The organism is Streptomyces sp. NPDC047974, from assembly GCF_040653375.1.
Taxonomy (GTDB): Bacteria; Actinomycetota; Actinomycetes; order Streptomycetales; family Streptomycetaceae; genus Streptomyces.
In genome coordinates, this window is the sequence record NZ_JBEZNU010000010.1 from 142,442 (window position 1) to 200,112 (window position 57,671).

The window sequence follows — 57,671 nt, forward strand, 5'->3', positions numbered from 1 at the left end:
GGTGATCCCGGACAGGCCCTCACGGACGGCCTGCGGCCACTCGCCCTTCGCGAAGCGGTTCTGCACCTCGTCCTGGACCTGCTGGGCGATCCGCTGGGACTCCTTCGTCTGCCGGGCCTGCTCCTTCCACTCCCGCTTGGCCCTGCGCAGCTCCTCCTTGACGTCGGCGAAGGAGCTCTCCTCCGCCGTCCGGGCCCGGCTCGCCGCCGCGCGCATCTCGCTGCGCACCCGGCCGGCCGCGCCGCGCACGTCCTCCCTGATCTCGGAGGCCAGCGCCGCGACGGAGTCCCGGATCTCCCGCTCCAGGGCGTCGAGCTCGCCCTCCCGGCCGGCCAGCTCGGCGCGGCCCGCGTCGGTCAGCGCGTAGACCTTCCGGCCGCCCTCGCTGGTGTGGGTGACGAGCCCCTCGGCCTCCAGCTTGGCCAGTCGCGGGTAGACCGTGCCGGCCGAGGGGGCGTACAGACCCTGGAAGCGCTCCTCCAGGAGCCGGATGACCTCGTAGCCGTGCCGGGGGGCCTCGTCGAGCAGCTTGAGGAGGTAGAGGCGGAGTCGGCCGTGTGCGAAGACGGGGGCCATGTCAGAGCACCTTTCCGGACGCGGGGGCGGAGGACGTGGAGGACGTGGAGGACGTGGAGGGAGTGGAGGGAGTGTCGGGCGAGGCGGGTCCGGGGTCGGGGGTCTCGGCGGACTCCGGGCGGCGGAGCAGGGCGATCGAGCCGGAGACCGTGGTCGCCTTGAGCGTGCCGCTGCCCGCGCCGAGCGTCCCGGTGACGGACTTGGCGCCCCACTCGCCGCCCACCCGCAGGTCCTCGAAGGCGTTCGACACCGCGCCGCTCGTGGTGCTCGCCTCGACCCGGGCGTCCGCGGGGTGCGGCAGCCGGACGGCGACCTCGCCGGAGACGCTGGTGAGCCGGATGTCGGCCGGCGGGGCTCCGGCCGGAGCCGGGTCCAGGTCGAGGACCAGGTCCCCGCTGACGGTCTCCGCCCGCACCGCCGAGCCCGAGCCCTCGATCACCGTCACGTCACCGGTCACCGAGGTGACCCGCAGCGCGCCGGTGACCGACTGGGCCTCCAGGGCGCCCGAGACCGTCTCGGCGCGGACCGGGCCGGAGAGCCCCACCAGCGTCGTCCCCCCGGTCACCCCGCGGACCTCGGTGCGGCCCCGCAGGCCCGAGACCACCGTGTCCGCGGACACCGCGCCCACCTCGACCTCGGCGCCGGCCGGCACGGCGACCGAGACCACCGCGCGCCGCCGGCGGGCCCTGGTGTCGAGCCACTTGAGGATGCCCTTCCAGTGCAGGTCCTCGTAGGTGACGGTCAGCGTGGAGCCCTCCTGGGTGACGATCAGGGGCGGGCCCTCGATCTCCGAGATCTCCAGCCGTGCCGTGCTCTCCTCCGTGCCCACCACGTTCACCACGCCGCCCACGACACGGACGCGCAGCCGTGTCACGGGGTCGGCGGGCGCGAGTTTCACCGGCTCGGTGACGGACCACTCGGTCATGGTGCTGCCCTCCCGCTTCCTCGATGCGTCGCGACTCGGCATCGCGACTCGACGATCACGCGACTCGACATATCGCGACTTCCGAGATTCACGATATATCGCGGTGCGATCGAGTCAACCCTGAAACATCCCTGACAGGGTTGCGGCAAACACCTCCGTACACGGACAAACTGACCTAGGTTGGGGGTCATGAACGCGACTTCCGGACCGAGCCCCGCCGGGGCGCTGCTGCTGTGCCGAGCCGATCCCCCGACGGTCCGGCCGCCCGCCCAGCTCCTGCGCGAGCCGCTGCTCCTCGCCCCCGCCGGAGCCGGCTGGAGCGCCCTCGTACCGGAGGGGAAGCCCTGGCAGGGCGAGGGAGAGCCGGTCGAACGGGTCGTCACCGGCTGGGCCACCGCCCTCGCCGTCTCCGCCGCCGGCTGGCCCGTCCTCGCCCTCTGGTGGGACGCGGACCGCGCCGGGATCACCCTCGCCGCCGGCTTCCGCCGCACCGTCGGCTACACCTGGCTGGCCGACGGCACCCCGGTCGGCGAGGACGAGGCCATGCGGACCCTCGCCGACCGCCTCGCCCTCGACCCCGTCCTCGACGTCCAGGCGCTGGAGCCGCTCACCCTCCCCGACCCCGAGGCCGACTTCCGTACCCGCCTCCTCGGCCTCGTCGCCGTCCTCACCCGCATCGGCCTCGCCCTGCCCGCCGGCGTCGACCCCGGCGAGACCACCGACCGGCTCCGCGCGGCCGCCCTCGCCGCCGGCGCCGAGCAGCTCGCCTGGCCGGGCTGGCGCGAGGCCGTCCTCGACGAGCTCGACGTCGTGGAGGAGGGCCCCCTCGGCCCGTACGTACGCGGCCCCAGGGCGCGCCTCCTCGGCGGCGTCCAGCTCGCCGCGGGCGTCCCGCTGCTCCTCTGGGGGCTCGGCCGGCGCAGCGGCGGCTGGACCGCGGCAGGGGCCCTCCTCGTCGCCCACGGCGCCCTCGGCCTCGCCTACGACCGCCTGCGCGAGCACTGACGGCCCCGGACGCGACGGCCCCGGACGCGACGGTGCCCCCTTCCGTATCCGTACGGAAGGGGGCACCTCGGGTCGTGCTACTCCTCGTCGTCGTCCTCGTCGTCCAGACGGGCCAGCCAGGTCGCGAGGCGCTCGACCGGCACCTCGAAGTCGGGGTTGAGATCGACGAAGGTCCGCAGCTGCTCGGCGAGCCACTCGAAGGTGACCTCCTCCTCGCCGCGCCGCTTCTCCAGTTCCTCGATGCCACGGTCGGTGAAGTACATGCGATCCAGGATAGGCCCGCCCGGACACGCCGGAGGCCCGGCACCCCCCGGGATCGAGGGGTGCCGGGCCTCCGCGCGAGGCGCCGACGTCAGGCGTCGAAGACCTCGTTGACCAGCTGCTGCTGCTCCGCCTGGTGACGCTTGGCCGAGCCGACCGCCGGGGACGAGGAGTGCGGGCGGGAGATCCGGCGCAGGCGCTCGCCCGCCGGGATGTCCGCGCCGACCGCCAGGTCGAGGTGGTCGATCAGGTTGAGCGCGATGAACGGCCACGCACCCTGGTTCGCCGGCTCCTCCTGCGCCCAGATGTACTTCGCCGCGTTCGGGTACTTGGCGATCTCGGCCTGGAGCTCGGCACCCGGCAGCGGGTACAGGCGCTCCAGACGGATGATCGCGGTCTCCGTGTCGCCGCGCTTCTGACGTTCGGCCTCCAGGTCGTAGTAGACCTTGCCGGCGCAGAAGACGACCTTGCGGACGTCGGCCGGGTTGACCGAGTCGTCGCCGATGACCGGGCGGAAGCCGCCGGAGGTGAACTCCTCCACCTTGGACGCCGCGGCCTTCAGGCGCAGCATCGACTTCGGGGTGAAGACGATGAGCGGCTTGTGGTGCGGGTTGTGCACCTGCCAGCGCAGGAGGTGGAAGTAGTTCGACGGCAGCGTCGGCATGGCGACCGTCATGTTGTCCTGGGCGCACATCTGGAGGAAGCGCTCCGGGCGGGCGGACGAGTGGTCCGGGCCCTGGCCCTCGTAGCCGTGCGGCAGGAGCAGGGTGACGCCGGAGGTCTGGCCCCACTTCTGCTCGGCCGAGGAGATGAACTCGTCGACGACGGTCTGCGCGCCGTTCACGAAGTCACCGAACTGCGCCTCCCAGACCACCAGGGAGCTGGGGCGGGCCAGCGAGTAGCCGTACTCGAAGCCCATCGCCGCGTACTCGCTGAGCAGCGAGTCGTAGACGTTGTAGTGCGCCTGGTCCTCGGCCAGGTAGAGCAGCGGGGTGTAGTCCTCGCCGGTCTCCTGGTCGACCAGGACCGCGTGGCGCTGGCCGAAGGTGCCGCGGCGGGAGTCCTGGCCCGACAGGCGGACCGGGGTGCCCTCCATCAGCAGGGAGCCGATGGCGAGGGTCTCGCCGAAGCCCCAGTCGATGGTGCCGTCGTCGATCGAGGCCGCGCGACGCTGCATCTGCGGCAGCAGGCGCGAGTGGACCGTGATCCGCTCCGGGATGTTGACCTGCGACTCGGCGATCCGCTTCACGACCTCCTGGGAGACCGCGGTGGTGACGGCGACCGGGAACTCGGCCTGCGCGTCCGGCACGTGGGTCGGCACCGGGGCGGCGGTGGCCTCGCGGACCTCCGCGAAGACCTTCTCCAGCTGGCCCTGGAAGTCCTGGAGCGACTGCTCCGCCTCTTCCAGGGTGATGTCGCCGCGACCGATGAGCGACTCGGTGTACAGCTTGCGCACCGAGCGCTTCTTGTCGATCAGGTTGTACATCTGCGGGTTGGTGAACGACGGGTTGTCGCCCTCGTTGTGACCGCGGCGGCGGTAGCAGATGAGGTCGATCACGACGTCCTTGTTGAACGTCTGGCGGAACTCGAAGGCGAGCCGCGCGACGCGGACCACGGCCTCCGGGTCGTCGCCGTTCACGTGGAAGATCGGCGCCTCGATCATGCGGGCCACGTCGGTGGCGTACATGGAGGAGCGGGACGACTCGGGAGCCGCCGTGAAGCCGACCTGGTTGTTGATGACGATGTGGACCGTGCCGCCGGTGCGGTAGCCCCGCAGCTGCGACATGTTGAGGGTCTCGGCCACCACGCCCTGGCCCGCGAAGGCCGCGTCGCCGTGCAGGGCGACGGGCAGGACGGTGAAGTCCGTGCCGCCCTTGTTGATGACGTCCTGCTTGGCGCGGACGACACCCTCCAGGACCGGGTCGACCGCCTCCAGGTGGGAGGGGTTGGCGACCAGGGAGACCCTGATCTCCTCGCCGTCGAGACCGGTGAAGGTGCCCTCGGCGCCCAGGTGGTACTTGACGTCGCCGGAGCCGTGCATCGACTTCGGGTCGAGGTTGCCCTCGAACTCGCGGAAGATCTGCGCGTACGACTTGCCCACGATGTTCGCGAGGACGTTCAGGCGGCCGCGGTGGGCCATGCCGATGACGACCTCGTCCAGGCGGGACTCGGCGGCGGAGTCGATGACCGCGTCGAGCAGCGGGATGACGGACTCGCCGCCCTCCAGGGAGAAGCGCTTCTGGCCGACGTACTTCGTCTGCAGGAAGGTCTCGAAGGCCTCGGCCGCGTTCAGGCGGCGGAGGATGCGGAGCTGCTCCTCGCGCTCCACGCGCGCGTGGGGACGCTCGACGCGGTCCTGGATCCACTTGCGCTGCTTCGGGTCCTGGATGTGCATGAACTCGATGCCGGTGGTGCGGCAGTACGAGTCGCGCAGCACGCCGAGGATGTCGCGGAGCTTCATCATCGACTTGCCGGCGAAGCCGCCGACCGCGAACTCCCGCTCCAGGTCCCACAGGGTGAGGCCGTGCTCGGTGATGTCCAGGTCGGGGTGCTTGCGCTGCTTGTACTCCAGCGGGTCGGTGTCGGCCATGACGTGGCCGCGGACCCGGTAGGAGTGGATCAGCTCGAAGACGCGGGCGGCCTTGGTGACGTCGTCGTCGTGCGAGGCGTCGATGTCCTTGAGCCAGCGGACCGGCTCGTAGGGGATCCGCAGCGACTTGAAGATGTCGTCGTAGAAGCCCTGCTCGCCGAGGAGGGAGTTGGCGACGATGCGCAGGAACTCGCCGGAGGCGGCGCCCTGGATGACCCGGTGGTCGTAGGTCGACGTCAGGGTCATGACCTTGGAGATGCCGAGCTTGTTCAGGGTGTCCTGGGAGGTGCCCTGGAACTCCGCCGGGTAGTCCATCGAGCCGACGCCCATGATGACCGACTGTCCGGGCATCAGACGCGGGACGGAGTGGACGGTGCCGAGGCCGCCGGGGTTGGTCAGGGAGACCGTGACGCCGGTGAAGTCCTCCATCGTCAGCTTGCCCACGCGGGCGCGCTTGACGATGTCCTCGTACGCCTGCCAGAACTCGAAGAAGTTGAGCGTCTCGGCCTTCTTGATGCCCGCGACGACGAGCTGGCGGTCGCCGTTCGGCTTCACCAGGTCGATGGCGAGACCGAAGTTCACGTGCTCCGGCTTGACCAGGGTCGGCTTGCCGTCCTTCTCCGCGAAGGAGTAGTTCATCGACGGCATGGCCTTGATGGCCTGCACCATGGCGTAGCCGATGAGGTGGGTGAAGGAGATCTTCCCGCCCCGGGCGCGCTTCAGGTGGTTGTTGATGACGATCCGGTTGTCGAAGAGCAGCTTCACCGGGACGGCGCGGACGGACGTGGCCGTCGGCATCTCCAGCGAGGCGTTCATGTTCTTCGCGACGGCGGCGGCCGGGCCGCGGAGCGTGATCAGCTCGGGGCCGGCGGGCGCCTCGGCGGCCGGAGCGGCCTTGGCGGGCGCCGGGGTGGCGGCCGGGGCCGGCTTCACGGCGGCCGGAGCGGCCGCGGCGGGCTTCGCCGGAGCCGGGGCGGCCGCGGGAGCCGGGGCGGCGGCCGGGGCCGGAGCGGCCGGTGCGGCCGGTGCGGGCACGGCGGCGGCCGGAGCGGCAGGCGCGGCCTGTGCGGGGCCCGCCTGCGGCGCCGAGGGCGCGGCCGTGGTGGTGGCGGCCGGGGCGGACGGGGTCTCCGCCGCACCCGGCTTGTAGTCGGCGAAGAAGTCCCACCAGGCACGATCGACCGAATTCGGGTCCTGGAGGTACTGCTGGTAGATCTCGTCGACGAGCCACTCATTGGCGCCGAAGGCGGCTGCGGGGCTCACGCCACGCCCGTCTTGGTCGGCCGGGGAGCTCGGGGTACTGGGGGACTGAGACGACACGGCGGCAACCGCCCTCTTCCGCTTCGCAAGGTGATGGACAGCGGAAATAAAGGCTACGCCTGTCCGGCCGGGACGTGCAGGCCAGGCACTCCAACGTCGTGCAAGTCACACTTGACGGCGTGTTTCGATGCCGTGAATGGCGGGAAACAAGCGTGGTTCCGCTTCTGTGAGGGTACGGAAAAGCCCGGGCCGCGGCCTCCTTCGGCCGCTCCCTGACCACGTCTGCACATGAACACGCAGAACGTTCGCTTCCGGTTCGAACCCTACGTCAATCGAGGAGGGGAAGGCTGCCTGGAAGAGTGACCCGGATCCGGCATCCACGTGAAGATTCGGCCACGCCGATCCCGCCACCGTGAAGATCCACCGCCCAGCGCGCGATCGCCAGGCCGAGCCCCGTGCCGCCGTCGCTCCCCGGCCCCTGCCGGTCCGGAGCCGTACCCCGGTTGAACCGCTCGAAGACCTTGTACCGCTCCGACTCCGGGATGCCGGGACCCTCGTCCTCGACCACCAGCTCCAGCGACTCCGGGTACGGCCCTCGCCGGGCCCGCACCGTCACGCGCCCGTGCGGCGGCGAGTGCTTCACCGCGTTGTCGATCAGGTTCGCCATCACCTGGTGCAACCGCTCCACGTCCGCGTACGCCGTCAGGTCGGACGGCGACACGTCCAGGTGCAGGTGCACGTCCGTACGCCGGTGCAGGCCCGACGTCGACGGCAGCCCGCGCTGCGCGGCGGCCAGATTCGCCTCCCGCAGCACCCCGGACAGATAGGGCCACACCTCGAAACGGCGCGCCCGCAGCTGTACGACACCGTTGTCGAGCCGTGACAGGTCGAGCAGCGTCTCCACCAGCCGGCCCAGCCGCTCCGTCTGCTTCAGCGCCGAGCGCATCGTCTCCGGATCGGCCTCCGAGACCCCGTCGACGACGTTCTCCAGGACGGCCCGCAGCGCCGCGATCGGCGTGCGCAGCTCGTGCGAGACGTTGGCGACCAGTTCCTTGCGGTGCCGGTCCACCGCCTCCAGGTCGTCCGCCATGCGATTGATCGTCGAGGCCAGGTCGCCCAGTTCGTCACGTCGGTCCGCGCCGCGCACCCGCCGTGAGAAGTCGCCCCGCGAGATCGACCCCGCCACCGTGTTCATCTCGTCCAGCGGCGCGGTCAGCGACTGCGCCACGAACTGGGTGATGAGCAGCGTCGCGATCATCGCGAAGATCGTGATGTACCGGAACTCCGTGGACGTGCGGATCGCCACCAGAGCCAGTCCCGAGGTCAGCAGCACCGCGCCGACGACCAGCGCCCCCAGTTTCGTCTTGATCGAGATCGCGATCCGGCGCCTGGACCCCCCCGGGCGCCGCGCCGGCCGGTTCACGACGCCGGGGTCTCCAGCGCGTACCCGACGCCGTGCACCGTACGGATCCGCTCGGCGCCGATCTTCCGGCGCAGCGCCTTGATGTGGCTGTCCACGGTCCGGGTGCCGGAGGCGTCCGCCCAGTCCCACACCTCGGCGAGCAGCTGCTCCCGGGAGAGCACCGCGCGCGGGGTGCCGGCCAGGCAGACCAGCAGATCGAACTCGGTCGGCGTCAGGTGCACGTCCTCGGTCCGCACCCGGACCCGGCGCTGCGCGTGGTCGATCTCCAGCTCGCCCAGGCGCAGGATCCCGCTGCGCGGGGTCACGGCGGCGAGCGCGGCCCGCTCCACCCGGCGCAGCAGCACGTGGACCCGGGCGGCCAGCTCGCGCATGGAGAAAGGCTTCGTCATGTAGTCGTCGGCGCCGACGCCGAGCCCGACCAGCATGTCGGTCTCGTCGTCCCGGGCGGTGAGCATCAGCACCGGCACCGGACGCTGGGCCTGCACGCGCCGGCAGACCTCCAGGCCGTCGAAGCCGGGCAGCATCACGTCGAGGACCATCAGGTCGGGCTGCCAGGCCTCGGCGGCCTCCACGGCCGCGGGGCCGTCGGTGGCCGTCTGCACCAGGAAGCCCTCCGCGCGCAGCCGGGCCGAGACCGCCTCCACGATCGTCGCGTCGTCCTCGACGACCAGGACGCGCCGCTGGGCCCCCGGAGTCGCCGCACCCTGGTGACCGGTGTGTGTCTGCTCCATTGCCCCGCCTCGCGTCGCCGATGTCGGTGCAGCAGCCTAGAGGTACCCGCGGCGTCCCGGCTACGCAGGCCTGATGCCGAGGTGGACCACGTCGGGGACGCCCCGGGCAACGGCGACCTCTTCGGTCCGTACCCCGCTGAATCCGGCATTCCGCAATGACTCTTCGAAATCGGCGGACGGACGCGCCGACCACACGGCGAGCACGCCGCCGGGGTTCAGGCGGGCCGCGCAGGAGGCCAAACCCCTTGTGCCGTAAAGGGATTCGTTGTCCTCGGTGACGGTCCAGTCCGGCCCGTTGTCGATGTCCAGACAGAGTGCGTCGTACGTGTCGGAGGAAGTGTCCAGGTAGGTCACGAGGTCCGTGTGCAGGATCACGGTCCGCTCGTCGGCGAGGGCGCGGCCGGACAGCGAGGCGAGCGGGCCGCCCCGGTGCCAGTCGATGATCGCCTCCTCCCGCTCGATCACCGCGATCCGCCCCCAGCGCGGGTCGGTGGCGGCGTGCGCCAGCGAGAAGCCGACGCCGAGCCCGCCGATCAGCAGGGACGCCCCCACGCGCGCGTGCTCGGGCAGCGCCTCCCCGGCCGCGTCGACGAGCAGCCGCTCGGAGCGTCCGTCGGAGGTGTCCATCAGGAAGGTGCCGTTGGCGATGATCTCGAAGTCGGTGCGGTTCCCGGTGTCGCGGCGCCGCAGGACGACTTCGCCGTACGGGCCCTCGCGGCGGTCGAGCGTGACGGGGCTGTTCATGGGCGCTCACTCCGTGTCTCGTCGTGTCGGTGCGGGTCGTCCCGGTCATCCTCGCGGAGCGCGGACGGCCGGGACAAACACGGAGGGCAGTCGCACGGTGACGGAGCGGCGCCGGGCGGAGGCCGCGTGCGGGGCCGACGGACGGAGGCCGCGTGCGCGGCGCGCGAGGGGCGGTGCGGCGGGGCGTCGGCCAGACGGTGGGGGCGGGGCGGTGTCGGCGGGGCGGTGCGGGCGGGGCGTGTACGGGGCGGCGTGTGAGCGGCGGTGCCGGCGCGGGCGCCGCGAGTGCGGGCGCTACGGGCGCGGGGCCTCCCGCTCCGCGCACCGCTGGACCGCCTTCAGCGCGCGTCTCGCGTCGACGGGGGTGCCGTAGGCGCGGTCCCAGGTGATCGGGGCGACGGTCGCGTGGCCCCGTGGGCCCTGCCCCCGACTCCTTCGGCATGTCAGCCCGGGCGCGGGACCGCCTCCGGCGTCCGTGCGCGACGAACCGCGCGACGGCGCGGTGGCCCGGGGTGTGACCGTCCCGCCCTTCTCCGTCATGTCCTCTCCGCCCGTCCCGCGCCCTCCGTCGCGCGGCGGGTGCCGCGTGGTTCAGGGGGCGGTCGGCGGGCCGCCCTCGGGGAGGGCGTCGAAGACGCGCTGGAGGGCGGCGGGGCGCTCGTCGTCGCCCGCGACGACCGTCCGGTCGTGGTGGGTCACGGTGTACTGGAAGCCGTCGGCGACCGGTCGCCCGCTCGGCCGCTCGGGCACGCGCGCGTAGGCGGGGTCTTCGAGTGCGGCCCGCAGCTCGGCGAGCCCGGCGGCGTCCATCCGCCCGGTCCGCGGCTCCTTGTCGCGGGACCGCAGGGTCCAGGACCCGTCCTCCCGCACCACGAGGCGGTTGTCCACGCCGGCGAAGCCGCCGCTCACCGCGACCTCCACCAGCACGGCCCCGGAGCGCGGCTCCGTCGCCTCGGTCGGGGTGTCCGTGCTCGGGGTGTCCGCGCTCGGGGCGCCCGTGCTCGTGGGGCTCTTCCCGCCGTACGGCGGCGGCGACGGTGCGTCCGCGTCCGCGCACCCGCCCACGCCGAGTACCAGCGCCGCCGCCACCGCCGGCACCGCGCCCCACACCCGTCGACGCCTCACCACATGCTCCATGCGCCCGAGCATGCCCGCCTCCGGGCCCCCGTGCAGCCGGAACGCGCCACGCGCCGTCACCACGAGAGGCCCCGCGGCCGCGGCGGCCGGTCGGGCTCGAAGCGGATCCTCCCCGCCTCCGGGTCCGCCGGCGCGCCGGCGAACCGCGCGGGCCGCGCCTCCTCGGGCCCCGGGTGGCGGACGGGCTTCCGCGCCGCCCGCCCCCGGTCCAGCTAAAGCGGTACTGGCCGGGACGTGCCCGCCCCCGGCACGTCACGCCGCACGGTCGGCCCTTCGGACCCGGCCGTCGCCACCCGCGCCACCAGCGGCCGGGCCGGGAACCCGTCCACGTCCATGGGGCCGTGCTCGCCGCTCGGGGAGCGGGGCGATCCCTTGATCGCTCACAGCGAACACGCCCCGGGGAACATTCACGGGCTCACATGCATTGAGTCGGCATAACTCAACTTGACTGCCGAAGGGGAGATCATGGCTTCTGAGTCCAAGCCGTCCGTGCCGCTGACGCTGCCTGTGCTGCCGCTCGACGACGAGGTCGTGCTGCCCGGGATGGTGGTTCCGCTCGACCTTTCCGACAACGACGTGCGGGCCGCGGTCGAGGCCGCGCAGGCCGCCGTCCGCGGCGGCGGGAAGCCGCGGGTGCTGCTGGTGCCGCGGGTGGACGGGACGTACGCCGGCACCGGTGTGCTCGGGATCGTCGAGCAGGTCGGGCGGCTGTCCGACGGCGACCCCGGGGCGCTCATCCGCGGCATCGGACGGGTGCGGATCGGGGCCGGGACGACCGGACCCGGCGGGGCGCTGTGGGTCGAGGGGACCGTCGTCGAGGAGACCGCGCCCGACCCGCTGCCCGGTGCCGTGGCCGAGCTGGTCACGGAGTACAAGGCGCTCGCCACCAGCTGGCTCAAGAAGCGCGGCGCCTGGCAGGTCGTGGACCGGGTCCAGCAGATCGACGGCGTCGGCGCCCTCGCCGACAACTCCGGGTACTCGCCCTTCCTCACCGTCGAGCAGAAGGTGGCGCTCCTGGAGACCACCGACCCCGTCGCCCGCCTCAAGCTCGCCACCGCCCAGCTCCGCGAGCACCTCGCCGAGCAGGACGTCGCCGAGACCATCGCCAAGGACGTCCAGGAGGGCGTCGACAAGCAGCAGCGCGAGTTCCTGCTCCGCCGCCAGCTCGAAGCGGTCCGCAAGGAGCTGCGCGAGCTCAACGGCGAGAAGGACGGCGAGGAGTCCGACGACTACCGCGCCCGTGTGGAGGCCGCCGACCTGCCCGAGTCCGTCCGCGAGGCCGCCCTCAAGGAGGTCGACAAGCTGGAGCGGTCCAGCGACCAGTCGCCCGAGGGATCCTGGATCCGGACCTGGCTCGACACCGTCCTCGAACTGCCGTGGAACGAACGGACCGAGGACCGGTACGACATCCAGGGCGCCAAGGCCGTCCTGGACGCCGAGCACGCCGGCCTGGAGGACGTGAAGGAGCGGATCACCGAGTACCTGGCCGTGCGCAAGCGGCGTGCCGAGCGCGGGCTCGGCGTCGTCGGAGGCCGCCGCGGCGGCGCCGTGCTCGCCCTCGTCGGGCCGCCCGGCGTCGGCAAGACCAGCCTCGGCGAGTCCGTCGCCCACGCCATGGGGCGGAAGTTCGTGCGCGTCGCCCTCGGCGGCGTGCGCGACGAGGCCGAGATCCGCGGCCACCGGCGCACCTACGTCGGCGCCCTGCCCGGCCGGATCGTCCGGGCGGTCAAGGAGGCCGGGTCCATGAACCCCGTCGTCCTCCTCGACGAGATCGACAAGGTCGGCTCCGACTTCCGCGGCGACCCCGCCGCGGCCCTCCTCGAAGTCCTCGACCCGGCGCAGAACCACACCTTCCGCGACCACTACCTGGAGGTCGAACTCGACCTCAGCGACGTGGTCTTCCTCGCCACCGCCAATGTGCTCGAAGCCATCCCCGAGGCCCTGCTCGACCGCATGGAGCTGGTCCGCCTCGACGGCTACACCGAGGACGAGAAGGTCGTCATCGCCCGCGACCACCTGCTGCCCCGGCAGCTGGAGCGGGCCGGTCTGGAGACCGGCGAGGTGACCATCGACGAGGCGGCGCTGCGCAAGCTGGCCGGCGAGTACACCCGCGAGGCCGGTGTCCGCACCCTGGAGCGGGCCGTCGCGCGGCTGCTCCGCAAGGTGACGGCGCAGCACGAACTCGGCGACCGCGAGCTGCCGTTCACGGTCACGCCCGAGGACCTGCGGGACCTCATCGGGCGCCCGCACCACGTGCCCGAGTCCGCCCAGGACCCGGCCGAGCGGCGGACGGCCGTCCCCGGCGTGGCCACCGGACTCGCGGTGACCGGCGCCGGCGGCGACGTCCTCTTCGTGGAGGCGTCCCTCGCCGACCCGGAGACCGGCGGCGCCGGGCTGACCCTCACCGGCCAGCTGGGCGACGTGATGAAGGAGTCCGCGCAGATCGCGCTCTCCTTCCTCCGCTCGCACGGCGCGGAGCTGGAGCTGCCCGTCACCGGCCTCAAGGACCGGGGCGTGCACATCCACTTCCCGGCGGGCGCGGTCCCGAAGGACGGGCCGAGCGCGGGCATCACGATGACGACCGCGCTGGCCTCGCTGCTCAGCGGCCGGCTCGTCCGCACCGACGTGGCCATGACCGGCGAGGTCTCCCTCACCGGCCGGGTGCTGCCCATCGGCGGTCTGAAGCAGAAGCTGCTCGCCGCGCACCGGGCCGGCATCACCACCGTGGTCATCCCCAAGCGGAACGAGGCCGACCTGGACGACGTCCCGGCCGAGGTCCTGGAGAAGCTGGAGGTCCACCCGGTGACCGACGTCCGCCAGGTCCTGGAGATCGCCCTGGCCCCGGCGGAGATCCCGGTCACGGTGGCCGCCTGACCCTCAGGCGCCGGTGAGGCATCCGGCACCGACGAGGCATCCGGCACCGACGAGGCCCCCGGTACGCGCGCGTACCGGGGGCCTCGGGGCGTTCACGCCGGGGCCGTACGGGACCGGTTCCGCGCCGGGGCCGTACGACCCTTCACGCCGGGTTCGTGCGGCGCACGGCCTCGACGATCACCGAGGCGAGTGTCGGGTCCCCGGCGTGGGCGGCCCGCTGGAGGTCCGCGCCGGTGCCCCGGGCGAGGAGGCGCGCCACCCCCGCCTCGGCGCGCTCCCGGTCGCCCGCGTCCTCCAGGGCGGGGCGCACGTGGTCGAGCAGGGTGTGCAGGACCTCGCCGGCCGGGCGCGGCCGCCAGCTGACCGGGTCGAGCAGCTCGCCGCCGAGGCCGTACCGGCTGGCCCGCCAGGCGGCGAGCCGCAGCACGACCGTCGAGACCGGGTCGGGGAGCAGGCCCCGCCGCCACTCCCGGGCCGCGGTCTCCACCAGGGCGCGGCTCAGCACCGCGAGGAGGACGGTGTCCTCCAGGTCCAGGCAGACGTCGCCGACGCGGATCTCCACGGTCGGGTAGCGGCGGGAGAGCCGGGCGTCGAAGTAGACCATGTGGTCGTCGATCAGCACGTCGCTGGCGAGCATCTCGCGCGTGGTCCGCTCGTACGTCTCCACGTCCCCGTACAGCTCGCTGGGACCGGACATCGGCCAGCGCTGCCACAGCTGGTGGCGCCAGCTGGCGTAGCCGGTGTCGACGCCCTGGAAGTAGGGGGAGTTGGCGCTGAGCGCGAGGAGCGGGGCGAGCCAGGGGCGGATCCGGTCCAGGACGCCCACGCCCTCCTCGGCCGAGGCGAGGTGGACGTGGACGTGGCAGGCGCAGGCGAACTCCTCGTCGACGAGGTGGGCGTACCGGTCGTGGATCCGGCGGTACCGGTCGTCGGGGGTGAGCAGCGGACCGAAGTCCATGGGCGCGGTCGCGAGGGCCGCGACCGCCACCCCGGCCTCCTCGGCGGCGGCGGCCGCCGCGAGCCTGGCCCGGCGCAGCTGGTCGGCGAGCTGGGGCGTGGTGGTGCAGGGGAGGGTGCCGATCTCCAGCTGTTCGGCGTACAACTCGGGCTTCGCCGGTTCCGGCGCTTCGGCGTGACGCGGCCCGGCGTCGGCGTGCCAGGCGGCGATCTCGGTGACGGTGCCGGAGAGGGGCTGGGGGAGTCCGGTGTCGGGATCGACCAGGAGGAGCTCCTCCTCCACCCCGAACGTGCGCAGCCCTTCCCCGCGGTGGTAGACCCACCGCTGCTGGTTCCGCATGGAGCGCTCTCCTTCACGGGCGGACGGTGGTGCGCTGACGGCCGTTCGAACAGAGCTTTCACCAAGGCTGTCCACGAACGTCCCGTCTTCCACCCGTCCCGGCGCAGATGGCGCGAAATCGCCCCCCGGAGCGGACTCCGGGGGGCGACGGGGCGGGAGGGGAGGGCGGGCTTCCCTCGGGGGCCGCCGGAGGGGCGGAGCGGACCCCCGCCCCGTCCTCGCCTCCCGCCGGGACCTCCGGTTCCTAGGAGCCGGAGGGGGCGGAGGAGCCGCGGCGGCGGCCCAGGAGGAGGCTGCCCGCGCCGAAGACGGCGAGCGCGCCCGCGCCGGCGAGGGCCATCGGCAGCGGGGAGGCGGGGGCGGCGGAGGCCTCGGCGGAGAGCGCCGGCGGCAGCTCGTCGCCGCCGTGGCCCGCGTGGCTGACCGTGGACAGCTCCGCGCCGGCGGTCAGTTCGGCCTCGGTGGGCGCCTCGGCCTTGGCGGCGGTGGCCGCGGCGGCGGTGCCGAAGGTGACGTCCGAGCAGCTGTAGAACGCCTCGGGGCTGTCGTTGCGCTGCCACACCATGTAGACGACGTGGCGGCCGGTGCGCTCGGGGAGGTTGCCGGTGAAGGCGTAGTAGCCGTCGGTGGCGGTGCGGGTGGTGTTGTACACGGCCGCCGGGGTGGCGTCGAGGTCGGACCACTTCAGCGGCTGCGTCGGGTCGAAGCCGGCCTTGGTGATGTACATCGTCATCGTGCCGGAGTGGGCGGCCGTGGCGCGGATCCTGAAGTCGTAGGGGCCGGACTTCACGGGCGTGGCGGCCCAGTCGGTGCGCGCCCAGTCCAGGGCGCGGTACTTCTCGCGGTTCGCCGAGCAGAGCTTGCCGTCCGGGATGACGGCCTTGTGGTTGCCGTCGGCGTTGGCGATGTTGACCTCGTTCCAGTCGTACAGCGGCTGGGTGCCGGAGTCGGAGACGAGGTCCTTGCAGACCTGAGAGTCGGGGCTCTCGGGGCCCTCGGCGAAACAGGCGGCGATCCGGCTCACGGGGTTGAAGACGGCTCCGTGGGCGGCCGCGGTGGTGGGGGTGAGGGCGACGAGGGCGGCGGCGGCGGACAGGGCGGCGACGCCGGCGGCGGTACGGCGGGAGGACGGCATGCGGGGGCTCTCTCTCGTGCGTGGGGGTACGGAACGAGCAACGCGCGCGGGGCGCACGGAAGTTGAATCCCGTGCGACCGGGTAGAGACTCGCATTGGTCCATACCAATCGGCAAGAGGGTGTGCCGAAAAAGCGCCCCACTATGGGGAACGGCGGTCCCGAGGGGTGCCGCCGCGCCCCCGGGACCGCCGTTCTCCGCGCGTAGGTCAGCCGTTGGCGAGCGCCTGGACGCGGGAGAGGTCGCCGTTGAAGTGGTTGTGGTCGCCGACCGTCGGGCCGGACGAGGTGTACTGCCACATCGTGTAGTACGGCCAGCCGGCCGGGAGTTCGCCGACCTCGGAGGCGTACCGCGCGATCCACAGCGGGTTGGTCGAGGCGAAGCCGGAGTAGTTGCCGGTGCACTGCTTCCACCAGCTGGTCGCCGTGTAGATGACGGCGTCGCGGCCGGTGCGGGCCTTGTACCGGTTGAGGAAGTCGCGGATCCAGGTGACCATCCCGGACTGGGTCTTGCCGTAGCAGGTGGCGCCGTACGGGTTCCACTCGATGTCGAGCACGCCGGGCAGGGTCTTGCCGTCCTTGGACCAGCCGCCGCCGTTGTTGACGAAGTAGTCGGCCTGGGCGGTGCCGGTGGTCGTGTCCGGGGTGGCGAAGTGGTACGTGCCGCGGATCATGCCGACGTTGTACGAGCCGTTGTACTGCTGCGTGAAGTAGGTGTTCTTGTAGTAGGTGCCCTCCGTCGCCTTGACGTAGGCCCACTTGACGCCGCTGTTCCAGAGGGTCGACCAGGCGACGTTGCCCTGGTGGCTGGCGACGTCGACGCCCTCGGTCCAGGTGGCGAGGGCGGAGACGCCGCCGGAGGGGGCCGCGCCGCGGCCGTCGTGCTCCAGGACGCCCATGCCCATGTGGGCGGTGCCGCGCGCGGGGGTGGCGGCGCGGGCGCCGGGGTCGGCGGCGCCCGCCGGGCCGGCAAGGGGCAGGACGAGGGCGGTGGCCGCGAGGCCGGCGAGCAGGGAGAGGGGGACGGATCTGCGCACACGCATGGCGTGACTCCCGAGGGGTCGAGGGATGTGGTGTGGACATGTCAGTCACGTGCTCGTCGGCGACTCTACGCACGTAGACAGGGGCGGTGGAAGAGGGCCCGGGTTCCGCCGTTGGTCTACTCCTGCGAAATACTGAAGGAGCTGCGGCGATGCCCGCGGCGGCGGGAAACTTTCAGCCGACGAAACACGCGTGGGAGGTGCGGGGTGCGCGCAGGCGGCACGACCGGCGAGGGCGACACCCCGCCGGGCCAGGACGCCGGCGGGACCCGGCACGGAGGGAACCCCGGCGCCGGGACGGCTCCCGCCTCGGCTCGCGGCGGGGCGCCCGCGCCCGGCTCCGGCGAGGCCTCCGGGCGGACCCCGGCGGGCGGGGCGGCCGAGCGGGAGTTCCTCGCCCTGGAGCGGGAGCTCGCGGTGTTCCTGCGGCGGGCCCGGGCCCAGTCGGGGGAGATGGCGCGGGAGGTGCACCCGGAGCTGGAGTCCTCCGCGTACGGCCTGTTCGTACGGCTCGACGACGCCGGGCCGCAGCGGGCCACCGAGCTCTCCGCCTACTTCGGCGTCGGCAAGGCCACCATGAGCCGCCAGCTGCGCGCCCTCGAACAGCTCGGCCTGGTCGCCCGCGACCCCGACCCCGCCGACGGGCGCGCCTCCCTGGTGCGGCTCACCGACGAGGGCCGCGACCGTTTCCGGCACGTCAGGGACGCCCGCCGCGAGCGGTACGTCCGCAAGCTCGCCGACTGGGACCGCGCCGAGGTCGCCGAACTGGCCCGGCTGCTGCACCACTTCAACCAGCGCTCCGAGGGCTGACCGGCTCGTCCGCGAGTCAGTCCGTCCGCCGGTCCGCGAGTCCGCCCGTCCGCGAGTCCGTCCGCCGGTCCGTCCGTCCGTCCGCGAGTCCGTCCCTCCGCCCGCCGGTCCGTCGGTCCGCCGGTCCGTACGCCCGCCCGTCCGGCAGGGCTAGAGCTCCACGTACACGGCCGTCGCGTCGTCGTGGCGCTTTCCGCGACGCCCGCCGGTGTCCGCCGCCTCCAGGGCCCGGACCCGCTGGAGCAGCCCCGCCGGGCCCTCCTTCGCGAGGACGCCCGCGCACTCCGCCCAGTCGCCCGCGCCGAACCGCTCCACCCAGCGGCTCGCCCCGTCCGTGAGCGCCGCGAGCGCCCGCACCTCCGTCAGCGGGGTCGTGCCGGTCACCGCCCGCGCCGCCACCGACGGGTCCGCCGCCGCCGTGAAGAAGCCGCCCTCGCGGTTGCGCAGCCGGTCCGCCGCCTCGTGCGAGCGCAGGGCCTCCCGGGGGATCCGGTCCAGCCGGTCGTCCCGTACCGCCCGGACCGCGCCGTCCGGCGCCCGGAGCAGCAGCACGGAGTCGGAGAGGACCAGGTGCTCGACCGCGGTCGCGTCCCACCGCGCGAGCACCACGGTTGCCTGAGGCGTACGCACGTGAGAAAGGTCACAGGTGTCCGCGTGGAGCTCCGCGGTGCGCCGGATTGCCAGCGCCAGGATCTCGGACAGCGTCAGATCGGCGCGGGAAGCGGACAGTTCGGTCAAAGTCCCACCGAGTCGTGCGGTGAACCACGGCACCGCGTGCACACAGCCGACCTCGCCCGCGGGGGGTGTGACGCCGTCCAGGAGGACGAGCGTCCCGCCACCGCCCGAGGCGGGGAGAGCTGCGGCGGCCCAGTCCTCGTTGGGTCGTTCGGGACTGCCGGGAAGGGTGGCGACCTCGCTGCGCATGATGTCCAGTGTGCCCGGCTCGCGCGATGTCTTCACAACACCTGCAAAGGGCCGAAAATGGCCTGTACCAACCGGCCATGGGCGCCGGAAGGGGCGGAATCGAGAGCTCCGGCGAGCTGCGGGCGGGCATCCTGCCAAAGCCCGCCCCGAAGATCCAGCCGGGGGCCGTCACGGCCCTCCGGCGGCGCCCGCCGGAAGTTGTTCGCCAACTCGTGAGTGTTGTTCACTCGTTCGGGTGGCGGAGCGGCCGATGCCCGTCCCCTGCCGAGAAGCGCTGGAATGGTCGGAAGCCGTACCAGGGGTGGGGGCGGAACCTCGTGACCGGCCGTCACCTCTGCTGTGTGGGCGGACGAGTCAAGAATGCGAGCACCGGTGCAGAAGAAGCGGCCTCGGAGCATGAACGGCGCGCGGAGCCAGACCCCCGGTGAGCCGCCGAACCCCGGCACCCCGCCGACCACTCCCGGCGCCGCGCCGAGCACCTCCGGCACCCCGGCGACCGTCCCCGGCGTCACACCGAGCGCGGTGAGCGCGCCCTCCGCAGGTGCCTCCTCCGCCGGCGCGCCCGCCTCCTCCGGCACCTCCGCGCAGACCCCCGGCGGCCGTTCCAAGCGCGTCCGCACCCGCCTCGTCGCCGGTGTCGCCCTCGTCGGCGTCATCGTCCTCGGCGCCGGTGCCCCCGCCGTCCTCACCGCCTACGACGAGCTCGACGAGTCCCGGCGCCTGGTCACCCTCGCGGAGCTCGACCGGCAGGCCGTCACCCTCGCGCACTCCCTCGCCGACGAGCGCGACGAGGTCGTCGCCTTCGTCGCCGCCGGCCGCGAGGAGCAGACCGGCCCCAAGAAGAACCGGCGGGTCCTCACCCCCGCCAAGTCGGCCCGCGTCGACCGGCAGATCGACGAGATCCGCCCCGCCGCCTCCGACGCGCTGCGCCGCGAGCTCGCCGGCCTCGCCTCCGTCCGCCGCGCCTCCGTCACCGGCGAGGGCACGGCCCTGGAGGCCCACAAGGCGTACAGCGACGTCATCGCCTCCCTCCAGGCGCTCGCCGACGAACTCGCCGAGCGCACCCCGCCGCGCGCCACCGACCCCGGCGTCACCGGCACCACCCGGGCCCCCGCCGACCTCGGCCGCGCCGTCGAACAGGCCTCCTCCGCCCGGGGCCTGCTGATCGCCGCGCTCGTCACCCCGCAGCCCGAGTCCAGCGGCGAACTCAGCTACGACGCCGCCACCGGCACCTACGTCGCCGAAGAGCCCGAGGGCAAGGAGGAGGCCGAGCGCGCCCGCGACCTGCTCAGCGCCGCCGCCCAGCAGGCCCGGGTCCGCGAACTCGCCGCCCTCGGCGACTTCGACCGCTCCGCCGGACCCGCGGCCCGCGACTCCCTCGCCGCGACCGTCACCGGGCCCGAGGTCAAGACCGCCGAGCTGGCCCTCGGCCGGCTCACCGACCAGCCCGCCCTCACCGAGGCCGAGACCCGCACCTCCCCGTCCGCCCTGGACGCCGCGCTCTCCGCCCGGATCGAGCAGATGCGCGGCGTCGAGTCCTCCCTCGCCGCCAAGCGCGTCGAGCGGCTCACCGCCCTGCGCGACGACGACGTCACCGCCCTCGAACTGCGCCTCGCGGTCCTCGGCGGCTGCCTGCTGCTCGCCGTCGGCGTCTCCACCTACGTCGCCCGCACCCTCACCCGGCCGCTCTCCGTGCTCCGCCGCGGCGCCGCCCGGCTCGCCGCCGCGCCCGAGCCGGCCACCGAGGAAGCCGTCCGCTTCACCGGCCGCAACGACGAGTTCGCGCAGGTCGTCCGCTCCCTCAACACCCTCCACGGCCAGCTCGCCACCCTCTCCGCGCACACCGGCCGGCTCACCGGCGAGCGCGCCGGTCTGGTCGCCGCGCAGGAGGCCGCCGAGGCCGGACTCGCCGCCCAGCGCGCCGAACTCCAGGGCCGGATCGCCCTCCTCACCGCCGACCTCGAACGGCTCCGGGACACCGTCCACCACACCTTCGTCAACCTCTCGCTGCGCAGCCTCGGCCTCGTCGACCGGCAGCTCGCCGTCATCGAGAAGCTGGAGGAGCGCGAGCAGGACCCGGACCGCCTCGCCACCCTCTTCAAGCTCGACCACATGGCGACCGTCATGCGCCGCCACAGCGAGAACCTGCTGGTCCTCGCCGGTCACGAGCACGTGCACGGCCACGCCGGCCCGGTGCCGCTCGTCGACGTGCTGCGCGCCGCCGTCAGCGAGATCGAGCGGTACGAGCGGGTCACCATCCAGTCGCTGCCGCCGCACGCCCAGCTCGCCGGCTTCGCCGCCGACGACCTCAGCCACCTCGTCGCCGAACTCCTGGAGAACGCCACCTCGTTCTCCCCGCCGGACGCCGAGGTCCAGCTCTCGGGCTGGCTCCTGGAGACCGGCGAGGTCATGCTCTCCGTCCAGGACTCCGGGATAGGGATCCCCGAGCACCGGCGCGCCGACCTCAACGCCCGGCTGGCCGCCGCCGACCCCGAGGCCTTCGAGGGCGAGGGCCTCGGCATGCGGGTCGTCTCCCTGCTCGCCGCCCGCCACGGCGTCGGCGTCGAACTGCGGGACCAGAAGCCGGGCGGCACGGCCGCCGTCGTGGTGCTGCCGCTGCCGCTGCTGCCGACCGCGCCGCCGGCCGCCGTCGCCGAGCCGGTACGGATCGCCGGCACCGGCGCCGTACCGGTCCTCCACCTCCCCGGCTCCGAGGCCGAGGCCAACTCCAACGCCCTTCCGTCCCGCACCCGCGACCCGCTCGTGGAAGCGGCGGAGCGCGCCTTCCGCGAGGCGCACCCCGAACCGGCGTCGACGGAGCCCGAGCCCGCGTACGAGCCCGAGCCCGAGCCGGCGTACGAGCCCGAGGCGGCATACGAGCCCGAGCCCGAGCCCGAGGCGGCGTACGAGCCCGAGCCGGTCGCGTACCGGCCCGAAGCGCCCGCCCAGGAGCCCTACGAGCCCGTCGAGCCCGTCGAGTCCGTCTCCGAGACCACCCTGCAGGTGCGGCTTCCCGACCCGCCGCCCGAGCCGGACAGCCACGAGCGGGCCGCCGAGCCGCCGGTCGCGACCGTGCCGGAGCAGGCCGGACCGGCCGACGAGGCACAGCTGCCGGGGCCGCGCCCCGCGCAGTGGGAGCGGGTGACCGACAAGGGCCTGCCCAAGCGGACCCCCCAGGTCGTCCGGACGCCCTCCGCGCCCTCCGCGCCCCGCCAGGGTTCGGTCGACGCCGAGGCGCTCCGCCGCAGGCTCGGCGGCTTCCACCAGGGCGCCGTGGCCGGACGCCGGGACGTCGAGGCGGAGATAGCCGCCGGGAGCACCACGCGCACAGAGGAGATGACGGGGGACACAGTCGAGGAGGCACGCAGTTGACCGCCACGGGAACGAGCACCACGAGCACGACCGCGCCGACCGGCGCCTACGGGCTGAGCACGGAGGCCCGCAACCTGCAATGGCTGCTGGGCAACCTCGTGGAGGAGGTGCCGGGCGTCCGCTCGGTCGCCGTCGTCTCCTCCGACGGGCTCCTGCTGCTCTCCTCCGACCCCGAGGAGCGCCCCGGCGCCGCCGGTGACGGACACGCCCGCACCCGGGGCCCGCGCGGCTCCAGCGCCGACCTGGCCACCATCGTCTCCGGCATCGGCAGCCTCACCATCGGCGCCGCGCGCCTGATGGAGGGCGGCGGCGTGAAGCAGACCATGGTCGCCATGGAGGAGGGCAGCGTCTTCGTCATGTCGATCAGCGACGGCTCGCTGCTCGGCGTGCACGCCGAGCCCGACTGCGACATGAGCGTCGTCGCGTACCACATGGCGCTCTTCGTGGGCCGGGCCGGACACGTCCTCACCCCCGAGGTCCGCAGCGAACTGCGCAAGACGATGGAGAACCACCGGTGACCTCGCTGACCGCCGCGGGCCACCGGCTGCCGGTACGCGGCGAAGGACGGCGCCCCGCGCGCGTGCGCCCGTACTCGCTGACCGGTGGCCGCACCCGCTTCGGACACGTGCTGCTCGTCGAGACCTTCGTGGCCGCCCTGGAGGCGCCGATCGCCCGCAAGGTCCTCACCGACGGCGGCCCCGGCGCGCGCGGGCTCATGCCCGAGATGCGCGCCATCGTCGAGATATGCCGCCGGATGCGGACGGTGGCGGAGATCTCGGCCCTCCTCAAGATGCCGTTGGGTGTCGTCCGGGTGCTGCTCAGCGACCTGGCCGACCAGGGAAAGATCCGCGTGTACGGGACCGGTCACGACACCGGCCAGCCCGACCGCGCGCTCCTCGAAAGGGTGCTGAGTGGACTCCGCCGTCTCTGACGCCACCGCCGTCGACACCGCCGTCGACACCCCCGCCGCCGCTCCGGCGGAGACCGTGCCCGCCGCGATCCCCGCCCAGCCCGGGCCCGCCGGGGAGTCCGATCCGGCCCGGGAGTCCGATCCGGCCGCCGCCGATCCGGCCGGGAGGCCGGAATCCGTCGGGGAGCCCGATCCCGAGGACGGCGCGCAGGACTGGCAGCTCGACCACTCCCGCGCCCCGATCGCCACGAAGATCGTCGTCGCGGGCGGCTTCGGCGTCGGCAAGACCACCTTCGTCCGCGCCGTCTCGGAGATCACCCCGCTCCAGACCGAGGCCCTGATGACCCGGGCGAGCGAGGAGACCGACGACCTCACCGCCACGCCGGACAAGCTCACCACCACCGTGGCGATGGACTTCGGCCGGATCACCCTCGACAACGACCTGGTCCTGTACGTCTTCGGCACGCCGGGACAGCAGCGCTTCTGGTTCATGTGGGACGACCTGGTGCGCGGCGCGATCGGCGCGATCGTGCTCGCCGACACCCGCCGGCTCACCGACTGCTTCCCCGCGCTCGACTACTTCGAGAGCTGCGGCCTGCCGTACGTCGTCGCCGTCAACCACTTCGAGGGCACCGAGCGGTTCGAGCCGGAGGACGTCAGGGAGGCCCTGACGATCACCGCCGACGTCCCCGTGGTGATCATGGACGCGCGCAAGCGCTACAGCGTCGTCGAGACGCTCCTCGCCATGGTCGAGCACGCGCTCTCCACCACGCCCGAGTAGCCGCCCCCTCCCCCCCCGTACTCGCGTTTCTCGCCAGGAGCACCACCCATGCGGAAGATACTCATAGTCGGCGCCGGACAGTCCGGTCTCCAGCTCGCCCTCGGCCTGCAGTCCCAGGGGTACGAGGTCACCCTGATGTCGAACCGGACGGCGGACGAGATCCGCTCCGGCCGCGTCATGTCCACGCAGTGCATGTTCGACACCGCGCTGCAGCACGAGCGCGACCTCGGCCTGAACTTCTGGGAGTCCCAGGCCCCGCGCATCCAGGGCCTCGGCGTCTCCGTCGCCGGCCCGGAGTCGGCCCGGGTCGTCGACTGGGTCGGAAAGCTCGACGGCTACGCCCAGTCCGTCGACCAGCGCGTGAAGATGGCCGGCTGGATGGAGACCTTCGCCCAGCGCGGCGGACAGCTCGTCATCCACGGCGTCGCCGTCGGCGACCTCGACTTCTTCGCCCGCCGCTACGACCTGGTGCTCGTCGCCGCGGGCAAGGGCGAGCTGGTCTCCATGTTCGGCCGGGACGCCGAGCGCTCCGCGCACACCGAGCCGCAGCGCGCCCTCGCCGTCGCGTACGTCAACGGCCTCGGCCCGCGCCCCGAGCACCCCGACTTCGACGCGGTCCGCTGCAACCTCGTGCCCGGGGTCGGCGAACTGTTCGTGATGCCGACGCTCACCACCGGCGGCCGCGCCGACATCCTCTTCTGGGAGGGCGTCCCCGGCGGTCCCGTCGACGCCTTCCGGGGCGTCAAGGACCCCTCCGAGCACCTGGCGCTCACGCTGGAGCTGATGGAGAAGTACACCCCCTGGGAGTACGCGCGCGCCACCAAGGTCGAACTCACCGACGCCTGCGGCACCCTGGCGGGCCGTTACGCCCCCACCGTCCGCAACCCCGTCGGCCACCTGCCGAGCGGCGGCCTGGTCCTCGGCGTCGCGGACGTCGTCGTCGCCAACGACCCGATCACCGGGCAGGGCTCCAACTCCGCCGCCAAGTGCGCCGCGGCGTACCTCGACGCCATCGTCGAGCACGGCGACCGGCCCTTCGACGAGGCGTGGATGCGCTCCGCCTTCGACCGCTACTGGCGGACCGCCGAGCCCGTCACCAAGTGGACCAACGCGATGCTGGCGCCGCCGCCGGAGCACGTCCTGAACCTGATCGGCGCGGCCGGCGAGCTCCAGCCGATCGCCGACCGCTTCGCCAACGGCTTCGACGACCCGGCCGACTTCGAGAACTTCTTCTTCGAGCCGGAGAAGGCCTCCGCCTACCTGGCCTCGCTGACCCCCGGCGCCTGATCCCGGGGCGCCCCCTCGCCGTCGTACCCCTCGTCCGACCCCTCCCGAGCACCGTCCGGGAGGACGGGCGGGGTGTACGACTCCAGGGGCGTGCCGCCCGGGTCCGGCCGTACGGCCCCGAGCAGCGGGTTCGCGGCGACGGGGGAGACCTTCACCCGGGCGCCGGGGCGCGGGGCCTGCACGACCAGGCCCTCGCCCAGGTAGAGGGCCACGTGGGTGGCCCCGGGGAAGTACACCACCAGGTCCCCGGGCCGCAGGTCGTCCAGGCCCACCCGGGGCAGCTGCTCCCACTGTTCCTGGCTGGTGCGCGGGATCTCCCGGCCGGCCGCCGCCCAGGCCGTCTGGGTGAGCCCCGAGCAGTCGTACGTCTCCGGCCCCTCGGCGCCCCATGCGTACGGCTTCCCGAGCTGCCCGACCGCGAAGCGCAGCGCGTCCGCGCCCGCCCGGGACGGGGCGCGGGCGGGGCCGAGGACCCCGGAGTCGAGGAGTTCGCGCTGGGCGCCGGCCGTCTGCTCGCGCTCCAGCTCGGTGAGGCGCGCGAGCTGTTCGGGGGTGAGCGCGGCGAGCAGCGCCTCGACCTCCGCGAGCTTCTTCCGCACCTCGTCCCGGCGGGTCCGCTGGCGCGCGGCGAGGGTCCGCTGCCGGTCGAGCGCGGTCCGCGAGGCGCCGGCCAGGTCGGCCGCCCGGCGCTCGGCGGCGCGCAGCCGGGGGAGGGCGGAGGCCCGGTCGCGGGCGGTCCGGTCGAGGAGGTGCCGGGCGTCGAGCGCCGACTGGGGGTCGGGGGCGAAGAGCAGCCGCAGCGGGGAGGCGTACGAGGTCCGCCCCTGGTACTGCTCCCGGGCGAGCCGCCCCGCCTCGGCCCGCCCGCGCGCGAGGGCCGCGCGGGCGGAGTCCAGGTCCGCGGCGAGCCGGCGGGTGTCGGCCTGCTGGACCTTCAGCGCCTCCTCGGCGGCGTTGAACCCTTCCGTGGCCTCCTCCGCCTCCCGGTAGAGGGTGCGGAGCCGGGTGAGCAGCGTGGCCACGGAGCCCCCGCCGGCGGGCGGCAGGGCCGCGGCGTCGTCGACCGCCGTCCCCCCGGCCCCGGCTGCTTCGGCTTCCGCCGCCCCGGCCTCGGCATCCGCCACGCTGTCCGGGTCGACCGGCCCGACGGGTTCCGCACCGGGGTCCGCGAGGGCGAGGGGCGCGAGGGGGGCCGGGGGTTCGGGCAGGGGCGGCGCCGGTGCGGCCACCGCCGGGCCGGTCAGGGCCGTCAGGGCGGCCAGGGCTCCCGTACAGACCGTGCGCAGCAGCCTTCGCGACACGTCACCACCACCTCCAGAGCGGGCTCCGGAGGCATCATGGCGCCTCAATTCATCCGATTACCGTACGATTCGGGGCGCGGCGTCCGGCATCACCCGTTCGGCTTCGACCACGGCCACTTCAGCTCGCGCCGCTCGCGGCCCTCGGGGGCGTACTCGTAGACCCAGCCGCGCTGGAGCCCGAGCCGCCGGGTGTGGCCGGCGGGCTCGCGGCGGTACGTGTAGAGCATGGGCGGCCGGCCGTCGTGGGCCGGGACCGGCACCTCGTACCACTTCGGCGGGTGCCCGGTCGCGCCGAGCAGGATGGGCAGCACCCGCCCGTCGAGGGGGCCGCCGCGGAAGGGGGTGTTCTCGCTTCTCACCCCACCAGTCTCCCCCGGCCGCGCCCGTCGCGGGAGGTCACAGCAGATGCGCGGCCTCGCCGGCGAGCGGCACGAGCCGCCGGGCCAGGTCGGCGACGGGCCCGTCGGCCCGCTCCTGGGCGAGCAGCCGCCGCACGACCCCGGCGGTCTCCGGGTCGTGCGCGGAGCCCGCCGCCAGGACGGCGACCAGGTGGTCGACCAGCCAGTCGCGCAGCTCGGCGGCGGACGGCCGCTTGCCGTCGTCGAGCCAGATGAGCGAGGCCGCCTCGACCGCGGCGATCCAGGTGCGGACCAGCATCGCGAGCCGCGGGCCCGGCCGCTCGGCGCCCAGGTGCAGGAAGATCTGCCCGGCGGCGGCCCGCCGCACCTCGTCCACGATCGAGGTGGTGTTGGAGGTCTCGACGACGCTGCCGCCGCGCAGCAGCGCGCTGAAGCCGGCGTCGTGGCCGTCCACGAAGGCGAGGTAGCGGTCGAGGACCCGGCCGAGCCGCTCGGTGGGCGGTCCGTCCTCGGGCTCGGCGAAACAGCGGTTCAGGGCGTCGGCGGAGGAGCGCAGCGCGGCCTCGTACAGCTGCTGCTTGCCGCCGGGGAAGTAGCGGTAGACCAGGGGCCGCGAGACCCCGGCCGCCTCGGCGACGTCGTCGAGCGACACGTCCTCGGGCGCCCGGTGCGCGAAGAGCCCCAGCGCGGCCTCCAGAAGCTGGCCGCGCCGCTCCTCGACACTGAGCCGGCGGTACGCGGGAGAGGCGCTCGTCATGGCGGCAGCGTAACCCCGCCGCCTCCCCCTCCGGATCCCCATCCGCCCCACCCCACCCCTCACCGGATCCGGCGTCCTGGCCCCACGCCGACGTACCGGACCGTCGGCCCGGGCGGGGGTTCAGGCCAGGAGGCCGGAGGAGCGCCAGAGGCGGCGGCCGGGGCCGCGGAGGACGCCGATGTCGTCGAGGAAGTCCGTCAGGCGCTTGGCGCCGGACTGCATGACCTCGCGGCGGTGGCCGCTCGCGCGGACCTCGGCGACCGCCTGCCGGCGGTCCAGGCCCACGGCGTCGTACACGGCGGGGTTGACGAAGCAGGTGGAGAAGACGCGGGCGGCCTCGCCGCAGCTCAGCCGGGTGAACTCCCGCTCCCAGCGCGGCGCCGTCACCATCTGGCGGCGCAGCTCCTCGCGGGCGTACCGGACGTGCCGGGCCTCCTCCACCACGTGGATCCGGGTCACTCCGCGCACCAGCGGCTGGACCCGCTCGTCCGGGAAGGTCAGCCGCTGCATCCAGTCCAGGATCTCCTCGCCGAGGAGGGTCGCGGCGAAGGAGCCGGGGGTGGTGGAGACGGTCTTCAGGACGCGGCCGAGGTTGTGGTAGACCCGCGGCACCGGGTACTCGCCGGTCCCGCCCCTCCGGATCAGCCGGGCGAACATCATCGAGTGCCGGCACTCGTCCGCGATCTCGGTGAGCGCGTATCCCACATGACTGCTGGTCAGCGGCTTGTCGTAGACGTGCCGGACGAGCAGCTGCATCAGGATGACCTCGAACCAGATGCCGAGCGAGGCGAGCGACGCCGCCTCGTGGCGGGAGAGGTCGATCCGCTGCTCCTCGGACATCCGGCGCCACAGCGGGGTGCCGTAGAGGGAGACCAGCTCCGGCGGCCAGTACCACTTCCCCGCCTCGAAGGAGGCCTCCCAGTCGAGCTCGGTGTCGGGGTCGTACGAGTGCTTGCGGGAGGCCTCCAGGAGCCTTTCGGCGAGCCGCTCACGGTCGCGCAGCGGCCCGAGCGCGTCCCGCAGTCGGGTGAAGTCGGGCTCGGTGTAGGGGCTCATGGCGGGGGCACCTCGCTGGCCTCGAACTCGGGGTTACCGTCGGTCACTTGCTATCAGACTGCCCGTCAGCAAGCCCGTCAATCCCTTGCGCGCGACTTGTTGACGCTTCGTACAGCAACGTGTGAGCCTGCTGGAGGCGGCAGGACGCCGGTGGTCGAAGGAGTGGTCGATGTCGACGCACGAGCTCTACGTGAACCCCCCGTCAGGACCCGGCCGGCAGATCCCGGCGACCGGCGAGGCCCGCTTCTCCTGGGAGTACGACATGGCCGACGCCGGCCGTGAGCGGCTCCTCGCCCTCTACCGGAAGGGCAAGGACAAGCAGTGGGACGGCGCCCGCCGCATCGACTGGGAGCTGGAGGTCGACCCGTACGACCCGCTCGGCACGCCCGACGAGGCGCTCGCCCTGTACGGCACCCGGCACTGGGCGAAGCTCACCGAGAAGGACAAGGGCGACCTGCGCCGCCACTACGCGGCGTGGAACTTCAGCCAGTTCCTCCACGGCGAGCAGGGCGCCATGGTCTGCGCCGCGCGGATCGTCGAGTCCGCGCCCGACCTCGACGCGAAGTTCTACTCCGCGACCCAGACGATGGACGAGGCCCGGCACGCCGAGATCTACGGGCGCTTCCTCCACGACAAGGTCGGAATGCTGTATCCGATCAACGACGACCTTCAGACGCTCCTCGACGACACCCTCCGCGACTCCCGCTGGGACATGCCCTACCTCGGGATGCAGGTGCTCATCGAGGGACTGGCCCTCGCCGCCTTCGGCATGATCCGCGACACCACCGACAAGCCGCTGCCCAAGCAGATCCTGGCGTACGTCATGCAGGACGAGGCCCGGCACGTCGCCTTCGGACGGATGGCCCTGCGCGACCACTACAAGCAGCTCACCGACGCGGAGCTGCGCGAGCGCGAGGAGTTCGTCATCGAGGGCTGCCACCTCATGCGCGACCGGCTGCGCGGCGTCGAGGTCCTGGAGAACTTCGGGATCCCGCGCAAGGAGGCGGAGGAGTTCAGCGAGCAGAGCGACTTCCTGCACCTCTTCCGGAAGCTCCTCTTCAGCCGGATCGTCCCCTGCGTCAAGGACATCGGCCTCTGGGGCGAACGCCTCCAGAAGGCCTACCTCGACATGGGCGTCTTCGACCTGGGCGACTCCAACCTCGACCTCCTCATGACCCAGGACGAGGAGATCGCCGACCGCCTCGACGCCGAACGCTTCGCCACGGAGGAGCGCGCCCGGGTCGCCGAGGTCGCGGAGGCGATCGCGGAGGGCGCGCAGGAGTGACCGCCGCCGCCGGCCGGGCGGCGCCCGGAGGGAGGCGCGGCCTCCCGGTTCAGCCCGTCCCCCGGGTTCGGGTGCCGGTGCCCGGAGCTCCTCGCGGCGTGGGCGGGCGTGTCGCCTCGGGGGTGCGCGTACCGGGGGGTCCGGGCGTGCCGCGTGCTTCCGCCTCCAGGCGGAGGGCTTCGCGCATGACGTCGCGGGCGATCGGGGCCGCGCTGCCGCCGCCGCTGATGTCGGTGCGGGCGGCCTCCGCGTCCTCGACGACGACCGCCACCGCGACCGCGGGCCGGCCCGAGTCCTCGGCCTGGGCCCAGGCGATGAACCAGGCGTACGGGGTCCCCGTGTTGCCGAAGCCGTGCTGCGCCGTGCCGGTCTTGCCGCCGACCCGCGCCCCGGGGATCGCCGCGTTCGTGCCCGTGCCCTCCTCCACCGCCTTCACCATCAGCCGCTGGAGCTGGAGCGCGGTCGAAGGGTTCATCGCCTGCCGGTAGGGGCGGCGCGGGGTGCGGTCCACGGTCGTGCCGCCGGAGGTGGTCGTCCGGTCGACGAGGTACGGCCGGGCGATCTCCCCGGTGTTGGCGACGGCCGCCGCCACCATCGCCATCTGGAGCGGCGTCGCCGTCGTGTCGAACTGCCCGATCGACGACAGCGCCAGCTGGTCCGGGCTCATCTCCCGGTCGAAGTTGGACTTCGCCACCCACGACGGCACCCGCAGCGTGGTGTCGTCGAAGCCGAACCGTTCCGCCGTGTCGACCATGCCCTCCAGGCCGACGTCCACGCCGAGCCCGGCCATCACCGTGTTGCAGGACCACTGGAGGGCGTACGCGAGCGAGGCGTCCTCGCATCCCCGGGCCTCGTTCGGCAGCACCTGCCGGGTGCCGGGCAGCACGAACGGGTCGGGGGTGTCCGTCGGCGCGTCCACGTCCCGGACGACCCCGGCGTCCAGCGCCGCCGCGGCGGTCACGATCTTGAAGGTGGAGCCGGGCGGATAGGTCTGCCGCAGCGCCCGGTTGAGCATCGGCTGGTTGGGCGAGGTGGTCAGCCGGGCCCAGGCGTCCTTGACGTCCGCCCCGGTGCCGGAGAGGACCCCGGGCTCGTACGAGGGGGAGGAGACGAGCGCCAGGATCCGGCCGCTCGACGGTTCGAGCGCGACGACCGCGCCGCGCTTCCCGTCGAGCCCCCGGTAGGCCGCCTCCTGCATCGACGCCCGGATCGTGGTCACCACGTCGCCGCCGGGGGAGCGGCCCCGGGTGAACTCGTTCCACAGCGGCAGCGGGGCCAGCATCGGGTCGGTGCCGGCGAGCAGCGCGTCCTCGGCGTGTTCGAGCATCGTGGTGCCGTACGTCTGGGAGGCGTAGCCGGTCACCGGCGCGTACAAGGGGCCCCGGCGGTAGGTCCGTTCCCAGCGCAGCTGCTGCCCGCTGTCCCGGGAGCCGGTCACCGGCTTCCCGTCGACGACGATCTCGCCGCGCGGCTCGGCCCAGCGGGCGATCGCGGTCCGCCGGTTGGCCGGATTCGCATCCAGCTCCCCGGCCTCGACGAGCATCACCCGGACCGCGTTGACCAGCAGCGCGACGAGCAGCAGGAGGCAGAGCACGGCGGCCCGCCGGATGTACCGGATCACCGGCCCGCCTCCCGCACCGGCCCGCGGCCCGCCTCCACCCGCGCCGGTTCGCCGGTGTCCGCGCTCTCCGGCCGCGGCGCCCGCGCCGAGTCGCTGAGGCGCACGAGGAGCGCGACGATCACCCAGTTGGTCACCACCGACGAGCCGCCCTGCGCGAGGAACGGCATCGCCATGCCCGTCAGCGGGATCAGCCCCATCACCCCGCCCGCGATCACGAAGACCTGGAGCGCCACGATCGACGCGAGCCCGACCGCGAGCAGCCGCCCGAAGGGGTCCCGCAGCGAGAGCCCGGCGCGGTAGCCGCGCGCCACGAAGAGCGCGTACAGCAGGAAGAGCGCGGTGAGTCCGACGAAGCCGAGCTCCTCGCCGGCCGTCGCCAGGATGAAGTCCGACTTGGTGGCGAAGCCGATGAGCACCGAGTGCCCGAGGCCGAGCCCGGTGCCGAGCATCCCGCCGGCGGCGAAGGCGAAGAGCGACTGGGCGAGCTGCCCGGGCCCGTCGCCGGCCCGGATGGAGGCGTACGGATCCAGCCAGTCCTGCACCCGGCTGTGCACATGCGGCTCGACGGAGCCGATGAGGAAGGCCCCGGCGGCGGCGAGCAGCAGCCCGATGGCGATCCAGCCGGTGCGGCCGGTCGCCACGTACAGCATGATCACGAAGAGGCCGAAGAAGAGCAGCGAGGTGCCGAGGTCCCGCTCCAGGACGAGGACGCCGACGCTCAGCAGCCAGATCGCCACGATCGGCCCGAGCACCCGCCAGGTCGGGAACTGGAACCTCCAGATCCGGCGCCCGGCGTAGGCGAGCGCGCTGAGGTTGGCGGAGAGGTACGCGGCGAAGAAGACCGCGAGGAGGATCTTCGCGAACTCGCCCGGCTGGAAGGAGAGCCCGCCGATCCGGATCCAGATCCTGGCCCCGTTCACCGCCGGGAAGAAGATCGGCAGGATCATCAGCGCCAGCGCCGTGGCCACGCAGACGTACGCGTACCCCTGGAGCGCGCGGTGGTCGCGCAGCAGCAGCACGACCACGATGAAGAGCGCGACCCCGAGCGTCGACCACACCAGCTGCGTGGTCGCCGCCTGGTCGCGGGGCGTCTCCAGGTCGAGCCGGTAGATCAGCACCAGGCCGAGCCCGTTGAGCAGCACGGCGATCGGCAGCAGGAGGGGGTCCGCGTACGGCGCCCGGAACCGTACGGCGAGGTGCGCGAGGAGCGCGAGGAGGCCGAGCCCCGCGCCGTACCGTGCGGCGTCCGGCGGCACGGCCCCGTCGTGGGCGAGGCCCACCTCGGCGTAGCCGCAGACGGAGATCAGGACGGCGCCCAGGAGCAGGACCAGCTCCACGCCGCGCCGCTTCGGGCCCCGGACACCGGGCGGCGACGCGGCCGGGGAGGCGTCCGGGATCCGAGGTGCGGTCATGCTCGGCAACGTAGCAAGCCGTATGCCGTATGTCCCTTTTGTGTGACGGTGTGCCGTGACGGCCGTTCACCGCTCGGGGCCGTCCTCGGTGAACCGCACGTACTCCGGCAGCCGGATCCGCGCCTCCGCCCCACCGTCCTCCGGCGCGCTGCCGAACTCCAGCTCCGCGCCGATCACCTCGGCCTGCCCGACCGCGATCGTCAGGCCCAGACCGTGCCCCTTGCCGCCGCTCTCGGTGCGGAAGCGCTGCGGGCCGGAGTCGAGGAGGTACTCCGGATAGCCCGGCCCGTGGTCCCGCACCGTCACCGTCGCCCCGTCCACGGTGACCACCACCGGCGGCCGGCCGTGCCGGTGGGCGTTGGCGACCAGATTGCCCAGGACCCGTTCGAGGCGCCGCCGGTCGGTCTCCACCGCCGCGTCCCGCACGATCCGCACCTCGGTCTCCGTGCCCGAGGCGCGCACCACCCGCTCGACCAGCGGCCCGAGTCCGTGCACGGCCAGGTCGACCGTCTCGTTGCGCGCGTCGAGCCGGGAGATCTCCAGGAGGTCCTCGGTCAGCCCGCGCATCGCCCGCACCCGGTCGCGTACGAGCTCCGCGGGCCGCCCCTCCGGCAGCAGCTCGGCGGCGGCCGACAGCCCCGTCAGCGGAGTGCGCAGCTCATGGGCCACGTCCGCGGTGAACCGCTGCTCGCTCTGGAGCTTGCCCTGCAGCGAGGAGGCCATCGTGTCGAGGGCACCGGAGACCGTCGCCACCTCGTCCTGCGGGCGCCGGGGGTCCTTCGTCCGCGGGTCGTCCACGCGCGCGTCCAGGTCGCCGGCGGTGATCCGGCGGGCCACCTGCGCGGTGGCGTGGAGCCGCCGGGTGACCCGGGTGACCGCGGCGACGCCGACGGCCAGGGTCGCCGCGATGGCCAGCACGGAGGAGCCGACGATCGACCGGTCGAGCGCGTCGATCGTCCCCGCGCCCACGCTGTGGTCGACGCGGACGGCGAGGGCGTGCCCGTCCGCCGGGCCCGCCGCCCACATCGTCGGCCGGCCCTCGTGGTCGGTGATCATCGTGCCGCGCTCGCCCCGCGCGGTCAGCCGCCGCAACGGCTCCGGCAGTCCCGCCGGGTCGAGCCCGGCGAACGGCGGCAGCGGCTCGCCCGCCTCGTACGACCGGGTGACCTCCACCAGCCGCGACAGCGCCTTCTCCCGCGCGTCCCGCACGGTCTGCCCGGTCACGGAGACGTGCACCAGCGTGCCGAGCAGGGCGGCGAGCGCGCAGCACATCACGGCGATGAAGAGCGCGGCCTTCCAGGTGAGCGTCGCGGTCCAGGCGGGCGCGCGGGGCCGGCGCGCACGTCGCGGCGTCACGAGGTCGGCTCCGGAGGGGCCGTACGGGGGGAGGCGGGGGTCGTACGGGGGGAGCCCGGCGAGACGGCGCGGGGCGAGCCAGGGGCGGTGCGGGGCGAGCGGGTGGTGGTGCGGGGCGAGCGGGTGGCGCCCCCTCGTACGGGCACGATCTCGTCCCGGGCCGGCAGCATGCTGTGCTGCCGCTCGTCCCACGACCAGGCGGTGCGGTACTCGTACCCGGGAATCCCCGCGGACGCGGCCCGCACGATCAGGTCGTGCCCGGCCAGCTCCACGCTGACGACCTGGTCGACGGTGGACATGATCCGGGTGAGCCCGCCGTCCTCGGCGAGGTACACCCGCACGGCGACCTGCTGTTCCGGCATCCGGATCCCGACGATCAGCTCGTCCCGGCCGTTCCCCGTGAGGTCCCGGTAGTACGGCGAGAGCACCGGGCACTTCGCCGGCGCGGTGTCGCAGGCGAGCACCGCCCGCGAGGTCTCCGCGTACAGCCCGTCCGCCCCGGTGTACGTGTCGGGGTGCGCCGCCACCTCGGCCCGCACCACCGCGACCGGATCCACGGTGCGCACGTCGGCGCCCCGCACGGTGATCCCCGGGACCCGCTCGGTGTCGGTCTCGCCGTAGTCGACCGGCGGGTCCGAGGCGGGCGGCAGCTCCGGCCAGAGCCGTACGGGCCCCACCGCCGCCTCCGCCGGCCCGTCGCTCACGAGCCCGCCCTGCCCGCCGCACCCGGCGAGCACCGGGAGGGCGCCCAGAACGAGGACGGCGGCGAGCCGGACGGTACGGGGTCTCACGCTGCTCCTCGAATGACGGCCGTTATTGCACAGAACGATAAGGGGTGTCCCTGATATCTCTTATCGTTCGATTGTCGGCATTGCCGTTCGGGCGGAGGGGGAGAGCGGAGAGGGAGAGCGGAGAAGGAAGGGCGGGAGGAGCGCGGGAAGGGAGCGGGAAGGGAGGACGGAGGGGGCGGGGAGGGGGCGCGGCGCGGCCGGGGAGGGAGACCGGGCGTCAGTTCCCCCGGAGGCCCCGCAGCTCCATCCGTGCCAGGGCCGCCCGGCAGAGGGTCAGCAGCTTCTCGTCCTGGTGGACGTCATGGCTGCCCGAGGCACCCTCGCGGGCGTTGTGCCGGCGGCGGCGGGTCAGCTCGGTGAGGATCGGCAGCTGCGCCGCCGACGCGGCCGGGCCCATCTCGGCGAGGCACTCGACGATCTCCACGCGCGCGTGCCGGTTCTCCTCCCAGGCCGCGAGCAGCACCGGAAGCGTCCGCTCCGTCTCCCCGGACACCCGCCACAGCGCCGCCGCGCACCGCACCCGTTCCCACAGGTCACGGGAGGTCAGCCCCGGCCGCAGCGCCCGCGCCGCCCCGGCCGCCGCCGGGCCGATCGCGCCCAGCGCCTGCGCCGCCGCGCACCGGTCCGCCCCCGAGGAGCCGGGCCGCAGCCACCGCACCAGGACCGGCACCACCGCGTCCGCGTCGCCCTCGACCGCCCACAGGGCGCGCGCCGCCGCCGTCGAGACCGCCGCCGCGCCGGAGCCGAGCAGCTCCCGCAGCTCCGGCACCGCCTCACGGGCCACGGGCCCGAACGCGCCGAGGGTCCGCGCCACCGCCTCCCGCACGCACTCCCGCCGGTACTCCGGCGCCCCGCGCAGCACCCGCAGCACCTCGGGCAGCGCCTGGCCGCCGCGCACCGCCGCCAGCGCGTACAGCAGCGGGCCCGCCCGGTCGTACAGGTCCTCGTCCAGCTCCACCGCCGCGAGCCGCCGCCGCAGCAGCGGCGCGAGGCCCGCCGCGGCAGGGCCGAGCCCGTCCACCGCGTACAGCAGCTCGCGCCGCACCTCGCCGGAGCCTTCGAGCGCCCGCGCGAGCAGCGGAACCGCCCGGCTGTCGCCGGACCGCGCGAGGGCGAGCAGCGCGCCGTCCCGCCCGGTCCGCCCCGTCAGCTGCCCGAGCCCGCCGGCCGCCGCCGGCGCACCCGCGGCCCGTGCCGCGAGGACCGCCGCGAGCCCGTCGGCGGCCGGGGCGCCCAGCTCGAAGAGGCGCTCCAGGAAGGAGGTGGCGGCGTCCCGGAGCCGCGCGTCCGGATCGGCGAGCTGCGCGCCGACGAGCGCCACGACCTCCTCGTACCGCCCCCGCCAGAGCCGTATCAGCCCCCCGCACAGCCAGATCGCGTCCGACCGCTGCCCCGGGTCGGGACTGCGCAGCTGCGCCAGGATCAGCGCGATCCGGTCGTCCACCCGGTCGTCGAGCGCCCCGTGCAGGGTGCGCAGCAGCTCCTCCGTCCACGGCGTCCGCCGGCCCGCCACGTGGTCCTCCAGCAGCTCGCGCACCTGCCCGACCAGCGTCACCGGCATCCGCGCGGGCCCCGCGTCGCAGCCCCCGTCCTCCGGCTCCGGGCGCGGCGCCGTCCGGATCTCCTCCAGGAGCTCGGTCACCCACCGCACGATGTCCTGCGGGATCCGACCCGGCGCGCAGCGGGCGAGCTGCGCGAGGGCCGCGAGCCGCAGCCCCGGGTCCTGCGCCGCCCGCGCCAGCCACGCCAGCCAGTCGACGGTCTCCGCGCGCAGCGAGGCGTGCCGCAGCGCGATCCGCCCCACCGCCGCGACCAGCGCGAGCCGCACCTCCGTGTCCGGCTCCACCGTGAGCCGCTCCCGCAGCAGGGTCAGGACGAGCGCCGGGTCCGGGTGCAGCGACGCCAGCGCCACCGGCGCGGCCAGCCGCGCCTCGGGGTCGGGGCCGTCGAGCAGTCCGAGGAAGACGTCGGCGCCGGCGGCGACCGCGGCGGCCGCCATCGCGAAGTTCGCCGCGGGGACGAACTCGGCGTCGTCCGGTCCCGGTCCGGCCGGTTCGTCCAGGTCGTCGTCCTCGTCGTCCAGCTCGATCCCGCCGATGCTGGTGAGCAGTTCGACGATGGCGCCGCGGTCCTGCACGGCGGGGTCGGCGACGAGTTCCAGGAGGAAGGGGATGCAGGCGAGGGTGGAGTCGTAGACGTCGCCCTGGTGGTGGACCGCGCCGTACATGCCGTCGAGGGCCGCCTCGCGCTCCGCGGGGTCGGGCGAGGCGAGACCGCGCAACAGCTCCGGCACGTCGTCCGCCGGGCCGTAGGCGTGTCCCAACGACGCCCAGTCGACCTCCTCGATCCCCGTCAGCATGGCCAGGCCGCCTTCCCCGTGAGCGCTTACCAGGCAGCAAGTGTGCACCAACGGACGGACATCGACGCCGAACAGGCGTCACGCACCGTGCCGAGGGCTGACGTTGCGCTCGGTTTGCGCCATGTACGGGCCGTGGTCCGGCCGTTGCGGACGGTACGCATGCGGGGTCGGGGCGGCGGGAGGTACGCGCGTGGGGCGGGGCGGTGTCGCAGGAGGTCCTCCCGGCGCGCCCCTCATACCCCCTCCCCCCGGAACCGTACGAACGCGGGCGCCCCGTGCCGCCCCGCGACCTGCCGCAGCTCCACCGTCCCGGGCCGCGCGAGCCGCAGCACCGGCCCGTGTGCGGGATCGGTCGCCGCGGTCACGCCGCCACCCCGCGCGGCCACCGCGGCGGCGACCTCCCGGGCCTGCGCCGGGGTGAGCCGGGGCGTGGTCGTCAGGGTGCGCCCGTCCGCGAGCCGCACGAGCAGCGCCCGGGGCCGGTCGGCCGGCCCGACGAGCCCGATCAGCTCCGCGTCCACGGTCTCCGCGTGCCGGACCTTCCGCCAGGACCAGGTGGAGCCGGGGCGGTACGCCGAGTCCAGGCGCTTGGCGACGATCCCCTCCACGCCCGCCTGCCGCAGGTCCCGGAACCAGCCGCGCGCGGTCTCCTCGTCCTCGGTGGCCAGCACCCGCTGGAGCGGCGGGCCCGCCTCGCTCAGCGCCGTACCGAGCAGTTCCCAGCGGTCGCGCAGCGGCAGCGCCCGGACGTCCCGGCCGGGCACGGCGAGCAGGTCGAAGGCGACGTACGAGACCGGGACCCCGCCCCGCACCCGGTCGGCGTGCGAGCGCAGCAGGTCGGTGAAGCTGATCCGCCCCTCGCGGTACGCGCAGAGCTCGCCGTCCAGCACGATCCCGGGCGGCAGCCGCCCGGCCAGCGCCGCCGCGATCTCCGGGAAGTCGGCGGAGAGGTCGCGCCGGGACCGCGACTGGAGCACCACCCGCCCGCCCTCCAGGACGAACGCGAGCGCACGGAACCCGTCGAGCTTGAGGGAGTACTGGAGCTCCCGGGGCGCCGGCGCCTGCGGGGGAATCGCGTCGGCGGACCGCGGCCGCATGACGTCCACGGGCGGCGGGAGCACGACCCCGCCACCGGCCGCCGCCCCGCCCCCGCGCCCCGCGGCCCCCTTCCCGCCCGCGTCGCTCACGGCACGCCGCCGGCCCGGCCGGGGTCGAAGAGCGGGCCGAGCAGCTCCCCGTACCGCTCCAGACGTGGCGCGATGTCGCCCATCACAAAGACGAGGTCGTCGGGGGCGGCGCAGGCCTCGACCTCCTCCCAGGTGACCGGCGCGGAGACGGTGGGCCGCGCGCGGGCGCGGAGGGTGTAGGGGGTGGCGGTGGTCTTGGCGGCGGCGTTCTGGCTGTGGTCGACGAAGACCTTCCCGCCGCGCAGCGCCTTCGCCATCCGGTGCGTCACGAGCCGTGGAAGCTCCGCCTCCGCCTCGACGGCGAGCCGCTTCGCGTAGGCGGAGACCGACTCGGACGGCGTCGGCACCACCGGGACGAGCAGATGGAGCCCCTTCGCCCCGGAGGTCTTGGCGAAGGCCTCCAGTCCGTCCGCGGCGAGCCGCTCCCGCAGGTGGAGCGCGACCCGGCAGCAGTCGACGACCGTCGCGGGCGCCCCCGGGTCGAGGTCGAGCACGAGCCGGTCGGCGACGGCGGGGGAGGAGGCCGTCCACTGCGGGGTGTGGAACTCCGGGACCAGGTTGGACGCCCACACCAGCGACGGCAGGTCCTGGATCATCACCTGCCGGGCCCGCGGGTCCTCGGTGCGCGGCACCGGGGTGGTGGCCACCCAGGCGGGCGTACCGGGCGGCGGGTTCTTGGTGAAGAAGAGCTGGCCCCCGGGTCCGTCCGGATAGCGCAGGAAGGAGACGGGCCGGTCGCGCAGGTGCGGCAGTATCGCCGCCTCGACGAGGGCGTAGTAGTGCAGCAGCTCACCCTTGGTGGTGCCGGTGGCCGGATGGATGACCTTGCCGAGATTACTGAGCGTGATGCGCCGCCCCGCCACCTCTGTGATGGGCGTCATACGATGAGACTCCCATGTTTCCCGCCATACCGGTACGAAGGGAATGAACCGTGCGATCGATCTGGAACGGCGCCATATCCTTCGGTCTGGTCAGCATCCCGATCAAGCTCGTGAACGCCACCGAGAGCCGTTCCGTCTCCTTCCGTCAGATCCACGCCGAGGACGGCGGCCGGATCCGCTACCGGAAGGTCTGCGAGCTGGACGGCGAGGAGGTCGCGCAGTCCGAGATCGGGAAGGCGTACGAGGACGCCGACGGGACCATGATCCCGATCACCGACGAGGACCTGGCCGCGCTGCCGCTGCCCACGGCCAAGACGATCGAGATCGTCGCCTTCGTCCCGGCGGGCGAGATCGACCCGCTCCAGATGGACGCCGCGTACTACCTCTCCGCCAACGGCGTGCCGGCCGCCAAGCCGTACACCCTCCTGCGCGAGGCGCTGAAGCGCAGCGAGAAGGTGGCGGTGGCGAAGTACGCCCTCCGGGGCCGCGAACGCCTGGGCATGCTCCGGGTGGTGGACGACGTGATCGCCATGCACGGCCTGCTCTGGCCCGACGAGATCCGCGCCCCCGAAGGCGTCGCCCCCGAGACGCCGGTGACGGTCCGTGAGGCCGAACTCGACCTGGCGGACGCCTTGATGGCCACGCTCGGCGAGGTCGACATCGACACCCTCCACGACGACTACCGCGAGGCGGTCGAGGAGATGATCGCCGCGAAGGCGGCCGGCGGCGAGGGCGTGGCGCCCCCGGAGCCGGGCGAGGAGGGCGGCGGCGGTCAGGTGATCGACCTGATGGCGGCGCTGGAGAAGAGCGTCCGCGAGGCGAAGGAGGCCCGGGGCGAGCCGGCGGAGGTCACGGACATCAAGAGCCGCCCGGCGAAGAAGGCGACGGCCGGGAAGACGGCGGCGAAGAGGACGGCGGCGAAGAAGACGACGGCCGGGACGGCAGCGGCCAAGAAGACGACGGCCAAGAAGACGACGGCCGAGAAGTCGACAGCCAAGAAGGCGACGGCCAAGAAGACGACGGCCAAGAAGGCGGCGCCGCCGAAGAAGAAGACCGCCTGACGCCGCCTCACCGGACACCGCCTCACCGGACACCGCCTCACCGGACGACGCCTCACCGAACGGGCCCCCTCCCTCCGAGGGGGCCCGTTCCGCATGCCGCATAGCGGACACGTCTCGTCACCCTTCGGACAACAGATGGTCAAATCCTTGTTGCATACCTGTCAAAAACCCGATTCGGCTGGCACGCTCCCCTCCGCGTCACCCCCCACATGACCCCCACGCGTTTCAGCGAAGGAGCCCGCGTGATCCGCCAGCAGTCCTCGCACCGCCGGACCGTCGTCCGCACCGCCGCCCTCGTCGCCACGGCCGCCATGGTCGTCGTCGGAGTCCAGACCGGCACCGCCGGTGCCACGGTCGTCAACGAGACCGGCACCGAGGCGGCGGCCACCGCCGTCGTCCTCAGCGCCCCGCAGCGCGCGGCCGCGATCCGGCAGGCCCAGGCCTCGGCCACCGAGACGGCCAAGGCCATCGGCCTCTCCGTCCGGGAGGAACTGGTCGCCCGTGACGTCCTCAAGGACGCGGACGGCACCGTCCACACCCGCTACGAGCGGACCTACGACGGCCTCCCGGTCCTCGGCGGCGACCTCGTCGTCCACCAGAAGAAGAACGGCACCCGCACCACCACCAAGGCGACGAAGGCCCGCATCGCGGTCGCGACCACGGCCACGGCGGAGAGGGCCCGCGAGGGCGCCCGCAAGGTGATCTGGGCGGCCGACGGCAAGCCGGTCCTCGCCTGGGAGACCGTGGAGAAGGGCCTCCAGCACGACGGCACGCCGAGCGAGCGCCATGTCGTCACGGACGCCGCCACCGGCAAGGAGCTCCACTCCTACGAGGCGATCGAGACGGGCGTCGGCAACACCCAGTACAGCGGTCAGGTCACCCTCGGCACGGCCCCCGGCTTCACCCTCACGGACGCCGCCCGCGGCGGCCACAAGACGTACGACCTCAAGGGCGCCACCAGCGGCACCGGCACCCTCTTCACCAACTCCACCGACACCTGGGGCAACGGCCTCGCGAGCAACCGCGAGACCGCCGCCGCCGACGCCCACTACGGCGCGGCCGTCACCTGGGACTTCTACAAGAACGAGCTGGGCCGCAACGGCATCCGCGGCGACGGCGTCGCCGCCTACTCCCGCGTCCACTACGGCAACGCGTACGTCAACGCCTTCTGGTCCGACTCCTGCTTCTGCATGACGTACGGCGACGGTGCCGGCAACGCCAAGCCGCTGACCTCCCTCGACGTCGCCGGCCACGAGATGACCCACGGCCTCACCGCCTCCACGGCGAACCTCCGCTACAGCAAGGAGTCCGGCGGCCTCAACGAGGCCACCTCCGACATCCTCGGCACCTCGGTCGAGTTCTACGCGAACAACGCGAGCGACGCGGGCGACTACCTCATCGGCGAGAAGATCGACATCCGCGGCAACGGCACCCCGCTCCGCTACATGGACAAGCCCAGCAAGGACGGCAACTCCGCCGACTACTGGTCCAGCAGCCTCGGCCGCCTCGACGTCCACTACTCCTCGGGCCCGGCCAACCACTTCTTCTACCTCCTGGCCGAAGGCAGCGGCACCAAGACGATCAACGGGGTCGTCCACAACTCCCCGACCTACGACAACTCCACCCTCGCCGGCATAGGCCGCGAGAAGGCCTACCAGATCTGGTACAAGGCCCTCACCACCTACATGACCTCCTCCACCACCTACGCCGGCGCCCGTACCGCCACCCTCTCGGCGGCCACCGACCTCTACGGCGCGACCTCCGCCGAATACAACGCGGTCAACGCCGCCTGGAAGGCCGTCAACGTCAAGTAGCCCCCCGAGACCCGCCCGGCGCCTCCAGCGCCGGGCGACCCACGGGCGCGCACGCACACGAAAAGACCCCGCCCGCAGCCTGCGCTGCGTGCGGGGTCTTCCGGCACTTCTCGCGAAGTGCCCCCGGCAGGATTCGAACCTGCGCACACGGCTCCGGAGGGCGTGTGCGTCTCGGGAGTTCTGCCAGGTCAGAGGGCTGTCTCGGATGTGATCACGTGACCCCGTCCACGTATGGGCCGCGCGCCTGGATCCTGGTGCCGAAGACTCTGGTGGGATCTGGCAGAGGTCTGGCGCGAGAGCGCCCCGAGCCAGGGCTTCACGGGACGATGTTGTTTCGGTGCCAGGCGACGTAAGAGGCTCGGTGTTCGCTGTACCCGCCGACGGGGTTGCCGTTGAGGATGCGGCAGCTCGCGCCACTGTTCGGGTGGTCGAAGCCGACGGCGGACCGCATCATCGACCACCTCGGGCCCAACCTCGCTCTCCGGCCCCGCGGGCGGTTCGTGAAGGACCCTGTTCTCATCGTGGACGGCACCCTGGTCCCCACCTGCGACCACGCCATCTCCGAGCGGTCGAAGAACCACCGGTACTCCACCGACCACCAGGTCGTCATCCCACACCGCCGACAGCGCGGTCGGACCGGACTTCCGGCCTGGAAAGAGGACCACAGCAAGGCCCACAAGAACGTCCGGCCCGTGCATGTCCTTCGCGACTGCCCTCAAAGGCGACGGCATCCACCACACCATGCTCGGGTTCGCACGGATGCACAGTCTCGCCCTCGCCGATAGGCCGGCGGGCCGCACGGCGGCCAACCGTGCCCGTGGCGAACCGGAGATCATTGCTGACGAAATCGGCCATCGAAGTTATCTAGGTTGTCGGCTGATTCCAGGTCGCAATGGCGGTGTACGCGGCTGCTATGCACCCACTCCCCCTGACATCCGAGCCGAATCCCGGGCCCACTCCGCGCAATGTGGCAGGTGGACCCGGTACGTCCTGACTGCACGCTCCGGTCGGCTCTTCGGATCCGGGGCGCGCTTGCAGACATGACGGACTACTTACCAACTAGGAGTCGGTCCAACTCCATTACGCCACTGACGGCTGCAGAACCAGCCATAAGATCGCCTGCCCGCTTCCCGATGATTACTGGGCGGCTACGGTCCGCGCCTGGGAGCAAATGTTCGATTCGCTCTCCAGGGGAGTCAAGTCCGCCTTCCCTGTTCCTGCACGTCATGTCCATGGCGTTCCTAATGGAACGGAGTGACTGAAGTCATGAACCGACGCTTAATCCGGGGACTGCTGGTGAGCGCAGCGGTCATCGGTCTCGCCGGCGCGACGCCCGCCTTCGCCGAGGGATCCTGGTCGTCCAGCATGTCGGGGGTGCTGCCCGGATTCGAGTCGCGGCGGTGGAGCGACAACAACACCGATGCCACCAGCACGTCGGTCGCGTTCGCTGGATGCTGGGTGCATGAGCGTACGTTCAGGGGTGCCACGTTGATCGTCTGGAAGGACGTCTTCGGCCCCGACGAGAGCAAGGGCGCTAGGACCAACTCCTGCAACACCACGTCGTGGGGCGACCTCGCCGCCGGCAGCTACTACTTCGAGGTCGACGGGTTCACCGACTGCTGCTACCTGAACGTCGACGCTCTGACCACCCGCTACTGACCCGTCATACTGCCTGGGCCCCGCCCGCAGCTGCGAGTCGGGGCGCAGGCGGTGCACCGATTCACCAGACAAGCTGTTCTCCACGGATTGCAGCGGAATGTGCGCTATGGCTCTGATCTTTCAAGGCCTTACCTTCCGTTACGGAAGGAAGACTGAAGTCTTCTCGGACTTCTCTGCTCGAATCGAAAGCTCTTCGACGGTGCTCCTAGGGCCAAATGGGGCGGGCAAGTCCACGCTCATGGCGCTGGCTGCCTCGCATCTAACGCCGGCCGACGGCACGGTCACCTGGAACGGAATCGTTTCGTCCAGCAGGCGTGAGCGCGTCAGATACCGCAAAGCGGTGGCCTGGATTCCGCAGCAGATCACGCCTACCCCAGGGCTCACCGTCCGTGAACAGGTTGCCTACTCGGGATGGCTGAAAGGCCTGTCCCGGGCCTCCGCGTGGGAGGAATCGGCCAAGGCCATAGCGAGAGTGCAGCTCGAGAAGCTGGCTGACCGTAAGAGCCATCAGGTCTCGGGCGGCCAGTTACGGCGCATGGGGATCGCCGGCGCCTTGACTCACCAGAGCGAGCTCATCCTGATGGATGAGCCAACTGCCGGACTGGACCCCACCCAGCGCAGCGTGTTCCGTTCCCTCATCGCGGAACTCGGACGATCGGTCAGCGTCGTCGTTTCCACCCATCAGACCGAAGACCTTGCCGACCTCTACCAGGATGTGATCGTTCTGGCCGCAGGTCAGACCGTGTTCCAGGGAACGACCCAGGAGTTCCACTCGCTGGCCGGCGACGTCAGCTCACCACGAGAGAGTGCCGAGGCCGCATACTCGGCTCTCGTGGGCAGGGAGGTCTGACATGCTGCTGCGCACCGTCGTGCGATCATCCCCTGCCACTCTTCTGCTACCCCTCGTGGCCGGATTCGTTTTCCTCGCTCTCGGCGATGACCTGTCCGCGTGGGTGACACCTCACTATTGGCCGTCGGTAACGGGCAGTGCCGCCTTCGCTCTTCCCTTTGTCGCCGCCGCCTGCGCGGCCGCCGCCGCGTGGGAAGGCGCTCGCCTCACCAAGGGACACGTCTTCGACCAGCCCACGGTCCGCGGACCACTGGCCATTGCCTTCCCTGTGCTGCTACCAGTACTGGCGATGGGTCTACTGGGCATCCTGGTAGCACTGCTCACTTCCGCAACAGCCGCCGACGTACCCCTCGGCCTTCCCGACTTCGGCATTCTCGCCGCTGTAGCCGCGATGCTCGTCGCGCACACGCTTGTCGGCTATGTCCTCGGCCGCGTCCTGCCACGGGTGCTTGCTGCGCCGGTCGCTCTGATCGGCAGCTTCTTCATCGGCGCCTATCCCGCGTCATGGAGCGTCATCTGGCTGCGCTACCTGGTGGGGGGCGGGCTGAGCAACTGCTGCTCCATCGACACGTCAGTTGACCCCCGAGCCCTGGCCGGAACGATCATCTTCGCAACCGCCGTCGCCGGCGCTTCCCTGCTGCTGATCTACCGTGGTGGCAAGGCAGTGCCGTTGACCGTAGCGTTCACACTCGTGGCCGGCGGTGTACTCGGGACGTGGCTTTTCGCGCGCGACTTGGGCGCGGACCCCCTGCGAGCCCGGGCGACGGACGCCCTCGTCTGCGATGACACCGAGCAGCCGAAGGTCTGCCTCTGGCCTGAGGTTGAAAACCCCCAGATGGTACGCCGTGAGGCGCGCGTAGCAGCCGCGAGGCTGACGACAGCAGGCGTGCAGCTTCCGGGCACCCTCACGATGGCGGCTCATCCGGAACCCGGTGAACTGAAGCTTGGCATCGCACCCGCCGTGAGCAAGGCGGACATCGCTGAGGGCGTCGCGTCCGGTCTACTCCCGTCGCCTCCCGAATGTGCCCTCAAGGGCGATCCCTACCCTGCGGCAGTAGCAGCGGGGCCACTGGCTGCCTGGCTCTACGCCACAGCAGGCGTTCCCGACGAGGCCGTAGCCGGCCGCTTCGGTACTCAAGAGGGGAGTCTCGCCAAGAAGGTGAGGCAGCTGGCTCCTGGCAAGCAACTGGCTTGGTACCAGCAGAACCGCGCGGCACTGGCCTCGTGCCACACGCCACCGCCTTTGAAGGTCTCCGGAGGCGGAGGATGATCTGGTGGTGTAAGGCGCGCGCCGTACCTGCCCTTGCTGCTTCGACCATCGGAACAGTGGTGATCGGTCTAGTCGCGGGAAACATCGAGCTGCCCATTCCAGTTCTCACTGGACAGTCAGGCCAGTTCCTTCTCGCCCATCTCATGACGCTACTCCCCGCAGTGGCCCTGCTGTACGGCCTCGGGAGAGGCAACGGACAAACAGAGGAAGTCGCCGCACGCAACGTACGGTTCTGGGAGGCAGGACTGGGCCTGAGTGTTGCGGCAGGTGGTGCGCTCACGGCGGCCACCTGCTACCTCGCCCTCGACCTCGAACTCGCAGTCGTACTGGGACGCAACGTCGCCGGCTACGCAGGGCTCGCTCTACTGCTCTACCCTGCACTCGGGCCGCAGATCACAGGTGGCGTCCTGGCCGCAGTCCCACTCGTTCTGGCTGCCGGCGGTTGGACGCCCGGCGGCGCTCCGCAGCCCTGGGCCTGGCTCCTTCATCCCGCCGACTCAGTCATTGCCGGCATTACGGCAGTGGGGCTTGTAGCGATCGGGTCAATAACGGTAGCTCTCCGGTCCCGATCAACTTTGGCGCTTGGCACCCACTCCTGATCGGGTCGCCAGGCAACCCGGGCAATGCCGTGCGTGGGCGGTCTTTGCCGAGATCACCGATAGGTGAAATGGGCTCTTCGCGCTATCCGACACCGCTTGCTGACATCGGCCCTCACTCCCATCCCGTCTGCCGTCGACCCACACTCGGTGGAGCGGGTCTGGTGCAGGTGCGGATGACAGGTTGGGTCACGAGGCCTGGAGGGCCGGTGCGGTCATGACGGTCTCCAACTCGACGGGGGTCAGCCGGCCGAGTGCGGCTTGTCGGCGGCGTCGGTGGTCTGCTCGATCCAGGTCCCGATCGCGATCCGCAGTTCCTCGCGGGTGGCCCAGCTCTGGCGGTCGAGGACGTTCTCCTGCAGGAGGCCTAGAACGGGGCAGTCCACCCTGTGGGCCAGTTCGTCGTGTATCCAGGCGGGGGGTACATGTCCGAGCCGTTGTACACACACCACTGACGGCCCAGCCACTCGCACTCGGGAATGGACCCCTCCCAGTCATCGGTGCAGCGGTCCGCCCACTCGCGGCCCACGAGAACGGGCCGGGTCAGGACCCCGTCCGCGGTGTCCTGGACGCGCAGGACCATGCCGACGTCGTTGATCCCCGGATTGCCCCGGGGACCGTACGACACGTTGTGGGTCCCCGAGGAATGAAGGTCCAGGACCCTCTCCTGGAGTGCGGCAGGCACGCGACCGGTCAGCTCCAGGCCGTCCAGAGTCACGCGCGGTCCGTGGGCGGCGTCGGCAGTCACGCAGAAGAGGCGGCCGGCGCCCTCGAAGTATGCGTAGACAGCCGGCACCGCTGGGTGGAAGCCGAGTTGGAGGCCGTAGATCTCCGGGGAGGAGGGCTCGGCGGAGAAACGGCTCAACTCGACGGCTTCCGGAAGAGCCGCCCGGGCCTCGTCGGCGGACATGCCGAAGCGCAGCGGACCGACGCTATCCAGCGGGGTCAGCACCCATACCGGCCGAACCGGCTCCGCTGCGGTCTCCCCAGCCCCCGAACCCATCCGCTGCTTCCCCCTCGTTCGTCACCCGAGTCCCGGCCCTGACCTGCGCCGACACCCCACGGCCCAGGCCGCGAATAGGCCGCGGCCCCTGTCATACGGCCGCCCACCCCGGCATACGCCCGCACATACAACAAGACCCCGCTCTCAGCGTTTCCGCTGATCACGGGGTCTGTGTGGCACTTCTCGCGAAGTGCCCCCGGCAGGATTCGAACCTGCGCACACGGCTCCGGAGGCCGTTGCTCTATCCCCTGAGCTACGGGGGCGTTGTCGCTGCTCGGCGGCGACGGGTGAAACCTTACCAGCTCCCTCGGGGTGCCTGTGAACAGGTATTTCCGGGGCGTCACCGCGGGGGTGTTCCCTCGCACGGGTCGGAAGTGGGCAAAACCCGGACGCAGCCCCTCGGGGCGGCCTACTCTCGTTCACGTGTCAGGCGTGTCCGGGCGGGTGCTCGTTGTCGACGACAACAAGGTCATCCGGCAGTTGATCAGGGTCAATCTCGAACTCGAGGGGTTCGAGGTCGTGACCGCGGCCGATGGTGCCGAGTGTCTGGACGTCGTGCATCGCGTGCGGCCCGACGTCGTGACGCTCGACGTCGTCATGCCGCGGCTCGACGGGATCAAGACCGCCCAGCGGCTGCGGGAGGATCCGCGGACCCGGCATCTGCCCGTGGCGATCATCAGTGCCGGCGGGGAGGGCGAGGGGGCTCCGGCGGCGGACGCGTTCCTCGCGAAGCCCTTCGAGCCGGCGGAGCTCGTACGGGTCGTCCGGCAACTGCTGCACCGGGAGCCCCGGCAGCGGCGGCAGGCCGGCGGGGCCGACGCGGGAGAGGAGCCGTCCGCAGGGGACGGCTGCCCCGAGAGACCCGCCGCCGGGAGCTGCCGCCCGCGGGGCTGAGCGGAGGCAGGACGGGTCCGCCGTGCGGATTCCCTCCGGCCGCCTGTGATCTTGATCGTGTTTTCGGGGCCCCTTCCACCTGGGGTTTCCCCCTTCCCGTCCTCCCGGGTGCCCGTATGGCGAAACCGGTTCGCGTTCCGACCCCCCTCCTCCCCTAGGCTGGGATCGTGACCCCCGCGGACCTCTCCCTCACCGTGCAGCACGCCGTGCGCCGTGCGGTCGACGACGGTGCGCTGCGGGTCGACGTTCCTCCGCGCGTGAAGGTCGAGAAGGCGCGGCCGGGAGGGGTGGGGGAGTACGCCAGCAGCGTCGCCCTGTCGCTCGCGCGGCTGGCCGGGCGGGCCGCGCTCGATGTCGCCTCCCTGCTCAAGGAGCGGCTGGAGGGCGCCGACGGGATCCTCGCCGTGGACATCACCGGGCCCGGATTCCTCAACTTCACCCTGCGTCCCGGTGGCGGGGCCGGGCTCCTGGCCGCCGTGCGCGCCGCCGGGCTCTCGTACGGACGCGGGGACGGGCTCGCCGGGAAGGTCGTGCGGTTCGAGGCGGGCCGCGAGGAGCGTGCTTCCGTCGTCGTCGAGTGCCTCGTCGGGCTGGTGCGTGCCCAGGGCGGGGACGCCGCCGTCACGGGCGGGGGCGAGCGGGTGCACGTGCACCCGGGGACGTACGACGTCGAGGCGCTCGGGAGCGACGCCGCCCGGTGGCGGCTCCTGCGGGCCGCGCCCCACGACCGGCCCCTCGACGGCGCCCCGCTCCTCGTACGGCACGAGCGCAACGCGCTCTTCCGCGTCCAGTACGCCCACTCCCGCGCCCGGCGGCTGCTCGTCAACGGCCGGCAGCTCGACGTCCTCCCCTCGTACGAGACGGACGTCGAGGACCCGCTGCTCGGGCTGGTCCGCGACCATCCCTCCGTGCTTCTCGCCGCCGCCCGCCACCGCGCCCCCGACCGGGTCGCCCGGCACCTCGAAGCCGTCGCCGACGCGCTGCTCGGCTTCCAGCACACCGTTCTGCCGCTCGGCGACGAGAAACCCTCGGCCGCCCACCGCTCCCGGCTCGCGCTCGCCGAAGCCGCCGGGACGGTGCTCGCCGGCGGCCTCTCCGTGCTCGGCATCAGCGCACCCGACCGGATCTGAAAGAGCTGACCAGACATGAGCCGTTCCGCCCACCCCGCAGGCCCCCGCCACGCCGACGTCCTTCCTGAGGGGCGCTCCGTAGCAAGCACAGCGCCGCCCGCCGACCTGAACACGCTCGACCCCAAGGTGTGGGCGCGGACCGTGGCCCGGGACGAGGACGGCGTCGCGACCGTCGGCGGGCTGCGCGTCACCGACCTCGCCGAGGAGTTCGGGACCCCCGCCTACTTCCTCGACGAGAGCGACTTCCGCGCCCGCTGCCGCGCCTGGGCCGAGGCCTTCGGCACCGACGCCGACGTCTTCTACGCCGGCAAGGCCTTCCTCTCCCGCGCGATCGTCCGCTGGCTGCACGAGGAGGGGCTCAACCTCGACGTCTGCTCCGGCGGCGAGCTCGCCACCGCGCTCTCCGCCGGGATGCCCGCCGAGCGGATCGCCTTCCACGGCAACAACAAGAGCGAGGAGGAGATCCGGCGGGCCGTCGAGGTCGGCGTCGGGCGGATCGTCCTCGACTCCTTCCAGGAGATCGTCCGGGTCGCCCACATCGCCCAGTCCCTCGGCAGGCGGCAGCGCGTGCAGATCCGGGTGACCGTGGGCGTGGAGGCGCACACCCACGAGTTCATCGCCACCGCCCACGAGGACCAGAAGTTCGGCATCGCGCTCGCCGGCGGGCAGGCCGCGGAGGCCGTGCGCCGGGCGCTGAGGCTCGACGGCCTGGAGCTCATCGGCATCCACTCGCACATCGGCTCGCAGATCTTCGACATGGCCGGCTTCGAGGTCTCGGCCCGCCGCGTCGTCCAGCTCCTCGCCGAGGTGCGCGACGAGCACGGCGTCGAGCTGCCCGAGATCGACCTCGGCGGCGGCCTCGGCATCGCGTACACCTCCGAGGACGACCCGCGCGAGCCGCACGAGATCGCCAAGGCGCTCGGCGAGATCGTGACGCGGGAGTGCGAGGCCGCCGGGCTGCGGACCCCCCGGATCTCGGTCGAGCCCGGGCGCGCCATCGTCGGGCCGACGGCCTTCACGCTCTACCGGGTCGGCACGATCAAGCCGCTCGACGGGCTGCGCACGTACGTGAGCGTCGACGGCGGCATGTCGGACAACATCCGCACCGCCCTGTACGACGCCGAGTACAGCGTCAGCCTGGTCTCCCGCGTCAGCGACGCCGAGCCGATGCTCTCCCGGGTCGTCGGCAAGCACTGCGAGAGCGGCGACATCGTCGTCCGCGACGCCTTCCTCCCCGCTGACCTGGCCCCCGGCGACCTGATCGCCGTGCCCGCCACCGGCGCCTACTGCCGCTCCATGGCGAGCAACTACAACCACGCCCTCCGGCCGCCCGTGGTGGCGGTCCGGGACGGCGAAGCAAGGGCCATCGTCCGGCGCGAGACGGAGGAAGATCTCCTGCGTCTCGACGTCGGCTGATGAAATAGTCGGGTGGTGGAATCGATGTCTCAGGATCCGGACGAGTGGCTGAATCCGCCGTCCGGTGAGTGAGACTTGTTCCCACCCCCGTCAGAACCGTAGAGATACGAATCAGAAGTACGAGAAACGAGGTCGGATGATGCGTACGCGTCCGCTGAAGGTGGCGCTGCTGGGCTGTGGAGTTGTCGGCTCCGAGGTGGCGCGCATCATGACGACGCACGCCGACGACCTCGCCGCGCGCATCGGCGCGCCGGTCGAGCTCGCCGGCGTCGCCGTCCGCCGGCCCGACAAGGTCCGCGGCGGCATCGACCCCGCGCTGATCACCACCGACGCCACCGCCCTGGTCAAACGCGGGGACATCGACGTCGTCGTCGAGGTCATCGGCGGGATCGAGCCGGCCCGCACCCTCATCACCACCGCCTTCGAGCACGGCGCCTCCGTGGTCTCCGCCAACAAGGCGCTGCTCGCCCAGGACGGCGCGACCCTCTACGCCGCCGCCGAGCAGCACGGGCAGGACCTGTACTACGAGGCCGCCGTCGCCGGCGCCATCCCGCTGATCCGCCCGCTGCGCGAGTCCCTCGCCGGCGACAAGATCAACCGCGTCATGGGCATCGTCAATGGCACCACGAACTTCATCCTCGACAAGATGGACTCGACCGGCGCCGGCTACCAGGAGGCCCTGGACGAGGCCACCGCGCTCGGGTACGCCGAGGCCGACCCGACCGCCGACGTCGAGGGCTTCGACGCCGCCGCCAAGGCCGCCATCCTCGCCGGCATCGCCTTCCACACGCGCGTGCGCCTGGACGACGTCTACCGCGAGGGCATGACCGAGGTCACCGCCGCCGACTTCGCCTCCGCCAAGGAGATGGGCTGCACCATCAAGCTGCTCGCGATCTGCGAGCGGGCCGCCGACGGCGAGTCCGTCACCGCGCGCGTGCACCCCGCGATGATCCCGCTGAGCCACCCGCTGGCCTCCGTCCGCGAGGCGTACAACGCGGTCTTCGTCGAGGCGGAGGCCGCCGGCCGGCTCATGTTCTACGGCCCCGGGGCGGGCGGCGCGCCGACCGCCTCGGCCGTTCTCGGCGACGTCGTCGCCGTCTGCCGCAACCGTCTCAACGAGGCGACGGGCCCCGGCGAGTCCGCGTACACCCAGCTGCCCGTGAGCCCCATGGGCGACGTGGTGACGCGGTACCACATCAGTCTCGACGTGGCCGACAAGCCGGGCGTCCTCGCCCAGGTCGCGACGGTCTTCGCCGAGCACGGCGTATCGATCGATACCGTGCGCCAGCAGGGCAAGGACGGCGAGGCATCGCTCGTCGTCGTCACCCACCGCGCGGCCGACGCCGCCCTCTCCGGGACGGTCGAGGCGCTGCGCAAGCTCGACACCGTGCGCGGTGTCGCCAGCATCATGCGTGTTGAAGGGGAGTAAGGACCCATGACCAACCAGGGCACCCACCAGTGGCGCGGCATCATCGAGGAGTACCGGGACCGCCTTCCGGTCACGGACGCGACGCCGGTCGTCACGCTCCGTGAGGGCGGTACGCCGCTCGTCCCCGCCCAGGTCCTCTCCGAGCGCACGGGCTGCGAGGTGCACCTCAAGGTCGAGGGCGCCAACCCCACCGGTTCCTTCAAGGACCGGGGCATGACCATGGCCATCACCCGGGCGAAGGAGGAGGGCGCCAAGGCGGTCATCTGCGCCTCCACCGGCAACACCTCCGCCTCCGCCGCCGCCTACGCGGTGCGGGCCGGGATGGTCTCCGCGGTCCTGGTGCCGCAGGGCAAGATCGCGCTCGGCAAGATGGGCCAGGCCCTCGTGCACGGCGCGAAGATCCTCCAGGTGGACGGCAACTTCGACGACTGCCTGGACCTGGCCCGCGCGCTGTCCGACAACTACCCGGTCGCGCTGGTCAATTCGGTCAACCCGGTCCGCATCGAGGGCCAGAAGACCGCCGCGTTCGAGATCGTGGACATGCTGGGCGACGCGCCCGACATCCACGTCCTCCCCGTCGGCAACGCGGGCAACATCACCGCGTACTGGAAGGGGTACCGCGAGTACGCCGCGGACGGGCTCGCCACCCACCGCCCGCGCATGTGGGGCTTCCAGGCCTCCGGTTCGGCCCCGCTGGTGCGCGGCGAGGTCGTCAAGGACCCGTCCACCATCGCCACCGCGATCCGCATCGGCAACCCGGCCTCCTGGGAGTACGCGATCGCCGCGCGCGACGAGTCGGGCGGCTTCATCGACGAGGTGACGGACCGTGAGATCCTGCGCTCCTACCGCCTGTTGGCCGCGCAGGAGGGCGTCTTCGTGGAGCCCGCCTCGGCCGCCTCGGTCGCCGGTCTGCTGAAGGCCGCCGAGCAGGGCAAGGTCGACCCGGGCCAGCGGATCGTCTGCACCGTGACCGGAAACGGTCTGAAGGACCCCGACTGGGCCGTCGCCGGCGCCCCGCAGCCGGTCACCGTCCCGGTGGACGCCGCCACCGCCGCGCAGCGGCTCGGGCTGGCCTGAACCCGTCGGGAGCACGTCGGTTCCTGATCGGGCGAAACCCGATCAGGAACCCACACAGATGCACAGGTTGGCGCGCGACACGCATCGTGCGCCTCCCGTGCGCCCTATGTCGCCACAGAACCTTCCTTCGATAGGCTGTACCGAACCCGCCGCGACGCATATGCGTGGTGTCGTTGCCGTTGTCGCCTCCCCGCGACCGAAACGGCCGAAACGGTACTCCGGGTTCCCCAGCACTTCTCTTGAACACCACGTCGCCGCAGTCAAGGAGAGTCATCGAGCGATGGCCGGTCCCGCGTTCCGCGCCGCCGCCGTACGGGTGCGCGTCCCCGCCACCAGCGCCAACCTCGGCCCGGGCTTCGACGCCTTCGGCCTGTCGCTGGGCCTCTACGACGACGTCGTCGTCCGGGTCGCCGACTCCGGGCTGCACATCGACATCGCCGGAGAGGGCGCCGAGACGCTCCCGCGCGACGAGAGGCACCTCCTCGTACGCTCCCTGCGCACCGCCTTCGACCTGCTCGGCGGGCAGCCGCGCGGCCTGGAGGTCGTCTGTGCCAACCGCATCCCGCACGGCCGCGGCCTCGGCTCCTCCTCCGCCGCCATCTGCGCCGGCATCGTCGCCGCCCGCGCCGTGACCATAGGCGGGGACGCCAAGCTCGACGAGGCCGCCCTGCTGGAGCTGGCCACCGAGATCGAGGGCCACCCCGACAACGTCGCCGCCTGTCTGCTCGGCGGCTTCACCCTCGCCTGGACCGAGTCCGGTGCCGCGCGGGCGATCAGGATGGATCCCTCGGATTCCATCGTTCCGGTGGTTTTCGTCCCCGGGAAGCCGGTGCTGACCGAGACCGCCCGCGGTCTGCTGCCGCGCACCGTCCCGCACGTGGACGCCGCCGCCAACGCCGGGCGCGCCGCCCTCCTCGTCGAGGCCCTGACCCGCCGCCCCGAACTGCTGCTCGCGGCCACCGAGGACCGGCTCCACCAGGAGTACCGGGCCCCCGCGATGCCCGAGAGCATCGCCCTGGTCAACAGGCTGCGGGCCGACGGCGTACCCGCCGTCATCTCCGGCGCGGGCCCCACGGTCCTCGCGCTGGCCGACGAGAAGACCGCCGACAAGGTCGCCCTCCTCGCGGGCGAGGGCTGGGCCGCGAACCGGCTCGACCTCGACGCGCCCGGGGCGAGCGTGCTGCCGCTGGCGCCCTGAGGCGCGGCGGCGGCAGGTGCCAGGGACGCCGGGCAGCGTCCTGAACACGCGATTGCCGGTGAGTGAGAGGGGGAATGTTTGTTGGAGCCGGTAGTGTTAACCTCAAGTCTGCACCCGACCTCTTTGTGGAGCGGTGCGGAGTGTCCCCTCAGGGACCACACATTCTTCCGGGAGCCTCCCCAACTGCCTGAGCAGCCTGCCTGAGCAGTTTCGAGCACGCTCCGGAACCGGCACGACACCCCTCGCTCATTCCATGCGAGGGCCGAGCAGGGGGCGCTCGGGCCGGACCCACAGCACGTACCTCTCTCTCGCCGCATCCCGGCGGGACCACCGCCCCGGACACGGTCCACCAACCAGGACCGCTGCCGGACAGCACAACCGGTCGCCGAGCCACAGGGCCGACGTCCGCTCCAGGGAAGGACCCTTCGTGAGCGACACCACCGATCTGATGGGCGTGACTGCCGACAGCACTGTCGACGCCGCCGCGCCCGCCGAAGGTGCCGCCAGCAGCGGCACCGCACGGCGCCGCCGCTCCGGCACCGGCCTCGAGGGCATGGTCCTGGCCGAGCTGCAGCAGGTCGCGTCCGGCCTCGGCATCAGGGGCACCGCGCGGATGCGCAAGAGCCAGCTGATCGAGGTCATCAAGGAGGCGCAGGCCGGTTCCGGCTCCGCCGCCCCCGCCAAGACCGAGGCCGCCGCCGAGACCAAGCCGAAGCGCCGCGCCACCTCCAAGGCCCGCACGGGCGAGTCCGCCGAGGCCGCCGAGCCGAAGGCGGAGAAGGCCGAGCAGGCCCCCGCCCAGCAGCAGATCGACATCCCGGGCCAGCCGTCGAAGTCGGCCGGTGCCGACCAGGGCGACGAGCAGCCGGCCGGCGAGCGCCGCCGCCGCCGTGCCACCGCTCCCGCCGGTTCGCCGGAGGGCGTCGAGGGCGCGCAGGCCGTGAAGGCCGAGGCGCGCACCGAGGCCAAGAGCGAGCCGCAGGGCGAGAAGGCCGAGGCCGCCGTGGACGGCGCCGAGGGCCGCACCCGCCGTGACCGCCGGGACCGTCGCGACCGCCAGCGCGAGCGCGGCAAGGGCGACGACCAGCAGCAGGGCGGCGGCCAGCGCAAGGACCAGCAGCGCCAGGGCCAGGGCCAGGGCCAGGGTCAGGGCCAGCAGCAGGGCCAGGGCCAGCGTCCGCAGGGCGGCGCCCCGCAGGACGACGACGACGACTTCGAGGGCGGCCGCCGTGGCCGTCGCGGCCGCTACCGCGACCGCCGAGGCCGTCGCGGGCGCGACGAGTTCGCCGCCGGCGAGCCGCAGGTCTCCGACGACGACGTCCTGATCCCCGTCGCGGGCATCCTGGACATCCTCGACAACTACGCGTTCATCCGGACCTCCGGCTACCTGCCCGGTCCGAACGACGTGTACGTCTCCCTCGCCCAGGTCCGCAAGAGCGGCCTGCGCAAGGGCGACCACCTCACCGGCGCGGTCCGCCAGCCGAAGGAGGGCGAGCGCCGCGAGAAGTTCAACGCGCTGGTCCGCCTCGACTCGACCAACGGCATGGCGCCGGACTCCGGCCGCGGCCGCCCCGAGTTCAACAAGCTGACCCCGCTGTACCCCCAGGACCGGCTCCGTCTGGAGTCCGACCCGGGCGTGCTGACCACGCGGATCATCGACCTCGTGTCGCCGATCGGCAAGGGCCAGCGCGGTCTGATCGTGGCCCCGCCGAAGACCGGCAAGACCATGATCATGCAGGCGATCGCCAACGCGATCACCCACAACAACCCCGAGTGCCACCTGATGGTCGTCCTGGTCGACGAGCGTCCGGAAGAGGTCACCGACATGCAGCGGTCGGTGAAGGGCGAGGTCATCTCCTCGACCTTCGACCGCCCGGCCGAGGACCACACCACCGTCGCCGAGCTGGCCATCGAGCGCGCCAAGCGCCTCGTCGAGCTGGGTCACGACGTGGTCGTCCTGCTGGACTCCATCACCCGCCTGGGCCGCGCGTACAACCTCGCGGCGCCCGCCTCCGGCCGCATCCTGTCCGGTGGTGTCGACTCGACCGCGCTCTACCCGCCGAAGCGCTTCTTCGGTGCCGCGCGCAACATCGAGGACGGCGGCTCGCTGACCATCCTGGCCACCGCGCTGGTCGACACCGGCTCGCGCATGGACGAGGTGATCTTCGAGGAGTTCAAGGGCACCGGCAACATGGAGCTCAAGCTCGACCGGAAGCTCGCCGACAAGCGGATCTTCCCGGCCGTCGACGTCGACGCCTCGGGTACCCGCAAGGAGGAGATCCTCCTCGGCAGCGACGAGCTCGCCATCACCTGGAAGCTCCGCCGCGTGCTGCACGCGCTCGACCAGCAGCAGGCCATCGAGCTGCTCCTGGACAAGCTCAAGCAGACGAAGTCGAACGCCGAGTTCCTGCTGCAGATCCAGAAGACGACGCCGGGCGCCAACAACGACTGACGCCGTCGGTGACGGGGGGAGACCCTCGTCACACCGCGGGTGACGGCCTCGGAGCCGTAACCCGTTCGTGACCTGCGCGAACACTGTGCCCACCGCTCACCGAGCGGTGGGCACAGTGCGTGGTGGACAGCTCGCTCATCGAAACCTCACAGATCGCTATGCAACCCTTTCGGATGCTTCGCCGTCACAAAAGGTGAACCATAGGCCCGAGGGAAGACGATGACCGAGCAGAACAAGAGCGGGCGCGCACGCGGAGGCGCCACCGGACGCCGCCGCAAACCGACCGCCACACGCCGCCGCCGGATCGCCATAGCCGTGTCCGGCGCCACCGCCGTGCTCGTCCTGGCCGGCGCCGGACTCGGCTACGTGTACCTCAAG

General features: G+C 72.7%; 46 protein-coding genes, 1 tRNA gene and 2 pseudogenes (1 of these 49 cut by a window edge). 23 read left to right on the top strand and 26 right to left on the bottom strand.

Annotated features, from left to right (window positions below):
* Nucleotides 1–576 (bottom strand): PadR family transcriptional regulator (locus AB0E19_RS16815; protein WP_362179827.1); only part of this gene is annotated, 576 nt, incomplete at its 3' end.
* 1 nt (nt 577) lies between these two features.
* Nucleotides 578–1,501 carry a DUF4097 family beta strand repeat-containing protein gene (locus AB0E19_RS16820; protein ID WP_362179830.1) on the bottom strand — a complete coding sequence of 308 codons (924 nt, stop codon included), beginning with the start codon at nt 1,499–1,501 and terminating at the stop codon, nt 578–580.
* A gap of 189 nt (nt 1,502–1,690) precedes the next feature.
* On the opposite strand from AB0E19_RS16820, the gene AB0E19_RS16825 reads away from it, so the two are divergent.
* Complete coding sequence (locus tag AB0E19_RS16825; RefSeq protein ID WP_362179832.1) at nt 1,691–2,506, top strand: hypothetical protein; 816 nt, start codon at nt 1,691–1,693, stop codon at nt 2,504–2,506.
* A 77-nt stretch (nt 2,507–2,583) separates the two neighbouring features.
* Here AB0E19_RS16825 and AB0E19_RS16830 read toward each other — a convergent pair whose 3' ends face one another.
* From AB0E19_RS16830 to AB0E19_RS16855, 6 genes are all read right to left on the bottom strand, one after another.
* A complete protein-coding gene (locus tag AB0E19_RS16830) occupies nt 2,584–2,769 on the bottom strand; it encodes a DUF6104 family protein (protein ID WP_037674049.1) in 186 nt (61 codons plus the stop codon).
* Between the two features lie 89 nt (nt 2,770–2,858).
* Nucleotides 2,859–6,677: a multifunctional oxoglutarate decarboxylase/oxoglutarate dehydrogenase thiamine pyrophosphate-binding subunit/dihydrolipoyllysine-residue succinyltransferase subunit gene (locus AB0E19_RS16835; protein WP_362179835.1), complete on the bottom strand. Its 3,819-nt coding sequence runs from the start codon at nt 6,675–6,677 to the stop codon at nt 2,859–2,861.
* A 268-nt stretch (nt 6,678–6,945) separates the two neighbouring features.
* On the bottom strand, nt 6,946–8,040 hold the full coding sequence (locus AB0E19_RS16840; RefSeq protein WP_362179838.1) for an ATP-binding protein: 1,095 nt from the start codon (nt 8,038–8,040) through the stop codon (nt 6,946–6,948).
* The gene (locus AB0E19_RS16845; RefSeq protein WP_360602193.1) at nt 8,037–8,771 is read right to left on the bottom strand and encodes a response regulator transcription factor; all 735 of its coding nucleotides are present in this window, start codon (nt 8,769–8,771) and stop codon (nt 8,037–8,039) included. The genes AB0E19_RS16840 and AB0E19_RS16845 overlap by 4 nt, the downstream gene beginning before the upstream one ends.
* A gap of 60 nt (nt 8,772–8,831) precedes the next feature.
* Nucleotides 8,832–9,515, bottom strand: coding sequence for a spermidine synthase (locus AB0E19_RS16850; protein ID WP_362179843.1), 684 nt, complete (start codon nt 9,513–9,515; stop codon nt 8,832–8,834).
* Nucleotides 9,516–10,106: 591 nt separating this feature from the next.
* Nucleotides 10,107–10,652: a hypothetical protein gene (locus AB0E19_RS16855; RefSeq protein WP_362179845.1), complete on the bottom strand. Its 546-nt coding sequence runs from the start codon at nt 10,650–10,652 to the stop codon at nt 10,107–10,109.
* A gap of 465 nt (nt 10,653–11,117) precedes the next feature.
* On the opposite strand from AB0E19_RS16855, the gene lon reads away from it, so the two are divergent.
* Nucleotides 11,118–13,526, top strand: coding sequence for an endopeptidase La (lon, locus tag AB0E19_RS16860; RefSeq protein ID WP_362179848.1), 2,409 nt, complete (start codon nt 11,118–11,120; stop codon nt 13,524–13,526).
* Nucleotides 13,527–13,668: 142 nt separating this feature from the next.
* Here lon and AB0E19_RS16865 read toward each other — a convergent pair whose 3' ends face one another.
* The 3 genes from AB0E19_RS16865 to AB0E19_RS16875 all read right to left on the bottom strand — a co-directional run bounded on the left by AB0E19_RS16865 (nt 13,669) and on the right by AB0E19_RS16875 (nt 16,998).
* Complete coding sequence (locus AB0E19_RS16865; RefSeq protein ID WP_362179852.1) at nt 13,669–14,823, bottom strand: glutamate--cysteine ligase; 1,155 nt, start codon at nt 14,821–14,823, stop codon at nt 13,669–13,671.
* 244 nt (nt 14,824–15,067) lie between these two features.
* Complete coding sequence (locus AB0E19_RS16870) at nt 15,068–15,958, bottom strand: lytic polysaccharide monooxygenase (protein WP_362179855.1); 891 nt, start codon at nt 15,956–15,958, stop codon at nt 15,068–15,070.
* A 206-nt stretch (nt 15,959–16,164) separates the two neighbouring features.
* Complete coding sequence (locus AB0E19_RS16875; protein ID WP_362179858.1) at nt 16,165–16,998, bottom strand: lysozyme; 834 nt, start codon at nt 16,996–16,998, stop codon at nt 16,165–16,167.
* 204 nt (nt 16,999–17,202) lie between these two features.
* On the opposite strand from AB0E19_RS16875, the gene AB0E19_RS16880 reads away from it, so the two are divergent.
* Nucleotides 17,203–17,805, top strand: coding sequence for a MarR family transcriptional regulator (locus AB0E19_RS16880; protein WP_362179861.1), 603 nt, complete (start codon nt 17,203–17,205; stop codon nt 17,803–17,805).
* Between the two features lie 150 nt (nt 17,806–17,955).
* On the opposite strand, the gene AB0E19_RS16885 is transcribed toward AB0E19_RS16880, so the two are convergent.
* Nucleotides 17,956–18,729, bottom strand: a complete 774-nt coding sequence (locus tag AB0E19_RS16885; protein ID WP_362179864.1) for a hypothetical protein — start codon at nt 18,727–18,729, stop codon at nt 17,956–17,958.
* Between the two features lie 396 nt (nt 18,730–19,125).
* On the opposite strand from AB0E19_RS16885, the gene AB0E19_RS16890 reads away from it, so the two are divergent.
* Genes AB0E19_RS16890 through AB0E19_RS16910 form a run of 5 tightly spaced genes read left to right on the top strand, consistent with a single transcriptional unit; the run spans nt 19,126 to nt 25,079 of the window.
* Nucleotides 19,126–22,101, top strand: coding sequence for a nitrate- and nitrite sensing domain-containing protein (locus AB0E19_RS16890; protein ID WP_362179867.1), 2,976 nt, complete (start codon nt 19,126–19,128; stop codon nt 22,099–22,101).
* Nucleotides 22,098–22,619, top strand: a complete 522-nt coding sequence (locus AB0E19_RS16895) for a roadblock/LC7 domain-containing protein (RefSeq protein ID WP_362179870.1) — start codon at nt 22,098–22,100, stop codon at nt 22,617–22,619. The genes AB0E19_RS16890 and AB0E19_RS16895 overlap by 4 nt, the downstream gene beginning before the upstream one ends.
* Complete coding sequence (locus tag AB0E19_RS16900; protein ID WP_362179873.1) at nt 22,616–23,032, top strand: DUF742 domain-containing protein; 417 nt, start codon at nt 22,616–22,618, stop codon at nt 23,030–23,032. Before AB0E19_RS16895 ends, AB0E19_RS16900 begins: the two co-directional genes overlap by 4 nt.
* The gene (locus tag AB0E19_RS16905) at nt 23,013–23,792 is read left to right on the top strand and encodes an ATP/GTP-binding protein (RefSeq protein WP_362179876.1); all 780 of its coding nucleotides are present in this window, start codon (nt 23,013–23,015) and stop codon (nt 23,790–23,792) included. The genes AB0E19_RS16900 and AB0E19_RS16905 overlap by 20 nt, the downstream gene beginning before the upstream one ends.
* 48 nt (nt 23,793–23,840) lie before the next feature.
* A complete protein-coding gene (locus AB0E19_RS16910; protein ID WP_362179879.1) occupies nt 23,841–25,079 on the top strand; it encodes a styrene monooxygenase/indole monooxygenase family protein in 1,239 nt (412 codons plus the stop codon).
* On the opposite strand, the gene AB0E19_RS16915 is transcribed toward AB0E19_RS16910, so the two are convergent.
* The 4 genes from AB0E19_RS16915 to AB0E19_RS16930 form a co-directional block, all read right to left on the bottom strand.
* The gene (locus AB0E19_RS16915) at nt 25,049–26,380 is read right to left on the bottom strand and encodes a C40 family peptidase (protein WP_362179882.1); all 1,332 of its coding nucleotides are present in this window, start codon (nt 26,378–26,380) and stop codon (nt 25,049–25,051) included. The two genes, AB0E19_RS16910 and AB0E19_RS16915, sit on opposite strands and share 31 nt — an antisense overlap.
* Before the next feature lie 89 nt (nt 26,381–26,469).
* Complete coding sequence (locus AB0E19_RS16920) at nt 26,470–26,739, bottom strand: hypothetical protein (protein ID WP_360602162.1); 270 nt, start codon at nt 26,737–26,739, stop codon at nt 26,470–26,472.
* Nucleotides 26,740–26,776: 37 nt separating this feature from the next.
* Nucleotides 26,777–27,496 (bottom strand): TetR/AcrR family transcriptional regulator, encoded by a 720-nt coding sequence (locus AB0E19_RS16925; RefSeq protein ID WP_362179887.1) that lies wholly within the window; start codon nt 27,494–27,496, stop codon nt 26,777–26,779.
* A gap of 120 nt (nt 27,497–27,616) precedes the next feature.
* Entirely contained in the window at nt 27,617–28,552 is a 936-nt protein-coding gene (locus AB0E19_RS16930; RefSeq protein ID WP_362179890.1) for a diiron oxygenase, read from the bottom strand.
* Nucleotides 28,553–28,721: 169 nt separating this feature from the next.
* On the opposite strand from AB0E19_RS16930, the gene AB0E19_RS16935 reads away from it, so the two are divergent.
* Nucleotides 28,722–29,837, top strand: a complete 1,116-nt coding sequence (locus AB0E19_RS16935; RefSeq protein WP_362179893.1) for a ferritin-like domain-containing protein — start codon at nt 28,722–28,724, stop codon at nt 29,835–29,837.
* A gap of 49 nt (nt 29,838–29,886) precedes the next feature.
* On the opposite strand, the gene AB0E19_RS16940 is transcribed toward AB0E19_RS16935, so the two are convergent.
* The 7 genes from AB0E19_RS16940 to ligD all read right to left on the bottom strand — a co-directional run bounded on the left by AB0E19_RS16940 (nt 29,887) and on the right by ligD (nt 39,444).
* Nucleotides 29,887–31,458: a penicillin-binding transpeptidase domain-containing protein gene (locus tag AB0E19_RS16940; protein WP_362179896.1), complete on the bottom strand. Its 1,572-nt coding sequence runs from the start codon at nt 31,456–31,458 to the stop codon at nt 29,887–29,889.
* Nucleotides 31,455–32,870, bottom strand: a complete 1,416-nt coding sequence (locus AB0E19_RS16945; protein WP_362179899.1) for an FtsW/RodA/SpoVE family cell cycle protein — start codon at nt 32,868–32,870, stop codon at nt 31,455–31,457. The genes AB0E19_RS16940 and AB0E19_RS16945 overlap by 4 nt, the downstream gene beginning before the upstream one ends.
* 66 nt (nt 32,871–32,936) lie before the next feature.
* On the bottom strand, nt 32,937–34,226 hold the full coding sequence (locus AB0E19_RS16950) for a HAMP domain-containing sensor histidine kinase (protein WP_362179901.1): 1,290 nt from the start codon (nt 34,224–34,226) through the stop codon (nt 32,937–32,939).
* Nucleotides 34,223–35,017 (bottom strand): hypothetical protein, encoded by a 795-nt coding sequence (locus tag AB0E19_RS16955; protein ID WP_362179904.1) that lies wholly within the window; start codon nt 35,015–35,017, stop codon nt 34,223–34,225. Before AB0E19_RS16955 ends, AB0E19_RS16950 begins: the two co-directional genes overlap by 4 nt.
* A gap of 217 nt (nt 35,018–35,234) precedes the next feature.
* Nucleotides 35,235–37,376 carry a HEAT repeat domain-containing protein gene (locus AB0E19_RS16960; protein ID WP_362179907.1) on the bottom strand — a complete coding sequence of 714 codons (2,142 nt, stop codon included), beginning with the start codon at nt 37,374–37,376 and terminating at the stop codon, nt 35,235–35,237.
* A gap of 233 nt (nt 37,377–37,609) precedes the next feature.
* Nucleotides 37,610–38,497, bottom strand: coding sequence for a DNA ligase (locus AB0E19_RS16965; RefSeq protein ID WP_362179910.1), 888 nt, complete (start codon nt 38,495–38,497; stop codon nt 37,610–37,612).
* Between the two features lie 62 nt (nt 38,498–38,559).
* A complete protein-coding gene (gene ligD / locus AB0E19_RS16970; protein WP_362179913.1) occupies nt 38,560–39,444 on the bottom strand; it encodes a non-homologous end-joining DNA ligase in 885 nt (294 codons plus the stop codon).
* Nucleotides 39,445–39,494: 50 nt separating this feature from the next.
* Between ligD and AB0E19_RS16975 the strand changes: the two genes are divergently transcribed.
* The 6 genes and pseudogenes from AB0E19_RS16975 (at nt 39,495) to AB0E19_RS17000 (ending at nt 46,098) form a co-directional block, all read left to right on the top strand.
* Nucleotides 39,495–40,505 (top strand): Ku protein, encoded by a 1,011-nt coding sequence (locus AB0E19_RS16975; protein ID WP_362179916.1) that lies wholly within the window; start codon nt 39,495–39,497, stop codon nt 40,503–40,505.
* A 311-nt stretch (nt 40,506–40,816) separates the two neighbouring features.
* Nucleotides 40,817–42,319, top strand: coding sequence for a M4 family metallopeptidase (locus AB0E19_RS16980; protein WP_362180152.1), 1,503 nt, complete (start codon nt 40,817–40,819; stop codon nt 42,317–42,319).
* A 392-nt stretch (nt 42,320–42,711) separates the two neighbouring features.
* Nucleotides 42,712–43,099, top strand: a pseudogene (locus AB0E19_RS16985) (IS5/IS1182 family transposase); the annotation flags it as partial.
* 486 nt (nt 43,100–43,585) lie between these two features.
* Nucleotides 43,586–43,978, top strand: a complete 393-nt coding sequence (locus AB0E19_RS16990; protein ID WP_362179919.1) for a hypothetical protein — start codon at nt 43,586–43,588, stop codon at nt 43,976–43,978.
* A gap of 106 nt (nt 43,979–44,084) precedes the next feature.
* Complete coding sequence (locus tag AB0E19_RS16995) at nt 44,085–44,828, top strand: ATP-binding cassette domain-containing protein (RefSeq protein WP_362179922.1); 744 nt, start codon at nt 44,085–44,087, stop codon at nt 44,826–44,828.
* 1 nt (nt 44,829) lies between these two features.
* The gene (locus AB0E19_RS17000) at nt 44,830–46,098 is read left to right on the top strand and encodes a hypothetical protein (RefSeq protein ID WP_362179925.1); all 1,269 of its coding nucleotides are present in this window, start codon (nt 44,830–44,832) and stop codon (nt 46,096–46,098) included.
* Between the two features lie 785 nt (nt 46,099–46,883).
* On the opposite strand, the pseudogene AB0E19_RS17005 reads toward AB0E19_RS17000, so the two are convergent.
* The 3 genes and pseudogenes from AB0E19_RS17005 to AB0E19_RS17015 all read right to left on the bottom strand — a co-directional run.
* Nucleotides 46,884–47,059 (bottom strand): annotated as a pseudogene (locus AB0E19_RS17005) (IS3 family transposase); the annotation flags it as partial.
* Nucleotides 47,060–47,061: 2 nt separating this feature from the next.
* Nucleotides 47,062–47,604, bottom strand: coding sequence for a hypothetical protein (locus AB0E19_RS17010; protein ID WP_362179928.1), 543 nt, complete (start codon nt 47,602–47,604; stop codon nt 47,062–47,064).
* 284 nt (nt 47,605–47,888) lie between these two features.
* Nucleotides 47,889–47,960 (bottom strand) — tRNA-Arg (locus AB0E19_RS17015).
* A gap of 160 nt (nt 47,961–48,120) precedes the next feature.
* Here AB0E19_RS17015 and AB0E19_RS17020 point away from each other — a divergent pair.
* From AB0E19_RS17020 to AB0E19_RS17055, 8 genes are all read left to right on the top strand, one after another.
* Nucleotides 48,121–48,591, top strand: a complete 471-nt coding sequence (locus AB0E19_RS17020) for a response regulator (RefSeq protein WP_362179931.1) — start codon at nt 48,121–48,123, stop codon at nt 48,589–48,591.
* Nucleotides 48,592–48,758: 167 nt separating this feature from the next.
* Entirely contained in the window at nt 48,759–49,721 is a 963-nt protein-coding gene (gene nrtL, locus AB0E19_RS17025; RefSeq protein ID WP_362179934.1) for an ArgS-related anticodon-binding protein NrtL, read from the top strand.
* A gap of 15 nt (nt 49,722–49,736) precedes the next feature.
* Entirely contained in the window at nt 49,737–51,137 is a 1,401-nt protein-coding gene (gene lysA, locus AB0E19_RS17030; protein ID WP_362179937.1) for a diaminopimelate decarboxylase, read from the top strand.
* 139 nt (nt 51,138–51,276) lie between these two features.
* A complete protein-coding gene (locus AB0E19_RS17035; protein WP_362180155.1) occupies nt 51,277–52,566 on the top strand; it encodes a homoserine dehydrogenase in 1,290 nt (429 codons plus the stop codon).
* A gap of 6 nt (nt 52,567–52,572) precedes the next feature.
* Nucleotides 52,573–53,643 (top strand): threonine synthase, encoded by a 1,071-nt coding sequence (gene thrC / locus AB0E19_RS17040; protein ID WP_362179940.1) that lies wholly within the window; start codon nt 52,573–52,575, stop codon nt 53,641–53,643.
* Between the two features lie 280 nt (nt 53,644–53,923).
* Nucleotides 53,924–54,841, top strand: a complete 918-nt coding sequence (thrB, locus tag AB0E19_RS17045) for a homoserine kinase (protein ID WP_360602129.1) — start codon at nt 53,924–53,926, stop codon at nt 54,839–54,841.
* Nucleotides 54,842–55,268: 427 nt separating this feature from the next.
* Nucleotides 55,269–57,293 carry a transcription termination factor Rho gene (gene rho / locus AB0E19_RS17050; protein WP_362179944.1) on the top strand — a complete coding sequence of 675 codons (2,025 nt, stop codon included), beginning with the start codon at nt 55,269–55,271 and terminating at the stop codon, nt 57,291–57,293.
* A 219-nt stretch (nt 57,294–57,512) separates the two neighbouring features.
* Nucleotides 57,513–57,671: the beginning of an LCP family protein gene (locus AB0E19_RS17055; protein WP_362179947.1), read on the top strand. 939 nt of this gene lie beyond the right edge of the window; the window shows 159 of its 1,098 coding nt (coding positions 1–159); the start codon lies at nt 57,513–57,515; its stop codon lies beyond the right edge, outside the window.

What these genes read in the sequence shown, in the direction of transcription:
- AB0E19_RS17010 (WP_362179928.1), bottom strand. Translation starts at nt 47,604, where the DNA reads ATGTCCGCCGACGAGGCCCGGGCGGCTCTTCCGGAAGCCGTCGAGTTG.
- AB0E19_RS16910 (WP_362179879.1), top strand. Translation starts at nt 23,841, where the DNA reads ATGCGGAAGATACTCATAGTCGGCGCCGGACAGTCCGGTCTCCAGCTC.
- ligD (WP_362179913.1), bottom strand. Translation starts at nt 39,444, where the DNA reads ATGACGCCCATCACAGAGGTGGCGGGGCGGCGCATCACGCTCAGTAAT.
- AB0E19_RS16930 (WP_362179890.1), bottom strand. Translation starts at nt 28,552, where the DNA reads ATGAGCCCCTACACCGAGCCCGACTTCACCCGACTGCGGGACGCGCTC.
- AB0E19_RS16870 (WP_362179855.1), bottom strand. Translation starts at nt 15,958, where the DNA reads ATGCCGTCCTCCCGCCGTACCGCCGCCGGCGTCGCCGCCCTGTCCGCC.
- AB0E19_RS16885 (WP_362179864.1), bottom strand. Translation starts at nt 18,729, where the DNA reads ATGCGCAGCGAGGTCGCCACCCTTCCCGGCAGTCCCGAACGACCCAAC.
- AB0E19_RS16980 (WP_362180152.1), top strand. Translation starts at nt 40,817, where the DNA reads ATGGTCGTCGTCGGAGTCCAGACCGGCACCGCCGGTGCCACGGTCGTC.
- AB0E19_RS16945 (WP_362179899.1), bottom strand. Translation starts at nt 32,870, where the DNA reads ATGACCGCACCTCGGATCCCGGACGCCTCCCCGGCCGCGTCGCCGCCC.
- AB0E19_RS17000 (WP_362179925.1), top strand. Translation starts at nt 44,830, where the DNA reads ATGCTGCTGCGCACCGTCGTGCGATCATCCCCTGCCACTCTTCTGCTA.
- AB0E19_RS16850 (WP_362179843.1), bottom strand. Translation starts at nt 9,515, where the DNA reads ATGAACAGCCCCGTCACGCTCGACCGCCGCGAGGGCCCGTACGGCGAA.
- AB0E19_RS16990 (WP_362179919.1), top strand. Translation starts at nt 43,586, where the DNA reads ATGAACCGACGCTTAATCCGGGGACTGCTGGTGAGCGCAGCGGTCATC.
- AB0E19_RS17035 (WP_362180155.1), top strand. Translation starts at nt 51,277, where the DNA reads ATGCGTACGCGTCCGCTGAAGGTGGCGCTGCTGGGCTGTGGAGTTGTC.
- AB0E19_RS16890 (WP_362179867.1), top strand. Translation starts at nt 19,126, where the DNA reads ATGAACGGCGCGCGGAGCCAGACCCCCGGTGAGCCGCCGAACCCCGGC.
- AB0E19_RS16830 (WP_037674049.1), bottom strand. Translation starts at nt 2,769, where the DNA reads ATGTACTTCACCGACCGTGGCATCGAGGAACTGGAGAAGCGGCGCGGC.
- lon (WP_362179848.1), top strand. Translation starts at nt 11,118, where the DNA reads ATGGCTTCTGAGTCCAAGCCGTCCGTGCCGCTGACGCTGCCTGTGCTG.
- thrC (WP_362179940.1), top strand. Translation starts at nt 52,573, where the DNA reads ATGACCAACCAGGGCACCCACCAGTGGCGCGGCATCATCGAGGAGTAC.
- AB0E19_RS16995 (WP_362179922.1), top strand. Translation starts at nt 44,085, where the DNA reads ATGGCTCTGATCTTTCAAGGCCTTACCTTCCGTTACGGAAGGAAGACT.
- AB0E19_RS16960 (WP_362179907.1), bottom strand. Translation starts at nt 37,376, where the DNA reads ATGCTGACGGGGATCGAGGAGGTCGACTGGGCGTCGTTGGGACACGCC.
- AB0E19_RS16935 (WP_362179893.1), top strand. Translation starts at nt 28,722, where the DNA reads ATGTCGACGCACGAGCTCTACGTGAACCCCCCGTCAGGACCCGGCCGG.
- AB0E19_RS16865 (WP_362179852.1), bottom strand. Translation starts at nt 14,823, where the DNA reads ATGCGGAACCAGCAGCGGTGGGTCTACCACCGCGGGGAAGGGCTGCGC.
- lysA (WP_362179937.1), top strand. Translation starts at nt 49,737, where the DNA reads ATGAGCCGTTCCGCCCACCCCGCAGGCCCCCGCCACGCCGACGTCCTT.
- AB0E19_RS16875 (WP_362179858.1), bottom strand. Translation starts at nt 16,998, where the DNA reads ATGCGTGTGCGCAGATCCGTCCCCCTCTCCCTGCTCGCCGGCCTCGCG.
- AB0E19_RS16820 (WP_362179830.1), bottom strand. Translation starts at nt 1,501, where the DNA reads ATGACCGAGTGGTCCGTCACCGAGCCGGTGAAACTCGCGCCCGCCGAC.
- AB0E19_RS16845 (WP_360602193.1), bottom strand. Translation starts at nt 8,771, where the DNA reads ATGGAGCAGACACACACCGGTCACCAGGGTGCGGCGACTCCGGGGGCC.
- AB0E19_RS16855 (WP_362179845.1), bottom strand. Translation starts at nt 10,652, where the DNA reads ATGGAGCATGTGGTGAGGCGTCGACGGGTGTGGGGCGCGGTGCCGGCG.
- AB0E19_RS16925 (WP_362179887.1), bottom strand. Translation starts at nt 27,496, where the DNA reads ATGACGAGCGCCTCTCCCGCGTACCGCCGGCTCAGTGTCGAGGAGCGG.
- thrB (WP_360602129.1), top strand. Translation starts at nt 53,924, where the DNA reads ATGGCCGGTCCCGCGTTCCGCGCCGCCGCCGTACGGGTGCGCGTCCCC.
- AB0E19_RS16825 (WP_362179832.1), top strand. Translation starts at nt 1,691, where the DNA reads ATGAACGCGACTTCCGGACCGAGCCCCGCCGGGGCGCTGCTGCTGTGC.